Source organism: Larkinella sp. C7 (genome assembly GCF_006149005.1).
Classification (GTDB): Bacteria; Bacteroidota; Bacteroidia; order Cytophagales; family Spirosomataceae; genus Larkinella.
In genome coordinates this window covers 57,672-115,342 of the sequence record NZ_VBSL01000015.1, presented here as the reverse complement: position 1 = coordinate 115,342, position 57,671 = coordinate 57,672, and the positions used below count along the sequence as shown (strand labels likewise).

The following is a 57,671-nucleotide window of genomic DNA, read 5'->3' as shown; positions in this document are numbered from 1 at the left end:
GCCGAAATGCGGGCTGCTGGTTTGGGCTATCATTTTCCGGTATTGTATGGTGAGGATGGTAAAAAAATCTGGACGTTGCGGAAGGCGGGGCTGGGGTTGCTGGCGAACCTGCCGGGCGATGCCAAAGCCGTTGCCGTAATCGAGGATACGGCCATCGACGTACACGATTTGCCTGACTACATCCGGGATTTCAACGCGATTCTGACGAAGCACAGCATGTCGGCGGTGCATTATGCCCACGCCGGTTCGGGCGAAATTCACCTGCGCCCCATCATCAACCTCAAAACCGAAGAAGGCCACCGGCAATACCGGATGATTGCCGAAGAAATTGCCCGGCTGGTGAAAAAATACGACGGTTCGCTCTCGGGCGAACACGGCGACGGACGACTCCGGGGCGAGTTTATTCCGCTCATGGTGGGGCCGAAAAACTACGAGCTGATGCGGGAACTCAAGCAGGCCTGGGACCCGTACGGTATTTTCAATCCCGGCAAAATCGTGGAAACGCCCCCGATGGATACGTTCCTGCGGTATGAAGCCGGGCAGCAAACCCCGGATTTCAAGACGTTTTTCCGGTTTCAGGATCAGACCATTCTGCAACACGCCGAGCAGTGTAACGGCTCAGGCGATTGCCGGAAAACCGAAATCTCGGGCGGAACGATGTGTCCGAGCTACATGGCAACCCGCAACGAAAAGGAAACCACCCGGGCGCGGGCCAATATTCTGCGGGAAATGCTGACGCTGTCGCCGAAAGAAAACCGCTTCGACAACAAAGAGATTAAAGAGGTGTATGACCTCTGTCTGGCCTGTAAAGGCTGCAAGGCCGAATGTCCGTCGAATGTGGATGTGGCCAAGCTGAAAATGGAGTTTCTCCAGCATTACCACGATGCCAACGGCGTGCCGGTGCGCAGTCGGCTGATTGCCAATTTTGCGCGTTTGTCGGGGCTGGCATCGCTGGTGCCGTGGGCGTATAACGCGGTGCTGGGCACCGAATCGCTTCGGCGGGTAGCCAATCGGGTGATTGGATTCCACCCCGACCGGACAATGCCGCTGCTGCATAGCACAACGCTGCGGAAGTGGGCGAAAGGCATTGAAAAGAGCGTGGGAACGGCGGGGAAAGTTTACCTTTTCTGCGACGAGTTTACGAATTACAACGATGTCGAAGTGGGTAAAAAGGCGGTTTTGCTGTTGAAAAAACTGGGTTATGAGGTGATCATTCCCGAACACGGCGAAAGCGGGCGGGCGGCTCTGTCGAAAGGCTTGTTGCGGCAGGCTAAACGGCTGGCCGAAAAGAACGTTGAGCTGCTGAAAGCATTGATTACGATTGAAACGCCCTTGGTGGGCATCGAACCGTCGGCAATTCTGACGTTTCGGGATGAATACCCGGATCTGGTCGATGAGTCGATGGTGGCCGATGCCCGGCGGATTGCTGAAAGTGTGCTGACTTTTGAGGAGTTTATCGCCCGTGAAATCGACAAGGGCGCTATTTCGAAAAGTGCGTTTACGACTGAAAAACGGTTGATCAAACTGCACGGACACTGTCAGCAGAAAGCAGTATCGTCGCTGGTGCCGTCGAAAAAAATGCTGTCACTGCCCGAAAATTATACCGTCCACCTGATTCCGTCGGGTTGCTGTGGCATGGCCGGGTCGTTTGGTTACGAAACGGAACATTACGATGTATCGATGAAAATCGGAGAACTGGTCTTATTTCCAACAGTTCGTCAGCAAGCAGAGGAGGTCATCATTGCCGCAGCCGGAACCAGTTGCCGCCACCAGATCAAGGATGGAACGGGGCGCAAGGCCAAACATCCGGCCGAAATACTCTACGAAGCTTTAGCGATGAAGTCATGAAAAATCGATTCCTGTGGCCGTTGACGGGGATTTTCCTGATGATTGGTTCCGGTCTGGCGCTTACCTACGACCTGCCGTTAAGGTATGATGTAACCTTCGGCGACGAAATGACTTACCTGGCTTCCAGCCTGACCTACACCTTTCCGCCTGCGCCCCATCTGGCGCAGTGGGGATCCTTTTACGCGGCCTGGCTGAAGGCCCTGCAGGCGTTTACCAATGACACCCTGGTCTTGTTTTACCTCAACTGGCGGTTGTTGATCCTCATGACCGGGTCCTTGCTGTTTTTGTATCTTTACCTGCGGAAGTCGGGATTTATCGTCAGTCTTTTCTGCGCGCTCTGCTTTCAGTTTTCAGCCCTGAATGTGCAGCTTGATCCCCGGATTTCGGCTTTTACACTCTGTCTGATTATGGGAGGCTTGTGTGTGGTGCAGGCCTGGGAGTGGTCGACGAGGAATGTGTTGCTGATTACTGCCCTAACGGCTCTCGTATGTTCCTATGTTCGGCCGGAGTTTTATATTTCCATGATGACTGCGGTTGTCGTGGCCATCGAAACGTATTTTCCCCGGAAATACCGCAGCCGGGAGCTGACCCTGAATTCTTTTTCCGGCCTGTTGAGCTTTGCTGTGCTGGTAATTGCTATGCGGTTGCTGTTTGGTAATCCTTTAGGGCAGAACCAGGAAGGCACCAACCGCAGTTTCGACGCATTCGTTCAGCACTTCAGCATCAATTACAACACCTGGAATAACCGGCCCATCGACATTCCGATTCCGGATCAGTTCAAATTGGTGGCCAATGTGTTCGGGAGTGATGTCAAGTCGATGAGTGCGGCTTTTTTTGTTCATCCCGACTTGGTTTTGAGGCATTTATGGACGAATGTTGTCAACACGGCGACCGCGGAATTTCGAATTTTGAACGGTTTGTTTTTTAAGACACCCTTGATGAACCTGAACTCGCCCTACCGGAAATGGTGGTTACTGGGTTTGCTGGTCATTGTTGTATTTGGTTTGCTCGATTTGTCGGGCACGTTCCGGCGACTGGCTACCAAATCCATCCGGCTGAACAGCAAGGAACTGGCTCTTTTTATTTTGCTTTTCCCTTCGATAGCATCCGTGGTGCTGGTTTTTCCGCGAAATCATTATCTGTATTTCCACGCCTTCGGCTTGATTATCATCGTTGCTTTTCTGTTGGGATACATCAAATTACGCATCGTTCAGTCATCGGTCTGGATGGGAAGTCTGGCGAGTCTGATGATGATCTGGGTAATTTACCAGACTGTCCGGCAGCAGGAAGAACTCCGCCCTACGCCGGTGGCCGATAACATCCGGTTTATTCAGGCGCTTTCCATTAACGGGCCGGTATCAACGCTGGAACGGGACTGGTATCGGGTGTTTCTGTATAGCCAGGAACAGAAACCGCGCTGGATTCCGGTAGAATTTTACCAACCCAATACCAACTTTGGACAGTTTTTAAACGAGAATCATGTCAATTTCATCCTGATGACGAAAGATATGCAAGCGTATTTTGCCGGCGATCGCGGTTTTGCCGCCTTCATGTCAGGAGAGGATGCCAGTCAGTTTGTTCGTCTGGAAGCCCCCGAGCCGGGCAGCTATTTGCTGGTTCGCCCGGAATTGCTGTCGAAACCACCGACGGTTTCGGCCTTGCTGGAGAATTAATATCGGAAAGTGCAACAGGATCGTGGCCCTCGTTTCGTTACTATCTATTACCCCGTGTTCCTGCGAAAGGCGGGAACACATTCGAATCAACTTCATGAACAAACTCTTTTTTTTTATTGGCATCCTGATTTCGATTGCAGAAGTCCATGCCCAGTCGAAGACAAATTCAACCTACGACGCCCACGAACTCTTTCATCCGCTATTCAACATGCAGCCCGGAAACGATTACCGCGCTGGAAGTGGAGCGCCCGGTCCGCGCTACTGGCAAAACCGGGCCGATTACAAAATCAATGTTCGTCTGGACGACGAGAAAAACGTCCTGAGCGGAGAAGTCGAAATTACCTACAAAAACAACAGCCCCGAAACGTTGCCGTTCCTCTGGCTTCAGCTCGATCAGAACGCGTTTTCGGACACGTCCCGGGCCGCCAAAACGACGCCCTTGCGCGGTGGCCGCTACGGAAATGCCGGCTTCTCCGGCGGGTATGCCATTCAGTCCGTCACGATCGATCAGGGCAAAACCAAAACCGTCGATTATCTGATTACCGACACGCGGATGCAGGTGCGGCTGGCCGAACCGCTGAAACCCGGTGGCGATGTGGTGAAAATCAAAATTGAGTATGCCTTCAAAATTCCGGCCTACGGTTCCGACCGCATGGGTACGCAGCCGACCCGGAATGGGTTGATTTACGAAATGGCGCAGTGGTATCCGCGGATGTGTGTATATGACGACATCGAAGGCTGGAATGTGCTGCCCTATCTCGGGGCCGGGGAGTTTTACCTGGAATACGGGGATTACGAATACGCCATCGACGTGCCCTGGAATCACATCGTGGTCGGTTCCGGCGAGTTGCTGAACGCGCAGGAAGTGTTGACGTCCGATCAGCAGCGACGAATGACGCAGGCCCGGAACAGTGACAAAACCGTCTTGTTGCGGTCGAAAGACGAGGTGAACGACCCGCAAAGCCGACCGAAGCAAACGGGTCGGCTGACGTGGCGGTTCCGCTGCCAGAACGCCCGGGATGTGGCCTGGGCAACCTCAAAAGCGTTTGTGTGGGATGCGGCCCGGATCAATCTGCCGAGTGGAAAAAAAGCTTTGGCTATGTCGGTCTACCCCGTTGAAAGCGCCACCGACGATTCCTGGAACCGTTCGACGGAATACGTCAAAGGCAGTATTGAGTTTTATTCGGATTACCTCTTTGAGTACTCGTATCCGGTCGCTACCAACGTCGCCGGTATTGTGGGCGGAATGGAGTATCCCGGTATTATCTTCTGCGACCGGCGCGACCGGAAAGATGCCCTCTGGGGCGTTACCGACCATGAATTCGGGCATAACTGGTTCCCGATGATCGTGGGCAACAACGAGCGGAAGTTTGCCTGGATGGACGAAGGGTTCGACACCTTCATCAATATGCTCTCCACTGAAAAATTCAACAAGGGGGAATATAACCGCCCGAAAGGAACGATGCACGACATTGCACCGGCCTTGTTCAACATCGACGAGCCGATTATGACCACCCCTGATGTGCTGCAACCGATGAGCCTGGGCATTATGGGGTATTACAAACCGGGCATGGGTCTGAAACTGCTGCGTGATGTGGTGCTGGGGCCGAAGCGCTTCGATTACGCCTTCAAAACCTACGTACACCGCTGGGCCTTTAAGCACCCGACACCCTATGATTTTTTTCGAACGATGGAGGATGCGTCCGGCGAAGATTTGGGCTGGTTCTGGCGCGGGTATTTTTACGAAAACTGGAAGCTGGATCAGTCGGTGAAAGACGTCCGGTATGTGGAGCAGGACCCGCAAAAAGGCTCGGTAATCACCATCGAAAACCTGGAAAAGTGGGCCATGCCGGTTATTATTGAAGTAGAAGAAGTGGGCGGAAAGAAAACACGGGTCAATCTACCGGTCGAAATCTGGCAGCGCGGTGGTACCTGGAGTTTCAAACAACCGACCACTGCTCCCATTCGCTCGGTCACCATCGACCCGGATGAACAACTGCCGGATATCAATCCACGGAACAATACCTGGAAAAACACCTCCGCGCCGTCGTCTTCAACGGCGAATTAGGAGAGGGAATGATGAATTATAAATGATGAACGATGAATGGAAAATTAGATGCGCTTAGCCTCTTTTCCATTCATCGTTCATCATTTATAATTCATCATTGCTTTACTACACTTCCACCAGCATGGCGCCGAACGAGTAGCCTCCTCCGAAGACGGTCAGCACAATGTTTTGCCCTTTTTTGAATAGAGCCCGGTTTTCGGATAGCGCGATGGCGCAACCGGCACAGCCGGTATTCCCTAGTTTCTGAATGTTGGAAAGCAGCTTCGTTTCGGGGAGTTTGAGGGTATTGATAACGTTCAGACTGATGCGCAGATTGGCCTGGTGCGGAATCAGGTAATCCACATCGTCGATGGTCAGGTTGTGTTTCTCCAGTACCTGCAAACTGACTTTGGGCATATAGAGACAGGCATTGATGAAGACGTCACGCCCGTGGGGCATCAGGACGCCCTGCTCGAGCGGTTTCAGCATCACGCCGGTTGTTGCTTTGCCGCTGGTGGCCGCTCCGCCCGTGATGATCGTGTGAATCGTCATGTCTTCGTCGCTGATCCGCTCTTTCGAGATCAGCAGAGCGGCCGCGCCATCGCCCCACAAATGTCCCGATACGGTATCCGTCTCGTTGTTGTAGGCGGTATTGTGTTCCGACACCACCACTACAGCCAGCGTCGCTTTATTCATTGCAAAATATCCCTCAACAACCTCGACGGCATTGATCAGCGAGGAGCAGGCCGTCGATACCGAAATGACCGGAATATCGGGAACACCCAGATTGTGCTGGACAACGTGAGCCAGGGTGACGATGGTATCGTATGGCGTATAGGTCGCACCTACAATGAGGTCTATTTGAGAAGGGTCAATCGCCGTTTGGTCGAACAGCCGCCGGACGGCTTCGAGGGCCATCGTGTTTGTATTCTCGTCGGGTGCCGCTTTGCGTCGTTCCCGAATGCCGGTACGTTCGGTAATCCACTCGCTCGATAATCCATTGAGCCGGGTAAAGTGTTCGTTGCCAACTACTTCGCTGGGAAAGTAATGACTAACTGCATGAATATACATCATACGAAAGTAAAGAAGGGAATCAACTTTAGTGATTCCACACCGAAAATTAAGTATTTCCGGGAAAGCGTAGTATTGAAAATTGGAACAATACTACAAAATCTTTCTTTCTTTATTGGTTTTGTAAAATATTTTAAAAGTTTATTGTAACTACACGAATTTGCCCCTGAAACGGGTTCATCCTGCGGTATGCTTAACTCAGCAAGCCAACGGTTTGTTCGTAAATGTCCCGCAGCGAAAGGGTCAGATCGAGCGTCTGAATGGTCAGGGAGTCGTCCACCGCGCCGGTTTCCTTCCGCAACGTCCAGAAGCCGTTTTCCGGTTTATACCAGGCTTCTACCCGAATCTGTTCGGAATCGACCAGAATGTATTCCTGAAAAGTGGGAATGTTGCGGTACAACATGAATTTTCCACCCCGGTCGTAGTCCTTTGTGCTTTCCGACAAAACTTCAACGAGTATGGTGGGATTCAAGAGCGTATCAAATGTAGAATCCAGCAGTTCCGGTTCTCCGCAGACAATGACAAGATCAGGATACGTATACAGTGAGTTCGAAGGAATGTGAAGCCGCATGTCGGATGAAAAACTCTGACAGCGTTTTCCTTTCAAATAGGAACCTATTCCAATCGACAGATTTTCCTTAATCCGATTGTGATTGCGGGATGCACCTGCCATCGCAAATATCTCACCTTTGAAATATTCGCTCTTGTACGCGGCTTTGCGTTCAAGTTCCAGATAGTTTTCCGGGGTGTAATACGGTTTTGGCTGGATTAACATGGTTTTCAGATTTACGGTATTCAGTATTCAGTTTACGGTGGCTGACGCATACTTAGAACGCGTCAGCCACTGAAAACCGAATACTGAAAACTTTTACTCAATCAAAACCGCCCGGCCACTTTGCACGTCGTTTTCGACCACTTTGTATTTGACATCCCGCTTGATGGTGCCGTCCATGTACTGAACGCTCACTTTCTCGTTGCGGTTGGCAATTTTGACGGCCCGAACCGGTGCCTGTTTCTCCGCCGTCGCCATCTTGCGGGCGTATTCTTCGGGGCCGCCCGCTACGGGTTCTTCGTGATCTTCTTTGTTGGTGTGCAGTTCCGGCTGCGGTTCCGGACGCGGGTTTTTGGGCGCCTGCCGCACTTCCTGCTGCACCTCTTCGGCTTCCTGACCCGGAATATCGGTTTTCGTCAGGAAACTGATCGTGTCGAAATTGACCTTGCTTAAAAACCGCTTGAACAACTCGACCGACTCAAATTTATAGACCAGCAATGGGTCTTTCTGTTCGAAAACCGCGTTCTGTACCGACTGCTTCAGGTCGTCCATTTCGCGCAGGTGTTCTTTCCATTCCTGATCGATGATGGAGAGCGAAACCGCTTTTTCCATTTCCGTGATCAACTCGCGACCTTCCGTTTCAACGGTTCGGCGGAGGTTGTTGACCACCGTCAGTTCGCGCAGACCGTCGGAGAACGGCACCACAATGTCCTGAATGGTGGCACCCCGCTCGGCCAGAATGGATTGCAGAACCGGCTGCGCTTTCTGCCGAATGGCGTTGTTTTTTTCGTGGTAGTGCTTGTCGGCTTCTTCGTACAGCTTTTGCGCCAGGTCCTTCGGTTTTAGCCGACTGAACTCTTCGCGGCTCATGCTGATCTCAAAACCGAGTGCCGTCAGCGTTTGCAGGGCCAGTTCGTCGTAGTTGCCTTCGGTGTTGTTGGCCAGATCTTCGCAGACGTCATACATCGTGTTGGCAATGTCCAGCGCCAGCCGGTCGCCAAACAGCGCGTTCCGACGGCGTTTGTAGATGGCCTCGCGTTGGTAGTTCATCACGTCATCGTATTCCAGCAACCGCTTCCGAATCCCGAAGTTGTTTTCTTCAACCTTCTTCTGCGCCCGTTCGATGGATTTCGTAATCATCGAGTGCTGAATCACTTCACCTTCTTCCAGACCCATCCGGTCCATCACTTTGGCAATTCGGTCGGAGCCGAAAAGCCGCATCAGGCTGTCTTCCAGCGACACAAAGAACTGCGTGGTTCCGGGATCGCCCTGACGACCCGACCGACCGCGCAACTGGCGGTCGACGCGCCGGGATTCGTGCCGTTCCGTACCAACAATCGCCAAACCGCCCGCAGCGCGTGACTCTGGCGTCAGCTTGATGTCCGTTCCCCGACCGGCCATGTTGGTGGCAATCGTTACGGTTCCCGGTTTTCCGGCTTCGGCCACGATTTCGGCTTCCCGCTGGTGTTGCTTGGCGTTCAGAACCTGGTGCGCAATTTTGCGCAGCGACAGCATCCGGCTTAACAACTCCGAGTTTTCAACCGAGGTTGTACCGACCAGCACCGGGCGGCCTTTTTCAACGAGTGCGACGATCTCATCGACCACCGCGTTGTATTTTTCCCGAACCGAACGGTAAACTTTATCTTCTTCATCTTTCCGAACGATATTCCGGTTCGTTGGAATCACCACCACGTCCAGTTTGTAGATCGTCCAGAATTCCGACGCTTCGGTTTCGGCCGTACCGGTCATCCCGGCCAGCTTGTGATACATCCGGAAATAATTCTGGAGCGTAACCGTCGCGTAGGTCTGGGTAGCGTCTTCTACTTTGACGCCTTCCTTGGCTTCAACGGCCTGGTGTAAACCGTCCGACCACCGCCGACCTTCCATGATCCGGCCCGTCTGCTCATCCACAATCTTGATCTTGCCATCCATGATGACGTAATCGACGTTGATTTCGAATAGACTATACGCTTTCAGCAACTGGTTGACGGTATTGATCCGCTGGGTTTTGACCGAATAATCGCGAATCAGCGCTTCTTTGTGGAGAATCTTTTCCTTCTCATCCAGTTCCGTGCTTTTCTCGATGTTGTTGATATCGATGGACAAGTCGGGCAGGATGAAGAAGTTGGGATCTTCGCCGGAACCGGTGATGTAGTCGATGCCTTTTTCTGTCAGGTCGATGCTGTTGTGCCGCTCGTCGATCGTGAAATACAACGGTTTGTCGGCTTCGGGCATCAGCTTCTGGTTTTCAGCCAGGTAAATCGACTCGGTTTTCTGCAAAACCGCCTTGATACCGGTTTCGCTGAGGTATTTGATCAGCGGTTTGTATTTGGGCAGACCGCGGTGGGCGCGGAAGAGGGCCAGACCGCCTTCTTTTTCGTCACCGGCGGCAATTTTTTTCTTCGCTTCGTTCAGAAAGTCCTGCACCAGTTTCCGCTGCACCTCGGCCACGCGGGCCACGCGCGGTTTCAGTTCGGCAAAATCCTGTTCGTCACCGCGCGGCACCGGGCCGGAAATAATCAACGGCGTCCGGGCGTCATCGATCAACACCGAATCGACCTCATCGACCATTGCGTAGTGGTGTTTGCGCTGAACCAGCTCGTCGGTACCGCGCGCCATGTTGTCGCGCAGGTAATCGAAACCAAATTCGTTGTTGGTACCGTACGTAATATCGGCCAGATAGGCCTGTTTCCGCGAGAAGGAATTGGGTTGGTGCTTATCGATGCAATCGACGCGCATGCCGTGGAATTCGAACAAAGGCGCCATCCACTCGGAGTCGCGTTTGGCCAGGTAATCGTTAACCGTTACGATGTGGACCCCGCGTCCGGCGAGGGCGTTCAGATAAGCCGGGAAGGTAGCGACCAGCGTTTTTCCTTCCCCGGTGGCCATTTCCGAAATTTTTCCCTGGTGCAAAACCGTCCCCCCGATGATCTGCACATCGTAGTGAACCATATCCCACTTCACGAGCGTTCCGGCCGCATCCCAGCTATTGGCCCAATAGGCTTTGTCGCCCTGAATGGTAATGTGTTTTTTGCGGGTAGCAAATTCACGGTCGAACTCCGTGGCCGTTACTTCCAGTTGTTCGTTTTCTTTGAACCGCTTGGCGGTTTCTTTCACGACGGCAAACGCTTGTGGGAGAATATCGAGCAACACCACTTCCAGCTCCTTGTTCCGGTCGGTTTCCAGCTTGTCGACCTGGTTGAAGATGCGTTGTTTGGCATCGACGTCCATATCGGGCTGGTCTGTAACCTGCTGGTGAAGATCGGCTAGCTGGGTATCGATAGGCTGCAACCGCTGCGCGATGATCTGCTTCAGCTCAGTGGTCACATTCCGGAGTTCGTCGTTGGATAAAGACTGTAATTTCTGAAACTCGGCGTTCACCTTGTCGACATACGGGAGCAGGTCGCGCATATCCCGATCTGACTTGGTACCGAAGAGTTTCGTAATGCTCTTGGTTATGAGGTTAATCATTCTAAATGTCTATTAAACGAATGTTTCAATACGTTATGCAAAATTAGGGGTTTGCGCCATAGAATAGTAACAATTTCTGAATCAGTTTCATTGCGATGGACCGGGAGTTTTCGGAAAAGCGACTCTATTTGGGTATAAAGTAGCCTTATGCCCCCACAGACGGTTTTTTGTCGGGCATTAAAGTCGGCCCGTAATCCACTAATTTAGGGTCAGATTATCCTTTGTATTCGCCTGTTATCGGCCCGCAGCGGTGATCAGCCCTACTTTTTGCGGGTTGGTTCCGCCGGTTTTTCGTCAATCCCCATGGTTGTCAGCACTGGATTCAGGGTCTGGGGAACAATGCGGATGCGGAAAACTTTGGCCCCGGCGACGTCGAAATCACACTGGTAACTGCCACGTTGCTTCAGGCTGCGGTAAACGGCGGTATAATTCACCTTAATCGGCCAGCCATTCAGGGCTAATTGACCAATGATGGTTTCAACGGCTTTTTTAAGATTGGAGAAGAAAACGATAAAAGGTTCGCGCTGGCGGAGCGCATTGAGGGAGCCAATATACAGAATCGTGACTTCGTAGATCGTCTGGGATTGTTTTCTCATAACGGGCGAACCCGGTTTTTATTGTCTGCCTTGAAAAACTGCGGGGTAATATGGCAAAAAAAAGCCCCTACAGACTCTTGTCCATAGGGGCAATCATTATCGGGATGAATAATTTGGTGCTTCTTTCTGAATCTGAATGTCGTGCGGGTGGCTTTCGCGAACCCCGGCCGACGTGATTTTGACGAACTTGGCGTCTTGCAGTGTTTCGATGTTTTTCGCTCCGCAATAGCCCATACCAGCTTTCAAACCACCTACCAACTGGTAAATAATCTCGGCCACCCGGCCTTTGATGGGAACCCGACCCACGATGCCTTCCGGCACGAGTTTCTTGATGTCGTCTTCCGCATCCTGAAAATACCGGTCTTTCGAACCTTCTTCCATGGCCTCGACGGAACCCATGCCACGGTAGGTTTTAAACCGGCGACCTTCGTACAGCACCACTTCGCCCGGAGCCTCTTCGGTTCCGGCCAGCAGCGAACCCACCATGACGGTGTAGGCACCACCCGCAATGGCCTTCGTAATGTCGCCCGAAAAGCGAATACCGCCGTCGGCGATGATCGGGACGCCCGTGCCTTTCAGGGCTTTCGCCGATTCGTAAACCGCCGTTAATTGCGGCATCCCAATACCGGCAATGATCCGGGTCGTGCAGATACTGCCCGGCCCGACACCTACTTTGACGGCATCGGCACCGGCATCGGCCAGCGCTTTGGCGCCTTCGCCCGTCGCGACGTTGCCGGCAATGACATCCAGTTTCGGGAACCGCTCTTTGATGCCGCGAACCGCGTTTAAAACACCAATGTGATGTCCATGGGCCGTATCGACGCTGATGACATCGACACCGGCTTTCACCAGGGCCTCGATGCGCTTGATCAGGTCGGGCGTGACACCCACGGCTGCCCCCACGCGCAGCCGGCCCAATTCGTCTTTACAGGCGTTGGGATGGCTTTTCTTTTTCAGAATATCCTTGTAGGTAATCAGGCCGACGAGGTGGTTCTGATCGTCGATGATCGGCAGTTTCTCGATCTTGTACTGTTGCAGAATGCTTTCGGCTTCTTCGAGCGTGATTTTTTCCCGGGCGGTAATCAGGTTTTCCCGGGTCATGATATCCGTGACGGGCTTCGACAGCTCCGTTTGGAAGCGCAGATCGCGGTTGGTCAGGATACCGATGAGTTTATTGGACGCATCGACGACAGGAATACCACCGATTTTGAATTCACGCATAATCTGGTGGGCATCGGCCAGCGTGGCCCCTTCCATGAGAGTGATCGGGTCGATAATCATGCCACTTTCCGAGCGTTTTACCTTCCGAACCTGCTCCGCCTGCAGTTCGATGCTCATGTTTTTGTGGATGATACCGATACCGCCTTCCTGCGCCATCGCAATAGCGAGGTCGGATTCCGTAACGGTGTCCATGGCCGCCGAAATGAGCGGAATGTTCAGCCGGATGTTGCGGGTAAGTTGGGTAGTTGTCTGTGTATCGCGGGGGAGAACCTCCGAAAAAGCAGGCAAAAGAAGAACGTCGTCGTAAGTAAGCGCTTCGTAGAGGAATTTCGAGGAGTCTAAGCTCATAGCAAATAAACACGATAGGTTATTTGCCGGGTAAAGTTACTAAAAAAAACTTCCGAACTCAGATTAATTTTATTGAAATCTTTTTTTCCGACTCCTCGACACGTACCCGGCAGTCGTCAAATGCGGGTCCTGACAGGCTTGGGCGGAAATTGTTGCTGAACCCATAAGGCTCTTTCGGAATGCCAAACATCTTTTTATCCAACTGGCCGTTGCCATTTACATCGTGGAAAAGGGCAACGGCGTAGTCGCCGGGTTTCACGCTAAACGTGATGCGGGCGGTGTTTCCAGTTACGTCAACCAGGTGACTGATCAGGGGTTTGCAGCCGATCGGGAAGTCGGTGCAGGGTTTGTAGAGGCCGACCCGGATTTGTCCGGTATGGTGTCTGATATTCTGAACATCAACCACCAGTTTCGTTTCCGCTGAAAAGGAATGAAAGGCCAGAAGCCGGAGCGCAAGAAAGAGGAGCATGCAGACAGGAATTTGATTTTTTAATAAACGCAAATTTCAGACCCTTGTTTTGGGTCCTGCTGAAAAAAGGGTAGAGAATTGTTACCGTTTAATTTTAGATGAATCGTTATATGACAGAATAGTCAATAATTATAGAATATGAACTATTTTTTCTTATAAAGCGTGTGACTTCAGTCCTGTACTTACGTCTACTTCTGCAACGAGTGACTTTTTTCACAACTACTCCCTGGCTCCATGAAGGAAGAACTGTACGACCGATTTATTGCGGCTTTACTAGGAGCCTGCCCAATAAATGAAGAAGTAATCCGGTATATCCGGCAATACCTACTGGTGAAAAATTTTCCGAAAGGCACTCATCTTCTATCAATCGGAAAAACGGCTGATAAGTTATTTTACATTGGAAAAGGACTCGCTCGGAGCTATTATTACTTAGATGGAAAAGAAGTAACATCCGGCGTTGCGGCTGAGGGCGACATGGTGTTGTCGATTCCGAGTTTTTTAAACCAAATTCCATCCTCAGAAACGATCGAATTAGTAGAAGATTCGGAACTTCTTTTTCTGTCGTATCGCGATTTACAGCGCCTGTATTATAAATACCCGGTTACGAACGTGATCGGGAGGATTATTTGTGAAAAATACCTTGTTATTTTTGACGAACGAATCCGGTCTCTGAGGGTGCTGAACGCTGAAGAACGCTATTATCATTTTTGTAAACAATACCCGACAATCTGCGCGAGAATGCCCCTGAAGCATATTGCTTCTTACCTGGGACTATCCCGGTTTACCCTGAGCCGTGTAAGGGGGCAGAAAATAAAAACCGGTTTGCTAGATTAAACCAGCTCAAAAAAAAACTTGCCTGATATGAAACAATTGCTTTTTAGCAACTGTAAGTAAATGAGTGATGTGTATATTTGCTCCACTTAGATTAAATCAAATACGACAGCCTCATTTTTTTTAATCAAGGTATTTTAAGTAATAACTACAAAGATCGTAAAGACTATCACTACTGGTGATAGTCTTTATTTTTATGGTAAACCCTATTGGTTATAACAAAGATTAGTAAATATTCCGTGAAGTCCAATAAGGCCGCAAAAACATTTTCATAATTTTCGCAGAGAATTCTTTTTAAAAGAATTTATCATTGCGCTTATAAAAGCGAAAAGCTAAATAAGGTAACTTAACGTTTACCGTTTTTAGCTTTTCGCTATATTAAAACAGGAATGTTACTCCTTTTTCTGGTTGGTTAATTACTAAATTAATTCTGGTTCTTCTGCAACCGTGGGTACTTTTAAATCAACACGGGGCGGTAACAATTTGTACAATACTGGTGTTACAATTCGCGAGAGAAGGGTTGAGCTAATTAACCCGCCGATCAGCACCAATGCCAGGGGCGAATAGAGCGGGTTTCCTTCGATGGCCAGCGGAATCAGACCACCAATGGCGGTGAGTGAGGTCAGGACGATGGGCACGAAGCGGATTTCACCCGCCTGCTCGATGGCTTCGATTAGCGGCATTCCCTGTTCCCGGAGTTGGTTGGTGAAATCGACCAGCAGAATGGAGTTTTTGACCTCAATACCGATCAGCGCAATCAAACCGATGACGGCCACAAACGAGAACGGATTCCCCGACAACAGCAGGGCTGCAATGGCACCAATGATGCCCAGCGGAATGACCGACAACACGATCAGCGTACTTTTGAAGGTGCCGAATTCCAGGATCAATACCGCCAGAAAACCGAAGACAGTGATCAGAATGATGGTGCCCAAACCGCCAAATGATTTTTCCCGGCTTTCCAGTTCACCAGCCGCTTTGTAGCGAAAATCGCTGGGAAACTTCAGCGCGTCGAGCTTTTTAATGACTTCATTGTAGACATTATCGACCAGATAACCGCTCTTGACAAAACCGGTCACGGTGACGTAACGGTCTTTGTCGTAGTGACGGATCTGGTTGGTCGAGGTCTCGAATTGCAGGTCGGCAATCTGGCGCAGTGGTACTGAGCCGCCCGTCAGCGTGTTGACATACAGATTGTTCAGGACGCGCAAATCCGCTACCTTTCCTTTGGGTAATGTGACGTTGATCAGGAAATCGTCTCCCGCTTCGTCCTTGAACACGCCCACGTTTAAGCCCGCAATGGCCAATCGAATGGTGCGGTTGATGTCGGCTACCGACATGCCCAGTAACCCGGCTTTTTCTTTGTTGATTTTGACGCGCAGGTCGGTTTTACGGGTCGCCAGCGGATTGTTGATGTAAATTAAACCGGGCGTGGTTTTCAGTACTTTCTCCACATCGGCGGCCACGGTTCGGAGCGTATCCAGGTTTTCGCCAAACACCCGGATGGCCACCGGCGCTTCCTGGTCGGGACCCTGCTCAAAGTCTTTGACTTCAATTTTGGCATTGGCATAGAACTTGAATTTCTCCCGCAGCTTGTCGATCAACTGGCGTTTTTGAACCGGCGGCATATCGTGCAGTTGAACAAAAAACTGGGAGAAATTGGTAGCCTCGTTCCGCTGAATGATGTTGTAATAAATCCGCGGATTGCCTTTGCCGACGTTGGTTGTGAAATACTTGACGTCGGGTTCGTTCCCCAACTGGCTCTCGACGTAGCGGGCCACGCGGTTGGTTTCCTGCAAACTGGTGCCTTCGGGCGTTTCGATGTTAATCAGAAATTGTGGTTTTTCGGACGCCGGAAACAACGCGAAACCGACTTTCGGAACCAGCGATAAAGCTCCACCAAAAATCGCCAGTGCGCCCAGCAGCGTGATAACCGGATGACGCAAGGCCGTGTGCAACAAGCGACTGTATGACCCACTGATGAGTTTTTTTAAGGCCCACATGAAAATATTGCCTTCCGGATTATGCTCTTCTTTCAAAATTCGGCTGGAGAGAAACGGAACGATGGTCAGCGACACCAGCAGCGACGCCAGAATGGTGGTAACCACGGCGGTTGGTAACGAACGAATGAAATCACCGGATGCTTCGGGTAAAAACATCAGCGGTAGAAAGGCCAGAATCAACGTAACCGTACAGCCAATGACAGCCAGTGTAATCTGTTTGGTTGCCTTGATCGCAGCTTCCCGCCGGGAAAAACCGTCGCGCAAATACCGCTCGATGTTCTCGACCACCACAATCGAATCATCGACCAGAATACCCAGTGCGACGATCAATCCGACAATGCTTAACTGGTTGATACTGAAACCGAACATATTCAGCAGCGAAAGGCCGATGGACAACGAAAGCGGAATCGAAATCATGACGACGATGGCCGCCCGGATGCCGAGCGGTAACAGCGTTAGGGCAACCAGCAAAATGGCAATGCCGAAATCTTTGGCAAACCGACTCAGCCGGGCGTTCACGCTGGCGGCCTGGTCGAAGTTTTTGACGAGCTTGATGTGGGGCGGCAGGGTTTTCGCGAAATCCTCGATGACCGGGTTTAATTGTTCGCCCACTTTGGCAATGTTTTCGCCCAGTTTTTGACCTGCCGTTACCAAAACCGCCCGGTGTCCGTTCAGGCGGGTGATGTGGGTTTCGTCTTCGTAGTTGAAATCCACGTCGGCAATGTCGCGGAGGTAGATGATTTTTTGCCCGTTGGTCGAAACCACGGTATTTTTGATTTCATCGAGTGACTGGTAATCCCCGCTGGTTTTGACATTGAATTTCCGCGTACCGGCCTGAATGCTGCCGCCGGGAATGTTCAGGTTTTCGGCCTGCAATGCGCCAATCAGCCGATTCACGGCAATGCCTTCCTGCGCCATCCGCTCAATGTTCAGCGAAATGCGGACGGTGCTGGCCGGGTAGCCCCAGTCTTCGACGCCTTTCAGACTTTTGACTTTTTCCAGCCGTTCTTTCAGCGCGTCGGCATAGTCGCCCAGTTCTTTGTTGGAAGCCACTTCCGACTGCAAAGCCACCTGAACGATACTGACGTCGGTTGGTGAAAATTTGCGGATTTCGATGTTGAAAATGTCCGTTGGCAGTTGCGCCCGGAGCGCATTGACTTCGCGCACCATCTCCTGGTATTTCTCATCCGGATCGACGCTGTAGTCATACTCCACCCGCAAAACCGCCAGACCGTCGTCGATGGTGGTGATGACGTGGCTGATGTCGTCCAGGGAATTAAAGCGCGCTTCGGCCGGATCGACCACCAGTTCTTCCATATCCTGCGCGTCGGTTCCGGGATACACGATCACCACGGCAAAGGAGGGAGCCGTAAACTCGGGGTCTTCGCCCCGGGGCATGTTGAACAGCGAGTTGACGCCCAGCGCCACCACGGCGATGAACAGGACCAGCATGAACTGCCAGTTTTTGACGGAAAATTCGGATAAGTTCATAGTGGAAGTGTTTTCTTCGATAACCTCCGATGATCTCTGATCAACCCTGTGTACTAATTTTGCTGTTACACAGAGTTGATCAGAGGAAATCAGGGTTGATCAGAGGAGTTATTTGAGAACAACGGTTGACGTTTCGGTCAGATAGGCTGAACCGGCCGTTACCACATTTGATATTCCCGATAAGCCGTTCGTTAGCAGGACTTTGTCGTTGTCGATAAAGCCGATCTGCACCGGTATTTTGCGGACACGCTTCTGGTCCTCAGTCAACACGAACACAAAACCGTCTTTGCCATTTCCTTCCACAATGGCTTCAATCGGAACCAGCGCATAACTGCGGCTCTGGGCAGGTTGCAGGCTCACTTTGGCGAATAAACCGGGTGCAAACCTGACCGCACCGGGGTTGATGCGGATTTCGACATCGTAAAGCTTGTTTTGCGGATCAGCGGCCTGGGCCAGTTCGCTCACGGTGCCCACAAACGTCTGGTCTGGATAGGCTTCCAGCGTGATGGTGGCGCGATTGCCCACTTTTAGCCGCGCCCAGTCCTTGTCGGCCACGCCCACCCGAACAATCCAGTCGTTTTTCCGGGTCGACGAAATCATGAAAACCGCCCCGCCCGCCGAGGCAAATTCACCTTCGTTCATCAGTTTCCGCGTCACCGTGCCATCCACCGTCGACCGGATCTGGGCATAGTTCTGGTTGAACTGCGCGATGGTCAGGTTCTGTTTGGCAACTTCGTGGCCCGTTGTGGCATTCTGCAACTGTTCGAGGGTAGCGGCCGTGTCGGCATACAAGGCTTTGACGCGGTTGAGGTCGCGTTCGGCTTTTTCGTTCGAAAACTGCGCCTGGCTCACCTGGGCGTTGATTTCCGTCAGGTTGAGCGTCGCCAGCAGTTGCCCTTTCCGGACGGTCTGGCCTTCATCAACGTACATTTTTTGGATAATACCGCCAATTTTGAATGACAGTTTGGCTTCTTCCGACGACGACACCAGCCCCGATGCCACCACCGGTTCTGAGCGAACCACCGATTCGACTTTGGTTAGTTTGACCGGTATGGCCGTATCATCGGTTTGTTCTGTCGGCTTTTCTTCCCGGCTTTCTTCGGCTTTCGTGCCGCAGGCCCACAGCCCGCCCGCCAGGAGTACGATTAGAAAATACTGGATGACTTTCATTGGAATAAGTAAGTTTATAATCAGTGCAGTTAATCGTGTAAATGACGAATCGGAAGGCAAAGCGGGTGTTATTGAATGGCCGTAACCCGATCCAGCGCGGCCCGTTTCAGCAAGACATCATAGCGCGTCAGAACCTGCTGAATCTGAGCCGTTAGCCGGTCGTTCTGGAACCGCAGGTATTCCACCAGCAGCGCCTGCCCGTTGCGGTATTTGCTGTCGACTAGCCGGAAGGTTTGCTCGGCATTGGCAAGGCCGGTTTGGGTGGCATTCAGACTTTCGTTGGCCGCATCCAGTTCATAATAGGCCTGCAGGACCTGCAACTGAATCTGTTTTTCAACCTCTGTCAGCTTCGTTTGCACGAGTTCGGTCTGGATTTTGGCCTGCTGCACCTTCGAGCGTTTTTCGTAGCCTTTGAACAAATCCCAGGACAGGCCCACCTGCCCAACCACATACGCCTGATTGCTAAAGGTGTAGCCAAATCCCTGAAAACCAGCATTCCCGCCAACGTAAACATTGGGCAATTTGAGGGAAGCTTCGTTCATTTTAATGGCATTTTGCGAAGCCCGGAGCGAACCACCCAGTTGCTTCAATTCCTGGCGGCTTTGCAGGGCGGTTTGCTGCAACTCACCCAGCGCGGGAGGAGCCGGTGGCAGCGTTTGGGTCAGCAGGGAATCGACCTGAATGTCGGCAGTCAGATCGCGGTTGAGCAGAAAATTGAAATATGCTTTGGCACTCTGGCGGTTTTTGTCGGCAACGGCCAGTTGCTGATCAATCTTGCTGATTTCGTAGCGGGTTGAGGTCACAACGTCTTTGGTGGCTACATTGCTGGCGACCAGTTTTTCGTTCAGTCGTCCCAGTTCGCGCAACACCGCGCGGTTGTTGTCGTAGATCCGGAACGCGTCGAGCGTTTGTAAATACTGGTAATACGCCGTGGCGATGGTATACCGCAACTCGTTTTCGACCACGCGCTTGCGGGCTTCCTGAGCGGAAAGTAAATCTTTTTGAATCAGGTAGTTATACTGAATGTCGGTGTTGAAAACCGCGTACTGAACGCTGAGTTTGGTGTCGTGAAAATTGTTGGGAGCCAGCAGTTCGTTGACGTTTGGAATGTTGGTGGGAAAGCGGTCGGAACCGGCGAGTTGATTGAGCGTGGCATACACCGGATTGAGCAAATCGCCGACCGGAAACTGCAACCGCCGACCGCCAGCCGCCAGCGAATACGTCGGATTGAACGTCAGCCGGGGATAAAAGAGGGCTTTTGCCTGGGTGATCGATTCCGTTACCCGGCTGATTTCCAGGGATTCCTGTTTCAGTGCGAGGTTGCTTTGTAAGCCTTCCTGAATGTAAGCGTTCAGAATGGCCGAAGGAGCGTCGGCTGATTGAGCCGGACTAACGCGGGGTATGATTGTTAAAAGCAAAACCAGCAAATAGCCGATTCGGAGTTTTGTGACCATATATTAGTATATTAACACTGTTCATTAGCTTGGCAAAATTTTTTACAGACCCTTTTGGATGGTTTTGATAAACAGATCGAATGCTTCTTCCATCAGCTCTTTCCGGCGACTTTCTTCGAACATATCCAGTCGTTTCCGCAGGAAAAGGGCGGTATACCCGTGGACGGAGCTCCAGATCATGATGGCGGCCACTTCAGCATCCTGGTACTTGAACACCCCGGCGTCGATGCAATCCTGTACGCACTTCACCAGCAACCCGAAAGCCGACCGGCCTTCATCCCAAATGTCGTCCCGGCAAGCCAGCGCATCCATTGGAGCATTCATAATAAACATCAGATCAAAGAGTTCCGGATTTTCGAACGCAAACCGGAAATACCGGCGGCCCATTTCCACCAGCCGATCAAAGGGGTCTGCCAGACTGAGGGCCGGGTGAAACTCCTCAATCATCTTCTGAAAACCGATGTTGTGAATGGCGTATAGCAATTCGTTTTTATCCTTGAAATACAGATAAATCGTCGCCGGACTGTATTCAATGGCATCCGCAATATTCCGAATGCTTACTTTTTCGAAACCGGTTTCTAAAAACAGCTTTTGAGCTGCTTCCAGAATCAGTTTCCGCATTTCCTCTTTCTCGCGCTCTTTTCGCTCAACAATTCCCATATCTGTTAATTAACGTTACAAATGTAATGAACACTGTTTAGTAAACAAGTGTTGTTTATTGATCGGTTCTAAAAAAGGGGATGAATGGTTAGAATCCGGGTACCAACCGTCAGAAAGAGGCAGTGAAAAAACGAACCATCAACTAACTCCATACTTGAATTAAGTGACAAAAAGGTGCCGATTACAACCGCGACGGCGTTCCGTTCGGCGACAGAAGGGTTCAAGATTGCCAATCTTGAACAGAGTTGCTACATTCGCAGTTACTCAATCACTGCATAAACCGCGACCGGATTTGCTTTGTTTTTCAGCAAAACCTCGCCCAGCGGTTCGCATCGAAAGGAGTTTTTGACCAACTGGTAAGCGGCATCGCTGATGATGATTTGCCCTTCCTGGGCATACGACTGCAGGCGTTGGGCCGTATTGACTACATCGCCGATGACCGTATAATCGAGCCGCCGGAGCGTGGCCGAGCCAATGTTGCCCGAAATCACTTCGCCGGTATTGATGCCGATGGCCACTTTGGGGGTATAAATGGGTTCGTCGGGAAGCGTTTCCTCCATCGATTCGATGTGGTTCCGGACGGCCAGGGCGGCTTCGATGGCCCGGTCGAGGTGGTAGTCGCCCCGGAAAACAGCCATGATGGCGTCGCCCATAAATTTATCGACAAAACCGCCCTGGGCGATGATTTCCTTCACCATCACGTCGAAATACAGGTTGATCAGTTTCACAACCGTATCCGCACTTTCACGTTCCGTAATGGCCGTAAACCCGCAGATGTCGATAAAAACCGCCGTCGCCTGAACCGTTTCGTTCATCATCAGTGACGACTCAAACTCCCGGCGATCCATGAAATTGAGCACCGATTCATCGACGTACATCCGCAAAATGTTGTTTTCCTTGATGGCTTTCAGCGTTTCCCTCAGTTGCGCCACGTGCCGGAGGGTTTTCTGCATCGTCACGTCCAGGTCTTCGAAATTGACCGGTTTACAGATAAAATCGAACGCACCCCGGTTCATCGCCGTCCGGATGTTGGCCATGTCGCCGTAGGCCGAAACGATTACGGTTTTGGTCAGCGGACTCACATCACTGATTTTTTCCAGCAACGTCAGGCCGTCCATTTCGGGCATATTGATATCACTCAGCACGATATCGATGTCGGGATGCTGCTGGAGTTTGACCAGCGCATCAACGCCATTGAAAGCAAAAACAAACTCATATTGCAGTTCGCGGATTTGCCGGCGAAACTTTTGCCGGATCAGCAGTTCCAGATCGGTTTCGTCATCCACGACCAGAATTTTAGACTTCATAGGGCGCTTTTGAGTTTTTCTTTCAGGTTGTTAAAATCAAGCGGTTTGGTCAGAAACGCGTCGGCTCCGAGCTGCATCGCCTGGTCGTGGCTTTCGCTATCACCATACGCCGTAATCATCATCACAACGGGCGGAGGGGCCGGATACGTGGTTTTAATCAGGCGCAACAGTTCCAGACCGCTCATGCCGGGCATGTTGATGTCCGACAGAATCAGTACATATTCAGAAGGATGTTCGTTCAGGTAAGCGAGGGCTTTCTCGCCCGAATGGGCAAACGCAAAAATGAGTTCACCCGCGCGGATCTCGCGCCGAAAGCGTTGTTCAAAAAGTATTTGTACGTCCGTTTCGTCATCTACCACCAGTACTTTCATCTCAGGCGTATTTAGTAAAAAAATAAAAAGGGTTTATTCTCAAAGGTACGCAAACTCGGCCTTTATGTCGGTAACTGAATGATGAACTCCGTAAACTCACCTTCTTCGGTTTCGACAGTCAGCGCTCCGCCGTGGCCCTTGGTAACGATGTCATAACTCAGCGACAGACCCAGGCCGGTTCCCTGGCCCGTCGGTTTGGTCGTAAAAAACGGCTGGTAAATTTTGTTCAGGACGGTTTTTGGAATCCCGCAGCCATTGTCGCGCACCCGGATTTCAATCTGCTCGTCGGACAGGCGTTTCGTGCTGACCTGCACCGTGGGCTGGTAGCCCGCCAGACCGGTTTTTCGTTTTTGTTCCGTGGCATAGAAAGCATTCGTAAACAAATTGAGCAGTACCCGACCCATATCCTGTGGCACCACAGAGACCTTGCCCAGGTGCTCGTCGAAATCCATGATCAAAGTGGCATTGAAGGACTTGTCGCTGGCCCGCAAACCGTGGTACGCCAGCCGCAGGTATTCATCGGCCAGGTTGTTCAGATCGGTGGGTTCCCGCTGGGGCGTGCTCGTGCGCGAATGTTGCAGCATGCCCTTCACAATCGAGTCGGCGCGTTTGCCGTGGTGCGTAATTTTTTGCAGGTTTTGCGTAAGGTCGGTCAGCAGTTCTTCTTCCAGTTCGATGTCCCGGTCTTCCCGTCTGCGTTCTTCCTTCAACTCTTCGATCAACTCCACCGATACTTCCGAAAAGTTGTTGACGAAGTTGAGCGGATTCTGGATTTCGTGGGCGATGCCGGCGGTTAGCTCCCCCAGCGAGGCCATTTTTTCGCGTTGAATCAGTTGATCCTGCGTGGCCTTCAGTTCGGTCAGCGTTTGTTCGAGTTCTTCTTTCTGGCGGGTCAATTCGGCCGTACGCTCCGCAACCAGTTGTTCGAGCATCACGTTCTGACCGGCAATAATCCGACTTTGTTCTTCTTCCTGGAGTCGTTTCAGGCGTTCTTTTTCGAGGGCTTTCTGCTGCCGTTGCGTACTGACCCAGGTCGCAATCAGCCACACCAGCGTAAAAACTTCGGCAATCTCAATAACCGTACTAATGGATTTATAAAAATCCGAATCGATCAACCTCGCGATGTCTTTGAACAGCGAAACCAGGATGTAGGGGCCAACCGCCAGCCAGACATTGCGAACCGGCCGGAAATCTTTCAGGAGATAAGCCGCTCCGACCATTCCCAGCAATAGGATGTGCCAGAGCCATTTGGTAATGCTGGAATCGAGAAAGACATCGGCGGCCAATAAACCGGATGCCGCGTACTGGACGATCACCAGGATTTTTTCCCATTCCGGAAACCGCACGGCTGTCTGGAGTGAGGTCCGGATGTACCGCACCATAAAAAAGACAATCAGAAAAGAAGCTAGTTCCATAGAAAATCAGACGGCAGTGGGGCAACGAACGGTTTGGTCCTCAAATTAAGCGTTCCGGGGTAGACTTACAATTCTATTTGCAAGACAGCGGTTGGGTTCCGGAAACCGTATGAAGCAGAAATTGATATATTTGCTTCGGGCATTAAAAAAGAGAAACCGCTGCCTGGACCCATTGACGCGTGTTTTCTGCAAAAAGAAGAACCGGTAAAAAGCTATTTATAACTAGTTTACGGTTTTCAGTTTATGGTTATAATGATTGATGCATGCGGACAAGAACGCGTCAGCCACCGTAAACCATAAACTGAAAACCGTAAACATCTTAACAAAATGGAATACAGACAATTAGGCGCTTCGGGACTGAAGGTTCCGGTGTTGAGTTTTGGAACGGGCACGTTTGGGGGCGGCACGGATTTTTTTAAAGCCTGGGGCAGCACACAGGCCGATGAAGCGACCCGGATGGTCAATCGTTGTCTGGATGCCGGTCTGACGCTGTTCGATACTGCCGACGTGTATTCAAAGGGCCTGTCCGAAGAAATTCTGGGCAAGGCCCTGACCGGTTTACGCGATAAAGCCCTGATTTCGACCAAGGCAACCTTCAAAATGAGCGACGAACCCAATGATTTTGGCTCGTCACGGTTTCACCTGGTCAAATCCTGTGAAGACAGCCTGCGCCGGTTAAAAACCGACTACATCGACATCTATTACATGCACGGTTTCGACGGCAACACGCCCGTAGAGGAAACGCTGAGTGCGCTGAACCATCTGGTGCAGAGCGGAAAAGTGCGCTACATCGGCTGTTCTAACTTCTCCGGCTGGCATTTGATGAAATCGCTGTCGGTTTCCGAACGTTACGGCTGGTCGAAATACGTGACACACCAGGCGTATTACTCGTTGCTGAGCCGTGAATTTGAGTGGGAATTGATGCCGCTGGCACTGGATCAGAAGGTCGGAACGGTGGTGTGGAGTCCGCTGGCGGCCGGACGACTGGGCGGCAAATACCGTCGGAGCAATCCCGCACCCGCCGACAGCCGGATTGCGCAGGGAGGGGGCGAAGGGCCGGTGATTCCGGAAGACTACTGGTTTACGATTGTCGATACGCTGGACGAACTGGCGGCCGAAACCGGTAAAACCGTCGCCCAGGTGGCCCTGAACTGGTTACTGCAACGCCCAACGGTTTCGAGCATCGTGATCGGCGCGCGAACTGAAGAACAACTGACCCAGAATCTGGGCGCCATTGGCTGGAATCTGTCGAGGGAGCAGGTGGCCCGGCTGGATGCTGCCAGTAACAAGGAGCCGATTTATCCGTATTGGCACCAGCGCAAAAACCCGGATCTGAATCCGTTGCCGGTTTGATAAAACACCAGGCCGTATTGCCGGCGAGTACCGGAATACGGCCTGTTCAACGGTACAGGGGTTATTTGGTTAGTTTATAAAAGTGCGTGATCAAGCCACCGGCCGTTAATGAATTGATCTGGGTCGCCTTGCTCGTTAAGGGATCGTAGCTGTAAATACCGTTTAGCTTCTGCTCGGCATTGTAGACCGGCATGTAAATTTTGCCATCGTATTTGTAGGTAATGGGGTATCCGTAGCCGGCCGTCAGCGGAATATCCTGAATAATCGTGGCGGTTTTGGCGTTCAAATCCAGCCTGGCCCAGCGCTGGTTGGCTCCGTAGAATGCCAGGTTGGAAAGCTCCTGATACTCCGTGGCCGTGATGGTGTTCGTTGCCAGTTTGGCGATCAACTCCAGAAGTCTTGGCGGGTCCTGTTGCCCGGAAATACAGGCATACGCAATCCCGTTTGCGTCATAGACCCCACCCAACACCAGTTGAAACATCAGATTGGGCAAACCCACCGCACTGACCGGATTGAAACTGTAGGTTTTGTCGAAATCCGTACTGCCCGCCGGTATTTTCAAGATCTGGGGGCGCGACCGTTTGGCGGCATTGGGACCGAGCTGTCCGTCGAGACCATACTGCCCCTGCGTAATGACGTAGATATTACCGTTCTCGTCGACCAGGCTGTTTTCGGCTCCGCGCGAAACGGCATAGGTCGCCTGCTCGAATACGGCCGTTTTTTCCCATTTTTTGGTGCTCATGTTAATCACTTCCACATACACATTCTGCGCATCATAAAACTGGCCGGTTTTCGAGCTATTGGTATATAAAGACGCAAAGAGCCGGTTGTCGCTGGCCCGGTACGTCAGATGCGGATAGATGTTGGTTTCATGATCGGGAAAATTCTGGGCGGATGACATATCAATCTGACCCAGGTTTTCCATGGTGGCCGGATTGAACATAAACAGGGCCCGATTGCCCCCCGTCGAATAAACCCCCAGTTGATCGTTGATGATCAGCACCCGGGATATGTAGTCGACCAGCGGAATACTAGCCACTTCCTCAATGGCCCCGGTTGCCTTTACAACGGCCATTTTTGACAACTTCTTGTCGGAAACGAGCGGTTGACCAAACAGGTAGTTTTTCCAGGTTGCGCTCGGGTAAAAACTGGAATAGCTCGATTTGGCGGTTAGGTCCACATTGCCGGAGGGCAACGTGGGAAAATACCCGGCGTAAAATGTGTTGCTGGCCGAGGTCTGCGAAATGGACGCCAGTACGTAGCCTTCCTCCTGGTATTTGGATTCGGCAGCGGGCGTGTCGGGGTCACTGGTTTGACACGACAAGAGGGTACCTGCGATGAAAATAGAAACGAGTAAACCGGTTTTCTTCATGGTTATTTAAAAATTAGCGATTTCATAAATGATCTTGACATTGAAGCTCGTACCCGCCCGGGGTACCAGAAAGTTGTCGAATAACTCGGCATTGAAAATATTCAGGACGTTGACCGAGGTCGTCAGGCCCTGCTTGTTGAGCTTGTAGGAGACGCCGGCATCGACCCGGTTCTGCGTGGGTACATACGCCGTTGGTGTTTTGCTGGGGCTGTTGTCTTTGCCGACCTGGATGTAGTTGAACGTGGCGATGTAATTGTAAAAAACGTAGGCCCTGAAGTGGTCATTTTCGCTGAACAGCTTGCCTTTCTGCCACGAAAACTCGGTATTGGCGAAAAAATTGGGGTTGTTGGGAAAAGCCGCTCCGACCAGAAACTGATTTTCCGGTGCTTCGATTTTGGCGAAGGTTTTCCGCATAAACGTCGCGTTCGTTTTGAGCGAAAAGGCGGTTTTATAGGTTAGCAACACGTCGCCTTCAACGCCCAGCGTGCGGACTTCATCGGCATTTTCGTAGCGGGTAAAAATCGTGTTTCCCAGAAAAATCACATCGTGCTGTTTGCGATAAAAACCATTCACCGCGCTCGCAATCCGGAACGTTGGAGAAACCGGACGATCCACCGTAACGCCCAGATTCAGGTTGTCGCTGCTTTCGGGCCGCAGATCGGTGTTGCGCAGCACGTCGGCACCGTTGCCCACAAACTGGTAAAACTGCGGGATCAGATACCCTTTTTCGAACGACGCCCGCGCAAAAAGTCCCGGACTCAGGTCGTATTTCAGACCCGTATTCCAGCCCCAGAATCCGTTCTTTTTCCGGATCAACTGGAGGGTGAAATTTTCCGCGCCGTTCAGGTTGAAATCAAATCGTTTGGCGGCTGCGGTGAACGTGAACCTGTTGAAGAAAAAAGTTTCATACTGCAAACCCGCAATGTTTTTGGTCAAATCCTGCGGAATTCGCAGGTAATCCCGCGCCGGGTCAAGCAGGTAATTTTTACCCAGAATCGTTTGTCTGGCGTAGAGGTTGGACAACAGCAACTTGTGTTTGGCAGCCAGTGCCACCGTCAGCGTACTGCGGTTTACCCAACTGTCCGTATAGGTGTCGGAATGGGTGTTGGTGTATTCTCCCGGCGAACTCCTCCGACCCACAATCGCCCCGCTCCAGCTATAGACGTTTCGCGTTGTATCGACGTAGTTGATGTGTTCACGGCTGTAATTGCCGATGGTACTGAAGTGGACTTTTTCGTTCAGAAAGGATTTGGTATAGTTCAGGATCGCCGACAGGTTGTTGGCGTGATAAACTGCTTCGCCAAAAGCCGTGTTGGTAACGCGGGCACCGTTCATGAGTTGTTTGTAACCACCCGACAAATTCAGTGATACTTTCAACTCATCCGCCCACGGTTTGCTATGCGTCCCCACGGTAATGCCGCCAAAAGCCATCCGGTATTGGTCGTGAAACCGCCGGACCTGCTCCACCTTGTTTTTCTCAAAAACCAGCGCATTCATCCTGTAATCGTTATCGGAATAATTATACGCCCCCGAAACCGTGACGAAGAAATTCTTCGAATGGGCCAGGCTCAGGGAGAAATCGGCGAGGTGGGTGTTGAACGAGCCGACGTTGTACGACGCCCGCAGCGAATTGTGCATTTTCTGCTCCGTAATCAGATTGATTCCCCCGCCCATGGCATCCGTGCCCACATCGACGGGCAGCACGCCTTTATACACATCGACCCGTTTGACCTGTCCGATGGGCAGCGTTGAAATATCGAAGCGGGGATAGATAAATTCCATCGGCAAACCGTCGATATACACGCGAATGGCGGTTCCACGAATCCCGTTGATGGAAATATCAGAACCGTCGCCCAGCGAACTCGACCGCCGGATGCGCACGCCCGACAAACGATCCACCACGTCGGTGAGCAGAACATTCTGCGCGACCACGTCTTTGATCTGGATGCTGCTGATGGTAATGGGTTTGGTTTCCTGAACCTTGGTCTGCTTTTCGGCCTTCACCGACACCTCGGCCAATTCCTTCGCCGTGTTGATCAGCACAATGGTTTCCAGCGTCGTATTCGTCCGTAAATCAATTTCTTTCTCGATGGTAGCAAAGCCCAGAGAGCTGATGACCAGCGTGTGTTTTCCACCGGTAACATTGGTGATCTGAAACGTTCCTGCTCCATCACTCAGCGTTGTGTATTTAGTATTTTTCAGGTAAACCGTTACGGACGGTAAAGGATGGCCAGCCTCGTCGTGGATTGTCCCTCGCAACATATGCTGCTGCGCCAGCGCGAAATTTGCTGTAACAGAGAGCAAGGTTAAGCGTATAAATGTTCTCAAATTCATTGGTTATTAATGATTTTATTTCGGCAACAAATCTATTTGTATTTAATCTAAATAAATATAATTTTGTCAAAAAAAGTTAAATGGCAATTTTTTACCTCTTCGTATTCGGGGTATATTTGTACTATTGCAAGTCGAAATATTTCCCCGCCGGGATTTACAAGTTCCCGGCCTCGTGGTCGTCCTGGCTGGGACTCGCTTTGTTTGCCACCGGCACCGCGCTCTACGTGAGCAGCGAAGGCTGGGCGAGCGGTATGCTTCTGGCCTTGTGTGCCGTGACGGTCGCACTGATGCTGATCCAGTTTGCCGCCATTTTGGGGAAGTGGTATTTCTACGGCCTGGTGATTCTGACCCACGGTTTGGCGCTTATTGACCTTGTATCCTGATGCCGGCTAAAAAAGAATACCTGACCACCCCCGGCCAGCGGTCGCTGAAAATTTCCGCCGGGATTCTGGGCGGTTTTGTTCTGACCACCTGCCTGCACCTGCTGCTGGCGGTTATCACCCCTTTCCGCGAGCAAATTCTGCTGTCGGCCACCTTCACGTTTTTTTTGTGTTGGGTTGCGCTGATGATTCTGGCATTTCTGGCCCGCAACGGCTGGAAAATCTGGGGGATTTATCTATTGAGCAGCGTCGTATTTTCAGGAATCATCTATTTCGCCCGATAAACCATGAAACTCAAAGGCTTAGGAAACCGGGCTTACCACATCATGTTCCATACCCACACGGTATCGGGCATCGTGATCAGCGTGGCGTTGTACATCATCTTCTTTGCGGGGGCTTTTACCCTTTTTCGGGAAGAATTTTACCAGTGGGAAAACCCGTCTTCCCGTATCAGGGTTGTAAATCACATTGATTATCAGGAGATAATCCGGAAAATAAAAATCCTCGACCCGGCTTTTCTGGTCGATAAGGAAATTCGGATGGTTCCGCCCACCGAAGAAAATCCGCTGATCAGTGTGTATGGGATGGTGGCCAAATCCAACGGAAAACCGGAATATGAAGGATTTCGGTATAATCCCCTCACCAAAACCGTTGAAGATCACGAATGGCACGAGTCTACCGTGGGGGAAACCCTTTTCCGATTGCATTTTCTGGATCAATTGCCGTATGTCGGCCGGTGGATTGCAGGCTTTGTGTCCTTGTTTTTTCTGTTTGCCGTCGTGACCGGTGTGCTGGTTCATTGGCGGAATATGCTGACCAAGTTTTACGGTTTTTCGCTGAAAGGCACCCGGAAACAACTCTGGACCAACGCCCACACCGTTTTTGGTTTGATCGGCTTGCCGTTTCAGATGATGTACGCCGTTACGGGCGCGTTTTATCTGCTCACGCTGCTGATTCTGCTGCCCGCCGTAATGGTGTTGTATGGCGGTGATCAGCAGAAAATTTTTGCGCTGATCCGACCCAACGAAGCCGTTAAACTGAATGAGAATGCAGCCGTTACTACCGGAAATGCATCCATAGAATCTGTTTTAAACCGCATCAAAACAGATTATCCGGGGTATGAAGTTCATTATTTTACGGTGGAAAATCTGACGCGCGAAGATGCGTTGCTGTCCGCCCGGATTGTCGATAAGAAATCATTTACCGGTGATGGCATTGTTTCCATTTTCATGAAAGATGGTAAAAAGGCCGTTGAGGTGATTCCCGGTCGGAAGAAGTACGTTGAGTCGGTGGTCGACGGCATTGCCCGCGTGCATTTTGCCCAATTTGGCGGGCTTTTGCTGAAAGGAATTTACTTTGTGCTGACGCTTTTCACCTGTTTCGTAATCATCAGTGGTGTTTTGTTGTGGAAGGAGGCCCGGAATAAAAAAGGCTACACGGAAGCGCAAAAGCGGTTTCATCACCGGGTAACGATGATTTATCTGGCTATTTGCTTCGGTTTGTTTCCGGCAGTGCCGGTTTTGTTCATGGCCGAATTGGCGATTCCTGCGCAGGTTGCATCGCATGCCTTTCAGGTCAATGCGGTTTTCTTTCTGTCGTGGCTGGGGTTTACGGTCATCGGATTATTCCTGAAAACCGAAGCCCGGCAAACCCGTCTCTTTCTGTTGCTGGGCGGTTTATTATCGGTTCTGGTTCCAATCATCAACGGTATTCAAACCGGTGACTGGTTGTGGAATCCGGCGACCAGTCGGTATGTCCTGGCGACGGATTTGTTCTGGCTATTGACCGGAATCGGTACACTGGCAATTTATGGTTCCATGCTGAAAAACCGCAAAACCGTACTGGAAGGAAAAGCAGTAAAAGAAACCGCGATTGTTTAGGCGGTTTTCACTTCATTATTCGGTGTTTGTTGCTCGTTATTCGATGTTTGTTGCTCGGTATTCATTATTCGGTGTTCGTTATTCGATGTTCATGATCCATTATTACAAGAATCTTACTACCGAATACTGAACATCGAATATTGAATATCGAATACTGAATATCGAAGTTTAATGCTTTACGGAGGTCTGAATCAAATTCGAAGATGCTTTGGCGATGATTTTGCCATCAGCCGCCGTGATCTGGCATTCGGCATGCACGATGTTTCTACCCGCCCGCACCACCTGAGTCCGGGCCGTGACGGTTTCGCCCAGCCGGGCGCTGTGCAGAAAATCGACGTTCAGATTCACCGACGTATACAGATGTTCCCGGCCCAGGGCGTAAACCGTCGTGCCAATCAGTTCGTCGATGATGGCCGAAGCGGCTCCACCGTGCAGAATCCGCATCGGATTGGTCATGTCCTCCCGGACTTCATATTCGACTGTTAGCGATCCTTCTTCGGCCGCCAGCAGCGTACCATTCAGCCAGCGACCGAGGGGCGAGGGGCTCTGAGCCATAGCCTGGCCGATCATGGAGCGGAAGAATTGCAGCCGGGGGTTGGTTTCGGGAGTAGACATAAGCGGGACTATTTTTACAAAAATAGCATTTAACCAAGTAGAAAACGGTTTAATGAACTATATTCCGTGGATTTTCTTGGGAGGTAGCTGGACTTGTGTTACTTTTGGGCGTTTTTTGCGCTAACACGCTTTTCCCCTCAAAATGAATTATACGCTTTCCCACATTCCGGAACGGACCGTAAAACCCCGGCAGGACGGCCTGACGATGGTTATGGACAAGGGGCTTAGTATCAGACAGGTCGAAGATTTTTTATCCACATCGGCCGCCCACGTCGACATTGTAAAGTTAGGCTGGGCCACGTCATTCGTAACGCCCAATCTGAAAGAGAAACTGCAGGTTTATAAAGATGCCGGCATCCCGGCCTATTTTGGCGGAACGCTGTTTGAAGCTTTCGTGATCCGGAACCAGTTCGACGACTACCGACGATTGCTCGATACCTTCGATTTACAGTATGCCGAAGTATCGGATGGTTCCATCGAGATGAATCAGGACGACAAATGTGAGTACATTCGTCAGTTGGCCACCCAGGTAACGGTTTTGTCGGAAGTAGGCTCAAAAGACGAAGCCAAGATCATCCCGCCCTACAAATGGATTCAGTTGATGCGGGCTGAACTGGAAGCAGGTGCCTGGAAAGTAATTGGTGAAGCCCGCGAAGGCGGCACCGTCGGTCTGTTCCGGGCCAGCGGTGAGGTTCGCCAGGGGCTGGTGGAAGAAATCCTGACGCAGATTCCCTCCGACCGAATCATCTGGGAAGCCCCGCAGAAAGAACAGCAAGTGTGGTTTGTGAAGCTGCTGGGTGCCAATGTCAATCTCGGCAATATCTCGCCCAATGAAGCCATTCCGCTGGAAACCATTCGGTTAGGTCTTCGTGGGGATACCTTTTCTCATTTTTTGAACGGACTCGGGCTGAAGACCGGCCAGGAACCGTCGCATTAATCAACCAAGAAATCACACCTATGGAATTCCTTCAGTCGGTTCTCGACTTCTTTTTGCATTTGGACAAACACCTGGCCGACATCATCAATGAGTACGGCACGTTGACCTATGCCATTCTGTTTCTTATCATTTTCGTGGAAACCGGACTGATCGTCATGCCGCTGCTGCCGGGCGACTCGCTGCTGTTTGCCGCCGGAGCCCTCGCGGCTTCGACCGGTTCGCTGGATATGAAAATCATGATTCCGTTGCTGATTGTGGCGGCCTTGCTGGGTGACAATGTCAATTATTTCGTCGGTAAATTCCTTGGTAATCAGATTAAAATGCGGGAGCGAATCCTCTTTTTCAAGCGGGAATACATTACCGAAACGGAGAATTTTTACCACAAACACGGCGGCAAAACCGTCATTATGGCCCGGTTTATTCCCATCGTTCGCACGATCGCGCCATTCGTAGCCGGTGCGGGAAGCATGGATTACGGCAAATACATCGGCTATTGTGTAGCTGGTGCCATTCTGTGGGTTGTGGGCGTGAGTATGCTCGGGTATCTTTTCGGGAATCTGCCCTTCATAAAAAATAACTTCGAACTGGTCATTTTTGGCATCATCGGCTTGTCGATCGCTCCGATTATTTTCCAATTCATCAAGTCGAAGATGAGCCGGACGACGGCGTAAAGCGACGAATTGAATCGTTACGGCAATCGGGGTAATCATCCATTGGGTGGTTACCCCGATTGTCGTTTATGATCATGATCTATGAATCGTATTGTCGCCCCGCACATTTGATCCGAAAGGGAAAAGAGTGGACATGCCAATTCGACCAACGCAAAAACTACGCTGATAAGGTCTAAAAACCGCTAAATGATTTTGGTGGGAGTGGACACAAGAGAATATGAAAGCAATGAATGCTTGCGTGCCACTTTGCTGGAAAGAAGGAGAGAAAGCCGGTTAGCCTTTAAAAATATAATCCCTGAAAGCTAACCGGCCGTTGGTTACCGGGCCCGCTTAACGTTCGTTGCATTCAACCCTTTCGGGCCGCGCTCTACTTCGTAAGTGACTTTGTCTTGCTCCCGCAGTTGGTCCTGGCAGGCAGACACGTGAACGAAAATGTCTCCACTTGAGTCATCAGGTACAATAAACCCGAATCCTTTGTTCTCATTAAAAAACTTAACTGTACCCGTTGGCATGATTTTCAAGAATAAAAATTGAGTTGTAAAGTAACGGTTTCTTCCCGGTAGTTTTCACTCTGAAGGTAAAAAAATATGCAAAGTGTGAAAAAAAAGTGTCCAGGGCGGTTCTAAGGGGTTTATTGCGACAGCTATTGGATTATTTTTTGGCAAAATATTTTCCTTTTTAGTCCTCAATGATCGTTCAGCGGGAGGCCGCGCCGTTGAAATTCTTTCCAGTTGACGTATTCCTCTCCCTTCCGCTGCTCTACCATCGTGATGCAATCGTCGACGGGGCAAACCAGTTTGCACAGGTTGCAGCCAACGCATTCCTCCTCAATGACGGAATACGTGTTATACGGTTTTCCATACGCCAGCTTGATCGACTGGTGGGACGTGTCCTCGCAGGCGATGTAACACAGCCCGCAGTGGATGCACTTATCGGGGTTGATTTTAGCGACGATGTGGTAGTTGATGTCGAGATCTTCCCAGTGTGTAATGGTGGGCACGGATTTGCCAATAAAGTCATTCAAAGTTTTGAAGCCTTTTTCGTCCATCCAGTTGCTAAGCCCTTCGCACAGGTCTTCGATAATCCGAAAACCGTGTTTCATCACCGCCGTGCAGACCTGCACCGTGGTAGCACCCAGCAACAGAAACTCGGCAGCATCTTTCCAGGTGCTGATGCCGCCAATGCCCGAAACCGGCACCCGCGACGTAATGGGGTCCTGGCTGATGGTGGTGAGCATCTTCAACGCAATCGGTTTGATCGCCGGACCGCAATAGCCGCCAAAAACGGATTGCCCCGCAACGTACGGATTGGGCACCAGCGTGTCGAGATCGACGCCGGTGATCGATTGAATCGTGTTGATCAGCGAAAGCCCGTTCGTGCCGCCCTCCACCGACGCCCGGCCCGATGGCACCACCGAATGGACATTCGGTGTCAGTTTGGTAATCACCGGAATTGTGGCTTTTTCCATCACCCATTCCACCACCATCCGGGCAATTTCGGGGTCCTGACCAACAGCCGCGCCCATGCCGCGTTCGTTCATGCCGTGCGGACAGCCAAAATTGAGCTCCAGGCCATGCGCACCCGTATCTTCTACCTGCCCAATCAACTCGTGCCATTTTTCCCGGCTGTTGTCGGCCATGAGTGAAACCACCATCGCGCGGTCGGGAAACAGGCGCACGCACTCCGCAATTTCGCGGAGGTTGATGGCCAGCGGCCGGTCCGAAATCAGTTCGATGTTGTTGAAACCCATCATCCGGCTGCCGTTGTAATCGACGGAAGAATAGCGTGACGACACGTTTTTGATCTGGCTTCCCAATGTTTTCCACACCACGCCACCCCAGCCGGCTTCAAACGCCCGCAGTACGTTGTATTTTTTGTCTGTCGGTGGAGCGCTCGCCAGCCAGTACGGATTGGGCGATTTGATGCCGAGGAAATTTGCCGATAAATCCGCCATAGTTGGTTTATAGTTTGTCGTTTACGGTTTTCATTTTTAGCCATTTACCCATGAAAACCGTAAACTATTTTAAAAATTTCAGAATCGCTTTGGCCCCGTCTTTTCCGGCCTGAACCGCGTCGACGACTTCTTTGCCGCCATTTACGCAGTCACCACCCGCAAAAACGCCCCGAAGGTTGGTGGCACACGCGTCATTGATGCTGATTTTGCCTTTCCGGTTCTCCAGATGATTCTCGCTGACCAGGGCTTCAAACGGCATTTGTCCGGCAGCTTTGATCACCATATCGACGTCCAGCGTCATCGTTTCACCGGTTTCTACGGGCGACCAGCGGCCGCTGGCGTCGGGTTCACCCAGTTGCATCAGACTGCAAATCAGTTGCGTAACCTGCCCGTTTTCGCCGATGATTTCCTGCGGAGCGGCCAGCCACATGATCCGACAGCCATCCAGTTTGGCAATATTCAGTTCGGTTTCCGTGCAGGGCATTTCGGCCTGCGTTCGGCGGTAGACGATGGTTACTTCGCTGGCTCCCAGTCGTTTGGCTTGCGTTGCGGCATCGATGGCCGTCATGCCCAGTCCAATTACGGCGACTTTATCACCCACCGGTATGGCTGGATAACCCTTGGTTCGGATGTCGTAAATAAACCGGATCGCATCTTCGACGCCGTTGAGATTTTCGCCGGGAATGTCCAGTTGCCGGGCGAGTCCGACGCCGACGCCCAGATAAACGGCATCGTAGGTTTGCTGCAAGTCGGCCAGCGAGACGGTTTTGCCCAGTTCTTGATTGTAGTTAATCGCAATTCCGCCCAGGGACGTGATGAAATTGACCTCATCCTCGCAGAACTGGGGGGTTACTTTATAAGCCGCAATGCCATACGTCATCAGTCCCCCGCCTTTGCTTTCTTTTTCGAAAACCGTCACGTCGATGCCTTCGCGACTCAGTACGTGGGCGCAACTCAAACCCGCCGGGCCTGCACCGACCACGGCGACCCGCTTGGTTGTAGACGGTTTTCGCTGAAACAGCGGCCACTTTTCCGCAATGGCTTTTTCGGTGGAAAACCGCTGGAGTTTGGCAATCGGAATCGGTGGTTCGTCCATTAGGTTATAGACACACGATCCCTCACATAACTTCTCCACCGGGCAGACTTTCGAGCAGCCGCCACCCAGAATGTTGGCGCTGAGAATGGTATAAGCCGATCCCTTGGGATTATCGGTCGTAATCTGCCGGATAAATTTCGGAATATCGATACTTGTCGGACAGCTTTTAATGCAGGGCGCATCGTAACAAAACAGGCAGCGGTTGGCTTCTACCAAAGCCGCATCGCGTGTTTCGAACGGTGGATGAATGTCACTGAAATTCTCCCCGTACTGTTCTGCCGTTAAGCGATTATTGACAAGAGCCATAATTAAGAGTTATGAGTTAAGAATTAAGAGTTGAAAATTAAAGAGGCAACGCAACCGCCAGCGGCCGATGCTGTATCGTCTTAATTCTTAACTCATAACTCTTAACTAATTAGGGTTCAACCAATTTGGTGTATGTTTCGGGTCGTCGGTCGCGGAAGAACTGCCAGACGCTGCGGACTTCTTCAATCAGATCGAGGTCAAAATCAGCAATCAGCAGTTCGTCCCGGTCTTCCGAAGCCGTCGCGAAGATTTGCCCGCGCGGATCGACGAAATACGATGAGCCGTAAAATCGGCCGAGGTTCCAGGGTTTTTCTTCGCCCACCCGGTTGATGCAGCCCATGAAATAGCCGTTGGCGGCTGCGTGGGCGGGTTGTTCGAGCTTCCAGAGATATTGCGACAAACCGGCCACCGTTGCCGAAGGATTATATACAATTTCTGCGCCATTTAATCCCAGGCATCGGGCACCGTCGGGGAAGTGACGGTCGTAGCAGATGTAAACGCCCACTTTTGCGTAGCGGGTCTGGAAAACCGGATAGCCCAGATTACCGGGTTTGAAGAAGAATTTCTCCCAAAAACCGGAGGTATGCGGAATGTGGTTCTTGCGGTATTTGCCCAGATATGTTCCATCGGCGTCGATCACAGCCGCCGTGTTGTACAAGACACCGGCTTGCTCTTTCTCGAAAATGGGAACGATCATCACCATGCTGTATTTTTTGGCGTACTCCGCCATGTGGTCGATGGTCGGCCCCGGAATGGTTTCCGCCGATTTATACCATTCCCGGTCCTGTCCCGGACAGAAATAGGGCGTGTTGAAGATTTCCTGAAGGCACAGAATCTGGACCCCCTTCTGCCCGGCTTCGTCGATCAGCGGCAGGTGCTTGCGCACCATCGCTTCTTTAATTTCCGCAATCGTGCCTTCGCCTTCCGTCAGCGGCAGACTCATCTGGATCAATCCCGATCGGATCATTCGTGGCATAGTGGTGTGGGTTAAATCGTTCCGCTGACTTTATTTCGTTTGATGAATTTTCCGTATCCTTTTTCAACGAGACAGTTTCCATTGTCGATGGCAACTGTCCCGCGCAGCAGGACGGTTTTTACTTTCCCGTTTATTTCCCTGCCTTCATACGCCGAATAATCGACATTCATGTGGTGCGTTTTTGCCGAAATCACATGCTTTTCAGCAGGGTCGAAAAGGACCAGATCGGCGTCACTTCCAACGGCAATCGTGCCTTTTTTCGGAAAAAGTCCGAAAATTTTGGCCGGATTGGTGCAGGCCACTTCAACGTATTTATTCAGCGTAATTTTTCCGGTATGAACTCCCTCGCTGTAGAGCAATTCCATCCGGTTTTCGATGGCGGGATGGCCGTTGGGGATTTTTGAAAAGTCGTCTTTGCCCATCAGTTTCTGTTCCCACATAAACGGGCAATGATCCGTCGCCACGACCTGCACCAGCCCCTGATTGATACCGGCCCAGAGCGTCGTCTGGTCTTTTTTCTCCCGCAGGGGCGGACTCATCACCCACTTGGCGCCCTCAAAATCATTTTCGTAGAGTGATGCGTCCAGAATCAGGTACTGAATACAGGTTTCCACGAACACTTTCTGGTTCCGGCGGGTGGCATTCCGAACGGCGTTCAGCGCGCCCTCGCAGGTCAGGTGAACGATGTAGGCGGGGCAACCGGTGTAGTCGGCCATGTCGGCGAAGCGGCCGCTGGCTTCGGCTTCGGTCATTTCCGGCTGCGAAAGGTAATGATACAACGGAGCCAGCTTGCCTTCTGCCCGATGTTTGGCCACGAGGTAGTCGATGACGTCGCCGTTGGTCGCGTGAACGGTTACCATCCCGCCCTGCTTTTTCACTTCCTGCATTAGGGCCACCATCTGCCGGTCGTCGATCATCAACGCACCTTTGTACGCCATGAAGGTTTTGAAAGAAGTAATGCCTTCCTGTTCAATCATTTCCCGGATTTCGGCGCGGGTGTTTTCGTTGAAATCGGTGACAGCCATGTGGAAACTGTAGTCGCCCACGGCGGTTCCTTCGGCCCTCGAATTCCAGTCGGCCAGGGCGTCTTTCAGGGAATGCCCCTGTTTTTGGAGGACAAAATCGATGACGGTCGTGGTGCCGCCGTGGAGTGCCGCCCGGGTTCCGGTTTCGTGGGTGTCGCTCGAAAACGTGCCCATGAACGGCATGTCCAGGTGGACGTGCGGGTCGATGCCGCCGGGAAAAACCAGCAGGCCGGTGGCATCGATGGTTTCGTCGGCGTGAAGCGACAAGTCCTTTCCGATGGCGCGAATGGTTTCACCTTCCACTAGAATATCAGCGACATATGCGTCGGTCGCCGTGATAATCCGTCCGTTTTTAATCAAAAGCGACATGCGGGAGGTCGTTAGAAGGAAGAGGTTGGTACGAACGCATCATGACCAGATAAACCAGGCCGCTGACCAGAAAACCGACAAACCAGGCGTAATTGTAGAGGTGCGAAATCCAGGCCGGAACGCTGTCGGCCGGAATCAGTTGGATCGTGGTCAGAAAACCGGGTACGTTGGGCAGAATTCCCAGCAGTAAAGCCACCAGAGCCGCCGGATTAAAACCGTTTTTAAAGCGGTAAATACCGGTAGCGCTGTACAATTCGGAAGTGATTAATTGCTGTTTTCGAACGAAGAAATAATCCGCAATCATGATGCCGCCAACCGGTCCAAGCAGACTCGAATAACCGACCAGCCAGGTAAAGATATAGCCGCTTGGATCGGCAATAAGTTTCCACGGAAATATCAGAATCCCGATGACGCCGGTGATATAACCACCCATTCGGAAGGTGATTTTGGCGGGGGCCAGGTTCGCAAAATCGTTGGCGGGACTCACCATGTTGGCGGCAATGTTGGTGGCCAGGGTCGAAATCGCCACCGCAATCATGGCCATACTGACGATGAGTTTGTTCTCGAATTTTCCGGCCAGCACGAGCGGGTCCCAGATCGTGGTGCCGTAAATAATCGTCGTGGCCGACGTGACCACTACGCCGATGAACGAGAACAGCGTCATGGACGGCGGCAGTCCGATAATCTGGCCCTTGATCTGCGCCTGCTGGCTTTTGGCGTAGCGGGTAAAATCGGGAATATTCAGCGACAGCGTGGCCCAGAATCCGACCATACCGGTTAAAGCCGGGAAGAAAAAGGCGAAGAAATCGGCAGTACTGGCAAATTTGGACGGCTGTTCCAGGATGGGTCCCAACCCGTTTCCGGCCGAAATCGCCCAGAACAGCAATGCCAAAGCAGCCACGGGAAGAAAGAACGCTTTGAAGACGAGCAGCTTTTTGATGCTTTCGACGCCGAGGTAAATAACGTACATATTGAGCAGCCAGAACAGAAAGAAGCAGATCGCGGGGCCGGTTTGCAGCCCGAAGGAGACCGGGAAAACCGGGGGCAGCGTTTCCAGGGTGGGTATCCAGAGCCGGAACATCTGGTAGAGCGCAAAACCGCCGATCCAGGTTTGAATGCCAAACCAGCCGCAGGCCACGATGGCCCGGAGCAGGGCGGGGATGTTGGCCCCGCTGGTGCCGAAACTGGCGCGGGCCAGCACCGGGAACGGAATGCCGTATTTGGCGCCCGCGTGTCCGTTTAATACCATTGGAACCAGCACGATGGTATTGCCCAGGAAAATGGTCAGAATGGCCTGCCACCAGTTCATACCGCCTTCGATGAGCGAACTGGCGAGCATATACGTTGGAATGCATAAGCTCATGCTGATCCACAGTGCCGCGTAATTCCAGGTCGTCCAGGTGCGTTTGTCCACCGGAATGGGGGCCAGGTCTTCGCTGTAGAGTGTGGAAGCAGGACGTGGATGTTGAATTTCGCCGGTACGACTTTGCATAAACAAGCAGCAGGTTTGGAATAGACAGTTTCCCGTTGAATCGGAATGGGTAAGGTAGAAATAAAGCCCCGGATTATCAACTACCGTATACTCACCTGATTTAGGGACGATGCTTTTCCTTTTCGTCTGATTATACCGGGTTTTCTTCGTAAAGAGATAGGCTTATTACTGAAAAAAATTATATTTTGGCATCAAATTTACTAGCACGCCAAGCGGTAAGAAAGACTCAACGATGCAAAGGGGCGATCAGAATGAAGAGGATATCGGGCTATTTCAGCGTATGAAACAGGACGATGCGCGGGCGTTCGAAGCGATTTATAACCGCTACTTTCTGAAACTATCCAACACGGCTTTCAAACGCCTTCAGGATCGGGAAACGACGGAAGAGATTGTGCAGGAACTGTTCGTGAATCTCTGGCTGAAGCGCCACCGGCTCCCGGATCTGAAAATCCCCGAAAGCTACCTGCAAACGTTGCTCCGCCATGCCGTGATCGACTGGTTTCGGGCGCAGGCCCGGCAGAATGGTTTTGCGGCCGAGATGCTGGCCCAGCCGGATCGCCAAACCGTCAATGCTACCGAACAGCACATTCTTTACGCCGATTTGCAGCAGGCTTACGAATCGACCGTCGGGCGGCTTCCGGAAAAATGCCGGCAGGTATATGCTCTTCATCAGCAGGGGCGGTCGGTGGCCGACATTGCCGACGAGCTTCAGATTGCGCCCAAAACCGTGGAAAGCCATCTGCTCAAGGCCCAGCACACGCTACGGGAGTTGCTGAAAGACTATTCCGCCGTGGCGGTGGCGCTAATGATCTCGTTTTAAAAATTGCAAAAAAATTAAAAACCGACTAAGGTTTTCCCCCCACTTGTTCGTCTTAAGGGAAATGGATTGGATTTTACCGTCTTAATCTAGTATCCTGGATAGAATGGACAACCGCTACCCGTCTCCCGAATTACTGGAAAAATACCTCGCCGGCCGTTGTTCGCCCGACGAAGCCCGGCAGGTCGAGCAATGGTATGACTCATTTGAAAACCAGCCGGATCTGGCGCAGCAGCACCCGCAAACGCAGCAGCCTGACTACGCCCGCAAGATTCTGCAACAAATCCGTCGGCGAATTGAAGAAGCCGACCCGAAACCGGTGCGTAGGCTGCTTTGGGGTCGAAACGGTTTCTGGGCGCTTAGTGGCGTTGCCGCTGCGCTGCTTCTGTTAACCGTTGGAATCTGGCAGTTTCAACGTTCCGAAACCGGCGAAAAACCTGCATCTGACGAATCGCAAAGGCTGGAAATGGCGTTGCTGGAAAATACCGGCAGAACCATTCAGCGTCACCAGCTAGCCGATGGGAGCGTGGTTTGGCTGAGCCCGGCCACCCGATTGCGGTATCCAAAGCCGTTTGCGCCGTCGTTGCGGGCCGTTCAGTTGGAGGGCGAAGCTTTTTTTGAGGTTCGCCGGGACACTACCCGCCCGTTTGTCATTCAGTCGGGGAAGCTCAAAACGGAGGTGCTGGGCACGACTTTCAACGTTCGGGCGTATCGCAACAGCCCCCGGTTCGAGGTGTCGGTCGTGACGGGAAAAGTGGCCGTGAGTGTCGCCAACCAGAAGGCGGTTTTGCTGACGGCGCGTCAGCAGGCGGTTTTTAATCCCAAAGCCGAGTCGCTTGCCAAAACCGGTTTGCCCCGCTCGGCCAAGCCGAAACTGTGGGAGCCCACCACGATTGCTTTCGAATGGGCGTCACTCCAGCAGGTGGCCGATGCACTTGAGGAATCGTTCGGCGTCCGGATTCATTTCCGCAACCCGGCGCTTCAGCACTGCAAACTCCGGGCTGACTTTTCGAACATGCGCCTGCCCGTCATCCTGAATGTACTCTGCAAAACAACCGATGCAACCTATACGCTCGATGGCCAGACGATTGAGCTCGATGGCGCGGGCTGTCCTTAATGTGCTTTTCTGATAACCTAATTCCAAACCTGTTTCACTAGTAAAACTATGAAGAATCTTTTTTACGTCCCGCCAGGCGGCAGGGCATGGCCGTTTCGGTCGATGTTCTTCCACCTGCTTTTGGTGGTTTTCGTGTCATCGGCCACCTTCGCCGGTCATCGGTCCGGCCAGGACGAACTCAGCCGGAAAGTGGCCCTGAAAGTCGAAAATGCACCTTTGCGCGAGGTCCTGATGCAGATTGAGCGGAAAGCCAACATCAAATTTGTGTACAGCAGCCGCATCATCCAGGAGCAGCGGGTGAGCTTTCAAACCCACAACGACCGGCTGGCCGAGGTGCTGGATAAATTGCTCATGCCCCTCGGAATTGCCTACGAACTGGTTGATAACCAGATTGTATTGTCTAAAAAAGAAACGCCTGGAGCCGAACCCGCAGCCACCTCGAATGAAGAAACAACGGAGGTCAGTCAACCACAAGCGGTGGTTTTTTCGGTACGCGGGGTGGTGAAAGAAGCCAGCGGAACACCCTTGCCGGGGGTCAACGTCGTTGAAAAAGGCACGACCCGCGGAACGAATACCGACGCCAACGGGGCTTTTCAGCTCGATGTGACGGACGGAAACGCCACGCTGGTTTTCAGTTCCATCGGGTACAGCAAAAAAGAAGTGCCGGTTGGCAACCAGAGCACGATGGAAGTGAGTCTGGTATCGGACGACCGGAGTCTGGAAGAAGTGGTGGTCATTGGGTATGGAACGGTCAAAAAAAGTGACCTGACCGGTTCTGTAGGGGCTATCAAGGGCGAAAAACTGCTCGACCGCCAGGCCACGAACATCGGGCAGGCCTTGCAGGGCCGGATTCCGGGCGTCGATGTGGCCGTGATGTCGTCGGCCCCCGGTTATCAACCACGCGTTCGGATTCGGGGGGTCGGTTCGATCAATTCGAGTCTGGAACCGCTGTATGTGGTCGACGGAATTATCGGCGTAACCAACGCCAACCTGATCAATCCCAACGACATCGAGTCGCTGGAAGTCTTGAAAGATGCGTCGGCAACGGCCATTTACGGCGCGCGGGGTGCCAACGGGGTCATTATCATTACGACCAAACGGGGCAAATCCGGGGCGACGCAGGTTTCGTATGATACCTGGGGATCGTACATCACACCCGCTAAATACATCGGCGTGCTGTCGTCGGACGAATTCATGTCCGTTTACAACAAAGCGTATGATAACGCCCAGAAGTATGATCCTGAAGGGTTTGCCAGCGGGAAATACGTGCGAAATGATCCGAAAAACTTCCCGAATCTGTTCGACAGCAACGGCAAACCTCTGTATAACACGGATTGGGAGCGGGAAATCTACAAACCGACCTGGGCGCAAAACCACGAATTGGGCGTTCGGGGTGGGAGCGAAAAAACGTCGTATAGCCTGGCATTGGGCTACACCGATCAGGGCGGTTTGATGCTGAACTCCTGGTTCAAACGGTATTCGGCCAAGTTTACGCTGGACACTGACGTGAAGAAGTGGTTGAAACTGGGCGGAAGCATGTTCCTGAACCGGACCAACCAGCGCGAAGTCGACGATGCCTCGGGTGGGTTGAACGTGCCGCGGATGGTGATGGAAGCCGTCCCCATTTTGCCGATCCAGTATCCTGATGGAAGTTGGGGGCGCAACAAAGACTGGCCGGGTATGGAAGGGGGCGAAAACCCGGTACGGATTGCGAATCAACGCATGCGGATCAACCCCAAAAACCAGATGCTGGGGCAAATTTATTCGTTGCTGACCTTTACGCCCGACCTGACGCTGCGTACCAATTTCGGGTATGAACTGAAGTTTGAGAAAAACAACTTCTATTCGGGCCGTGACCTGAACGCGTTGTCGGCCGATCAGAAAGGAACCGCCGACATCTGGAGCAATCAGGAGTACTACTGGCAGTTTGAAAACTACCTGAACTACAACAAGACCATCGGAAACGACCATACCATTTCGGCCTTGGCGGGGTTATCGTGGCAGAAACGCTCCTGGGAACGGTATTTTGCCGCAGCCCAGAATTTCATCGACGATTTCTGGGGGTACCACAACCTTGGCGTCGGAACCAGCTTGCAAAAACCGTCTTCCGAAGATCAGGAGTGGTCGCTGAACTCCTACTTCGCGCGTTTGAATTACAATTTCAAAGACCGCTACCTGTTTACGGTCACCGGCCGTTACGACGGAGCGTCGAAGTTTGGGGCCAACAACAAATATGCGTTTTTCCCCTCGGCGGCCATTGCCTGGAACGTGAGTCAGGAGGAGTTTCTGAAGCCGGTTTCGTGGCTATCGAACCTGAAACTACGCGCCAGCTACGGAAAAACCGGTAACCAGGAAATCGGGCAATACCGGTCGCAACAGTTCCTCGGCACGGGCGATGTGTTGCTGGGTGGTGTGCGGCAAACTGGCATCTGGCGCAGTTCGTTCGGAAACCCGGATCTGCGCTGGGAATATACCAACCAACTGGACATCGGGGCCGACATCGGGTTGTTCAACAACCGCGTCGATCTGACGGTGGATTACTACCACAAAATCACGAAAGACCTGCTGCTGGATGCCCCGATTCCGTGGTCGACGGGTCTGAGTGTGATTACGCAAAACATCGGTTCGGTGGAAAACAAAGGGCTGGAAATCGGGATCAACACCCGCAATGTGGCTACGAGCAATTTCTCCTGGACGACGAACCTCGCGTTTTCGACCAACAAAAACAAAATCCTGAAACTGGGGGCCAACAACGACGACATTTTTCCGGGACCGTGGTTCCTCGGCCAAACCAACATCCTGCGGGTCGGGCAACCGATCGGGTCGTTCTGGGGGCGCAAACGGCTGGGAACCTTCAGCACCTCGGAAGCCGATCTGGCGGCCAAATACAACCGCCTGCCGGGCGATATCAAATGGGCGGATCTGAACAATGACGGAAAAATCGACGGTTCGGACGAAACCATCATCGGTCGGGCCTATCCCAAATGGAACCTGAACGTGGGCAATACGTTCCAGTTCGGCAAGTTTGACCTGTCGTTCGACATCCGATTTGTGATGGGTGTCAACACCGTGAATGCCACAAAGCACTCGGTGGAAGACCGGCAGGCCATCGCCAGCAGTTCGCGGACGGTTCTGGGGGCCTGGACGCCGGAAAACCAGAACAGCATGATTGCCGAAATCCGCCACTACAACGCCGGGTATGACACCGCCATGGACGACTGGTGGATGGAAGACGGCTCGTTCATTCGGGGGCAGAATCTGGTGCTGGGGTATTCGCTGCCCACCAAAATCGGCAAGGTCAATTTCCAGCGTTTGCGGGTGTATGCCAGTGCGCAGAACTTCTTCCTGGTCTCCGACTATTCGGGCTACGATCCGGAAGCCCTGACGGCATTTGGCGGGCCATTGATTCAGAATATCGAGTTCTTCCAGTATCCCCGACCGCGTACGTTCAGCGTCGGTCTGAATGTCCAGTTTTAATCCCCGAACCTGAAACCATGAAAAAGCAACTCATGTATACCCTGGCGGCACTCGGTTTGACACTGACGTCCTGCGAGGACTTTCTAAAAGAAGAACTGACGGGGTCACTGACCACCTCGTCGTCGGTTTCCAGCCCCGAAATTGCCCGGGCTTTTGTCAACGGTGCGTATTCCACGATCGGTACCTGGAACAACGGGGGCGGAGGCTGGGGCGGCAACAACGCTTCCCTGCTGGAGTTTATGACGGGCAAAGCCGATGGTAATTCCCAGACCGAAGCGTTCAAATTCTACAACCTGGAATACGACGCCCGGGCGTTTTACATCGACAACTGGTGGTCGGGTTTGTATGCCGGTATTGCCCGCGCCAACCTGGCCATTCAGAAAATCGGCGAATTTACGACCCTGCCTGCGGCCACCAAAACCAACATGATTGCGGAAGCCAAAACCATGCGGGCGTTGTATTATTTTCAGCTGGTGCGCATGTTTGGCGATATTCCTAAAATAACCTCACAAATTACGGAATTGAGTCAGGTGCAGACGAACCGTTCGCCGGTTAAAGAGATTTACGACGAAATCATCATTCCGGACCTGCTGGAAGCCGAAAAGTCGACCTTGCCCTGGCGCGATACGGAAGGCAAAATATCGATGGGGGCTGTCAAAGCCATTCTGGCCGATGTCTATCTGACGTACGCCGGTTATCCGGTCAGAGCGGGCACGCAGGCTTATGCCGAGTCGGCCAAACGGTCCAAAGAAATCCTCGACAATGGCACCTATACCTTGTTTACGGAATATACGGACATGATCAATCCGGCCAACCGCAACCAGAAGGAGTTCATTTTGCAGGTGCAGCACGAAAAAGACATCCGCCACAACGGCATGACGCCCGTAACCCTGCCGGCGTTCCGGGGCATTGCGGCCTATGCCGATGAATACGGTGGGCTGATTCCACGGAAAGAGTTTGTCGAAAGCTACGAAAAGGGGGATAAACGGACGGAAGAAAAGCAGTTCTATTACACGTTCTACAAAGGTCATCCGTCGGATTATCCGCTGGGCGACCCGCGTCGCGACAAACTCGAACTGGGCGGTTATTATGTATACAAGTACTTTGATAAACAGGCCGTTGATAGCGACGCCAAGGCCAACATCAACTACACAATTTACCGGCTGGCCGATGTCATGCTGATGTATGCCGAGGCTGCCAACCGGGCGGAAGGCAGTCCCAACGCCCAGGCGCGGAAGGCGCTCAACGATGTTCGAGCGCGGGCCAAACTGGCTCCGGTGACGGCAACGGGCGTCGATGCGTTCGAGCAGGCGGTCTGGGCGGAGCGGTATTACGAACTGGCGTTCGAGAGCAAAATCTGGTTCGATATGATCCGGACGCGGAAAGTGCGCAACGATGTGACCAAAGCCTGGGACAATTTTGTGGGTCATACGACGGTGTACGGCAAAACCTTCACTGCCAACCAACTGCTGCTGCCGATTCCGAAGCGCGAGATCGACAACAACCGCAATCTGGTGCAAAACGCCGGTTTTTGATTTTTCCTGACTACTTCCTCACCCTGGCCCCGTTGGTGTAATCCGGCGGGGCTTTTTACTGGCGGTCTCCCGACTCCTTATTTAACAAACCTTAACTTGGAGAAGGCCAGCCGGTTCTTATACCTTTACCAGCGTACTGAAAACCACTTCGACAGTGAAATTTCTCCTCGCTATTCTGTTCGTTAGCACCCTGACAAATCCCGTTTTTTCACAATCTTCGCAACGCGCTCTGGGCGACTACACGGTTTTCACCATTCCCTTTCAGAGCGATTCCATTACGTTTGCCGTGGTCGCTAAAAAGGGAGAACTGAACAACCGGAAGCCCATTTTTCTGTTTCGGCAGGGGTCGTTACCCATTCCCCTGTTTACGATCAATCCGAAGACCAGCCGACCGGCTTTGACGGAACTGCCCAGGACCTGCTACGACCACGAAGCGGAGTATTACAGCATCATGATCGCCAAACCCGGTATTCCACTGGTTGTTAATGATTCGTATCTGGATACCCTCTTCAGCAGCCCGTCGGCTCCCAAAACCGGAATGTATCCGGCGGCCTATCAAACCCGTAACTACCTTGACTATTACGTCGATCAGACGAACGCCGTGCTGCGGTTTGTCTTGAGCCAGCCCTGGGCCGATCCAAAACGGGTCGTTATTGCCGGTGGTTCGGAAGGCTATCATGTGGCCATCAAAACCGCTTATACCAACCCGCAGGTGACGCATCTGATTGGTTTTTCGGGCAATCTGGACGGTCGTTTTCAATCCATTTTGCTCACCGAGCGAATGAAAGGCTATACGGGGGAATACACGCAGGAAGAAGCACAGCGCCGGGTCGAAGACTTGCAAAAAGACTGGGCGGCCCTGTGCCGGGATTCCCTGAACACCAACGCAGCGGAAGGCGATCCCAACCGGACGATGTACTCGTTTTCCCACGGCCACAATCCGGATTTTTTACTGGCGCTGACCATCCCGGTCTGCATTCTCTATGGCACCGCCGACGTGGGGGCAACTTCCAATGATGTGTTGCCGCTGGCGTTTTCCCGGCGGGGTAAGACCAACCTGACGCTCCGGGCCTATCCGAACCACGACCATACGTTCCACAAATTAACTTTCGATGCCAGCGGCAAGGTGGTTGACAAAGTTTACAACGGCGCTGCCGTCGAAAAAGACTATTTTGACTGGTTAAGTCAGCATTGAGTCTCTGGATAGAGCCCTGAGGTCGCTTCATTTGCTCTTTCAGGCCTTTCTTTTATCTTTTTTGCGGCACTCAAATTATTAATTAACTTTACAGTAAATGGATTTTTGTTTACTTTAGAGTACTGATCTCGTTTACATTGAAAATCGAATGAAAGAAGATTCACTGGCCAATAAAGCGTATACCGAACTAAGAAGAAAAATTCTGTCTAACCAACTTGTATCCGGAATGCGGCTCAAAGAAGATGTCTGGGCCAGCAAACTGGAAGTAAATCGCATGGCCATTCGGGAAGCACTCACCCGGCTTCTGGGCGAGCAGTTGGTAGTTCTGGGCGAAAAAGGCGGTTTTTTTGTGAAATCGCTCATTGCTGCCGATATCCAGCAGATTCGGGAGTTGCGGGAAATCCTGGAGTTGGGCGCAATCCGGTTGGCCATTCAGAAAATAGACCAGCAACACATCGACGAACTGGAACGAATTTGCGAGGATTTTACGTCCATGATTCAGCGTGGTTATTTCGGCGGAGCCTGCGAAGCCGACGTGAAATTCCACGAAACGTTAATTGATAGTGCCGATAACGAAAAACTTAGAAATCTGTACCAATCCGGCAATATCCCCCTTTTTCATCAGAAGTTAGGACAAGCCCAGACCCACATGGATGACTATGAACTCACGGACATGGAACACCGGCAAATCCTGAAAGCCCTCAAAGAAAAAGACCTCAAACTCGCCGAAGAAACGCTCACCCGGCACCTCATCCGCGGTGAAGTCGCTACACTGGATCTCGATTGAGGTCTATTTTTTTATCTCCCGATTGCCCCTCCCTCTTCCGCTGCCTTGTTTTACCGATAGCCGCTCCCTTTAGCAATTCTGCCCTTTCTGTAGTCCATATTCCACACGCCTGCCAATGAACGCTCCGCTTCGAAAAACCGGCGTATAGGTCCGGCAGTTCTACACAATTCGTACAAACTGAAAAAAAAGAATAGAATATTTTTTTGTTAACAAATTGACCATATATTTGTAAGCATAATTAGAGTATTTAATACCTCGGCTCGTTTCCTGACTGAGTTCTAATAAACCGAATGCACATTTCTTTTATGTTCTGCCCCAATTGAATGAAGGTGAACTACCAGAGCATAAGAGCCCGTTAAAGCCATCGACTTTACACCAAGCCTGGATCGTCTGATTCGGGATTTGTTTACGATTCTCTTTTTGAAGTAATCCTGTATCCATAATTCAGTTCCTGAGAAAGGGCCTGAGCTAGTGAGTTCCCCGCGTACGATTGCTAAGTAGTGAGTCAAGACCCCTTAATCAACCTCAAAACGTATTGGTGTATGAAAAGAAGAAAGTTTTACCAGATAGGGCCTTGCTTTGTCCTGCTGCTTGCCTTTTTCCTCGGTACATACGGGCCGTTGTCCGCACAGGACGCCCGGGAAATCCAGGGAACAGTCGTGGACAATAATGGTCAGGCGACCTTACCCGGCGTTAACGTCGTGATCAAAGGAACCAGCCGGGGAACGGCCACGGGTGCCAACGGGCAGTTTACCATCAGTGCCAAGCCGAGCGACGTCCTGATTTTTTCGTTTATCGGTTACGTGACCAAAGAGGTTACAGTGAATTCGCAAACTACTATTAATGTCAGTTTGACGTCTGATTTGCAGTTGCTTAACGAGGTGGTCGTGACCGGATATTCGAGCCAGCGGAAGAAAGATATCACGGGTTCGGTGGCGGTGGTCGATATGAAAGCCGTAAAATCCTTTCCGGCGGGTTCGGCGGTTCAGGCGCTGCAGGGGCAGGCTGCCGGGGTCAATGTCATCACGTCGGGGGTTCCGGGTGCGAGCAGCAACATCTTCGTTCGGGGCGTTACGTCCTTCGGCAATACGCAGCCGCTGGTGCTGGTCGACGGGATTCAGGCCGACCTGAACAACATCAGTGCCGATGATGTGGAGTCGATTCAGGTATTGAAAGATGCCGGTGCAGCCGCTATTTATGGCGTTCGGGGTTCCAACGGGGTGTTGATCGTGACCACGAAAAAGGGCAAATCCGGCAAGCCCACCATTACGTATGATGCCTACTATGGCATGCAGATGCCCTTGCCCGGCAACCCATTCGACCTGCTGAACTCCGAAGATTTTATGAAAGTGGTGAAAATTGCCACACCCAATAACATTCTTTTTGCTAACGGAATGCCGGATTATTTGTATGCAGGACCGGGCGTTGCCGGTGTGGCCAAAGCCGGGGACCCGGCGGTCGATCCCTCCAAATACAGTTATGATCCGATCAATACCGCCAATAACTATTTGATTCAGCAAGTCAATAAAACCGGTACCAACTGGTTTCAGGAACTCTTCAAACCGGCACCCATGACGAGTCATAACCTGACCGCCAGCGGGGGGACCGATAAGTCCAATTATCTGCTTTCACTGGGCTATATCAACCAGCAGGGTACCCTGATCGAAACGTATATGAAACGCTATTCGGCGCGGGTCAATACGGCTTTTAAAGTGGGAAAAAATATCCGGATTGGGCAGAACGCAAACGTATTTTACAGAGACAGCCCCGGTTTTGGAAATCAGGCCGAATTTGGAACCCTTTCTGCGGTTTATAAAATGATGCCAATCGTCCCGGTGTATGATATAAAAGGAAATTACGGAGGTACGTTTGCCGGGCCGGGACTGGGAAGTAATCAGAATCCGGTAGCCATGCAGAAACGGAATATTAACAACCGTTCCAGTTCCTGGAATATTGTCGGGAATGCCTATGCGGAAGTTGATTTTCTGAAAAATTTTACGGCACGTACGAGCTTTGGTGCGACAATCGATAACAACTACGGTCAGAGTTTTAATTTCACGCAATACGAGAACAAGCAGGGAAACAGCAGTCCGAACAGCTATTCGGAAAACGCCAGCTTTAACAGCACGCTGACGTGGACCAACACGCTCAAATACGAGACCCAGCTTGGCAAACATTCGATTCAGGCCCTGATCGGTTCGGAAGCCATTAAAAGCTCTGGTCGGGGGGTTGGCGGGAGTTCGCAGCGGTTTTTCTCCACGAATTATGACTACCTGGTTCTGGGGAACGGAACCACCGGGGTTACCAACTTCAGCAATGCCTATATCAACAGCCTGTTTTCGGTTTTCGGGCGGGTCGATTACGCCTACAACGACAAGTATTTGATCGGTGCCACCATTCGCCGGGACGGTTCTTCCCGCTTCGGTAGCGAAAAACGGTATGGCGTTTTCCCATCCGTTTCGCTGGGCTGGCGGGTATCCAACGAAGCCTTCATGAAAGACATAAGCTGGCTGAGTGACCTGAAAATCAGGGGAAGTTATGGTATTCTGGGTTCCCAGAACAACGTGGCGCCTGAAAATGCCTTCAGCTTATACGGTGGCGGTTATGGCACGGCCTACTACGATATTGCCGGAACCAGCAATACCGTTCAACAGGGATTTATCCAAACCCGGATTGGCAATCCGAATGCGGGCTGGGAGGAAAACATCGTCTCCAACCTGGGTTTTGACGCCAGTCTGTTCAACAACAAACTGGACGTTTCGGTCGAATATTACAAGAAATCCATCAACGGATTGCTGTTCACGCAGCCGCTGCCGGCCACGGTTGGCGGTGCAACAGCGCCCGTGGTCAATATTGGCGATATCCAAAACAAAGGGGTCGATGCGGCATTGACCTACCGCGGTACGATTGCCAATGCGCTACAGTTTTCGGTTGGGGCCAACATCACGTCCTATAAAAACCTGGTGGTCGATATTCCGAATCCGGGCTACTTCGAGGTGTCGAGTTTGCAGGGCATGGGCAATCTGGTTCGGAATCAGGAGGGTCAGGCCGTTAGTTCATTCTTTGGCTATGAGGTTCTGGGCCTGTTCAATTCGGCGAGCGAAGTGTCGGAGTCGCCCGCGCAAAGTGGTGCCGCTCCCGGCCGTTTTAAATACCGGGATGTCAACGGCGATGGCGTGATTACACCCGCCGACCGGACTTTCCTGGGAAGTCCGAATCCGGATTTTACGTACGGAATTAACCTCGGGTTAAATTACAAAGGATTTGATCTGTCTACCATTTTTTACGGGTCGCAGGGGAATGAAATCGTCAATACCATTCGGTCTTATACCCACTTTTATGCCGGTTATGTCGGAAATAAAAGCAACGTTTTGCTGAATGCGTGGACACCGACCAATACGAACACAACCGTTCCGATTATTGAAACCGGTACATCGTTAAGCACATCCGGCGCGCTGAATTCCTACTTTGTGGAGGACGGGTCTTACCTGCGGATGCGGTCGTTAATCCTCGGATATACACTGAAACCAACGCTTTTACAAAAAGCGGGTATCGGTAAATTGAGGATCTATGCGCAGGCGGCCAACCTGTTTACGATTACCAAATACACCGGGCTGGATCCGGAGTTAGGCGGTAGCAGCTCGGCTTTTGGGGTCGACTTTGGGAATTACCCGAACAACCAGCGGAATTTTCTTTTCGGCGTCAATCTATCCTTTTAAAACACCTCCTGTTAAAAAATAGAAATCATGAAAAGAAGTTATCTAAAACCGATTTTAACAGGCTGTCTGGTATCGCTTTTGTCGTTGTCAGCTTGTACGGAAGAGTATCTTGAAAAACAACCCATCGGTTCGATCAGCGAAAGTACCCTGGCGAATAAGTCCGGCATTAAAGGTGTTCTGATCGGGGCCTACTCACTGCTCGACGGCGTAGGCGCTACGGGCGGAAGTTTCTGGAGCAGTCCGACGGTTTTGTCGAGTATGGCGTCCGACGATGCGCACGTGGGAACGGAGCCGAACGGTTTGCTGGCTTCCTACGAAGCTTATACCCACGACCCGACCAGTTCGTCGACCAACGAACGCTGGCAGTTTTTGTATGCGGCCGTTCAGCGGGCCAACGATGTCCTGCGTTTACTACCCAAGGTTAGTGAACTAACGGCCGACGAAGCGGCCCAGACCAAAGCCGAAGCCATCTTCCTGCGGGGCGTATATCATTTTGAAGCGGCCAAGCTGTGGCGTAATGTACCGTTTGTGGATGAGTCGATTGGCTATGACGCCGGGAATTACAATGTCTCGAATACTGAGCCTATCTGGCCCAAAATTGAAGCGGATTTTAAATACGCGGCTGACAACCTGACACCGACCAAATCCGACGTCGGTCGGGCCAACAAATGGGCCGCCAAAGCTTTTCTGGCAAAGGTGTATATGTTCCAGCAAAAATTCACGGAAGCCAAACCGTTGCTGGCTGAAATCATCGCCAGTGGCGTAACGTCCAACGGCAAGAAGTATGCATTGGCCGAACAGTATTTCGACAATTTCAGAACCGATAAAAAGCACGGACCCGAAGCGGTTTTTACCGTTCAGATGTCGGTTTATGACGGAGCCAACGGTTCCAATGGCAATGCCGCCGATATGTATAACGGGCCGTTTGGTGGTCCGCCGTCGTGTTGCTACGGCTGGTTGCAGCCTTCGTTCGACCTGGTGAATGCCTACCAAACCGATGCCAACGGGTTGCCGCTGATCGATTCGTACAATAAAAATCTGGTTACCAACGATCAGGGGCTGCAATCGTCGGCACCGTTTACGCCTTATGCCGGAACGCTGGACGCCCGGCTGGACTGGGTGGTGGGTCGCCGGGGCATACCCTACCTGGATTGGGGCATTCACCCGGGTATGGCCTGGATTCGGCAGCAGAATACCGGTGGGCCGTATAGCGTCATCAAGAACATTGCCTGGCAGGCCCGCATCGCCACCGATCGCGAAAATGCAAATACCAACAACCCCTACAGCCTGATTCGTTTTGCGGATGTGTTGCTCTGGGCGGCTGAGGTCGAAGTGGAAATCGGGAGTCCGGCGCAGGCGGAAGCCTACGTCAACCAGATTCGGGCGCGGGCGGCCAATCCGGCGGGTTTTGTCAAGAAATACATCGACAATGCGGCTCCGTTAAAAGGATTTACCAACGAACCGGCAGCGAACTACAAGGTGGGACTCTATACCGGCCAGTTTGTTCAGAAAGGCAAGGCGTTTGCCCGGGAAGCCGTCCGGTTTGAACGGAAACTCGAACTGGCTCTGGAACACCACCGGTTTTTCGATCTGCAACGCTACGACAACGGCACCGGGTATATGGCGACGCTTTTGAACAACTACCTGAAGTACGAAGCGGCCGTTCCGAAGTACTTTAACCAGGATTACATGAAAGGTGCTTTTTTCACGAAAGGAAAGAACGAACTTTATCCCATCCCGCAGGCTCAGATTGATTTGAGCACGAAAGATGGCAAGCCGACACTCAAACAAAATCCAGGGTATTGACGGGTGTATGGTTTTTAATTGCCAACGTACAGCCATAAACGTTAAACCATAGACCCTAAACTGTAACTCATTCTGACTATTTCCGCTATGACTAACTCCAACAGCAACCCGCAGGCTTCGTCCGGAGAATCGGATGGGACGCCACTGAACCCGAAGGAAACCAGTCCTTTCAACCGCCGTTCGTTTCTGCAATCGCTTGGGCTGGGTGTTACGGCCCTGGGCGTTTTGCCCGGCTGTTCGACCGGAAAGCAACCCGCTCAGGCTGCTGCCGGAAAACCGACCATTCAGGGCTTTGAACGGACGCAGGAAACCGCCAGCGCGGCCAAAAAGTGGGTGCCGGTTTCGGATCGTAAAATCCGGGTTGGTATCATCGGCTACGGCCTCTGCAAGTTCGGGGCGGAGTTTGGTTTCCAGAACCATCCCAACGTCGAGATTGTTGCCGTCAGCGATCTGTATCCGGACCGTTGCGCCCAACTGGCGAAGGCGTGTAAGTGCTCGAAAACGTATCCGTCGCTCGAAGAACTGGTAAAAGATGACAGCATCGAAGCGGTTTTCATTGCCACCGACGCGCCGAGCCACGCCCAACACGCGATTCTGGCGCTTCAGCACGGCAAACACGTGGCCACGGCGGTTCCGGCGGTTTTTGGTTCGCTGGAAGATGCCGACCGGCTGTATGAAGCGGTGAAAGCCAGCGGCAAAAAATACATGATGTTCGAAACGTCCTGTTTCCACGAGGATCTATACGCCATGCGCCAGATTTACAACGCGGGCGGTTTGGGGAAACTCGTTTATTCGGAAGGCGAATATTATCACTACATGGATGATCCGCTGCCATCCTACAAAGAATGGCGCGTCGGTTTGCCTCCGCAATACTATCCGACCCACTCCAACGCGTATTATGTGGGCGTCACCAACGGCAGTTTTACCGAAGTTTCCTGCCTCGGCATGCCGAGTATTTCCAAGCAAATGCAACCCGGCAGCAACCGGTACAACAACCCGTTTGGCTCCGAAATCGCGATGTTCCGCACCAGTGAAGGCGGTTCGTCGCGGATGGCGGTGAGCTGGGATACGCCCGGTGACCACGGCGAACGGGGCCGCGTTCGCGGACAGAAAGGATCGTTTTACGGCAAATACGAAGGGCTGGAGAAAAACCTGCCCGATCTGATTCGGCCCGCTTTGCCCCCCGGCGTTGAATCGGGTGGTCACGGTGGCTCGCACGGACGACTGACGGACGAATTTCTGACGGCTATTTTGCAGGATCGTCACCCACTTGTCAACATCGTCATGGCGCTGAACCTGACGGTTTCGGGCATCGTCGCTCACCAGTCGGCCCTGAAAAACGGCGAGACGCTGAAAATTCCGCAGTACAAGCTTTGGAACGTTTGAGGTGCCAAAGTTCATACGATAAAATTTGACTAACCCTAAACCGGAAAGCCCCGACTTTGACACGTCGGAGTCGGGGCAAAATCTTACTCGTTTAATCTCCACGGTATGAATAGCAAAGTAACAAAGCCTTCCCTCAATCGTCGCGACTTTCTGAGCCTGGCCGGTGTATCGGCAGCCGCACTGTCGGTGTCTTCCCGGTTTGCGTTTGCGGGGAATTTGGCGGCTGATCGGAAAGTCCGGATTGGCATTGTCGGCGGTCGGTTTGGCCTCGGTTTTTATTTCCACGAACATCCAAATTGCACCGTCGAAGCCGTCAGCGACCTGCGTTCCGACCGCCGGGACGCCCTGATGAAAACGTACAAGTGTACGAAAAGCTACGAATCGCTCGACAAGCTGTTGCAGGACCCTAAAGTCGAAGCGGTTTTTCTGGCTACCCCCGCACCCGATCACGCCAATCACGTGCTGGCGTCACTGAAAGCCGGGAAACACGTTCTCTGCGCCGTTCCGGCGGCTTTGAACCTGGAAGATTGCGCCAAATTGCGGGATGCCGTCAAGAAATCCGGGCTGACTTACATGATGGCCGAAACCAGCGCCTTCATGCAAAGCACGATTTCGGTTCGGAAAATGTTCAAAGCCGGGGAGTTTGGAACGCTCTTCAGCGCGGCAGCCGAATACAATCACCCCGGGTTGGAGGTTTTGTATTTTGAAAACGGAAAACCAACCTGGCGCCACGGTTTGCCGCCCATGTTGTATCCGACGCACTGTACCTCGTTTTTGATTTCGGTCACTGGCGAGCGCCTGACGCACGTCAGCGGCATGGGCTGGGGCGACAACAGCCCGGTTCTGAAAGGAAA

At 51.9% G+C, this 57,671-nt stretch carries 42 protein-coding genes (2 of these 42 cut by a window edge); 20 read left to right on the top strand and 22 right to left on the bottom strand.

The genetic code is table 11. The features are described 5' to 3' along the window. The 3 genes from FH871_RS26340 to FH871_RS26330 all read left to right on the top strand — a co-directional run. Window positions 1–1,848: the 3' portion of an FAD-binding and (Fe-S)-binding domain-containing protein gene (locus tag FH871_RS26340; RefSeq protein WP_138994404.1), read on the top strand. Its footprint begins 1,098 nt before the window's first position; the window shows 1,848 of its 2,946 coding nt (coding positions 1,099–2,946); its start codon lies off the left edge, out of view; its stop codon occupies window positions 1,846–1,848. Next, window positions 1,845–3,521 carry a hypothetical protein gene (locus tag FH871_RS26335; protein WP_138994403.1) on the top strand — a complete coding sequence of 559 codons (1,677 nt, stop codon included), beginning with the start codon at window positions 1,845–1,847 and terminating at the stop codon, window positions 3,519–3,521. The genes FH871_RS26340 and FH871_RS26335 overlap by 4 nt, the downstream gene beginning before the upstream one ends. Window positions 3,522–3,615: 94 nt before the next feature. Further along, window positions 3,616–5,589, top strand: a complete 1,974-nt coding sequence (locus FH871_RS26330; RefSeq protein WP_138994402.1) for a M1 family metallopeptidase — start codon at window positions 3,616–3,618, stop codon at window positions 5,587–5,589. 105 nt (window positions 5,590–5,694) lie between these two features. Here FH871_RS26330 and FH871_RS26325 read toward each other — a convergent pair whose 3' ends face one another. From FH871_RS26325 to FH871_RS26300, 6 genes are all read right to left on the bottom strand, one after another. Further along, the gene (locus FH871_RS26325; RefSeq protein WP_138994440.1) at window positions 5,695–6,639 is read right to left on the bottom strand and encodes a 3-oxoacyl-ACP synthase III family protein; all 945 of its coding nucleotides are present in this window, start codon (window positions 6,637–6,639) and stop codon (window positions 5,695–5,697) included. Window positions 6,640–6,832: 193 nt separating this feature from the next. Next, complete coding sequence (locus FH871_RS26320) at window positions 6,833–7,414, bottom strand: Uma2 family endonuclease (RefSeq protein ID WP_138994401.1); 582 nt, start codon at window positions 7,412–7,414, stop codon at window positions 6,833–6,835. A 93-nt stretch (window positions 7,415–7,507) separates the two neighbouring features. Then, a complete protein-coding gene (gene secA / locus FH871_RS26315) occupies window positions 7,508–10,882 on the bottom strand; it encodes a preprotein translocase subunit SecA (RefSeq protein ID WP_138994400.1) in 3,375 nt (1,124 codons plus the stop codon). 260 nt (window positions 10,883–11,142) lie between these two features. After that, on the bottom strand, window positions 11,143–11,478 hold the full coding sequence (locus FH871_RS26310; protein ID WP_114409958.1) for a hypothetical protein: 336 nt from the start codon (window positions 11,476–11,478) through the stop codon (window positions 11,143–11,145). A gap of 96 nt (window positions 11,479–11,574) precedes the next feature. After that, window positions 11,575–13,047, bottom strand: a complete 1,473-nt coding sequence (gene guaB / locus FH871_RS26305; protein WP_138994399.1) for an IMP dehydrogenase — start codon at window positions 13,045–13,047, stop codon at window positions 11,575–11,577. A gap of 58 nt (window positions 13,048–13,105) precedes the next feature. Then, a complete protein-coding gene (locus FH871_RS26300) occupies window positions 13,106–13,516 on the bottom strand; it encodes a DUF2141 domain-containing protein (RefSeq protein ID WP_138994398.1) in 411 nt (136 codons plus the stop codon). Window positions 13,517–13,846: 330 nt separating this feature from the next. Between FH871_RS26300 and FH871_RS26295 the strand changes: the two genes are divergently transcribed. Then, window positions 13,847–14,350 carry a Crp/Fnr family transcriptional regulator gene (locus tag FH871_RS26295; RefSeq protein ID WP_171062958.1) on the top strand — a complete coding sequence of 168 codons (504 nt, stop codon included), beginning with the start codon at window positions 13,847–13,849 and terminating at the stop codon, window positions 14,348–14,350. A 416-nt stretch (window positions 14,351–14,766) separates the two neighbouring features. On the opposite strand, the gene FH871_RS26290 is transcribed toward FH871_RS26295, so the two are convergent. The 7 genes from FH871_RS26290 to FH871_RS26260 form a co-directional block, all read right to left on the bottom strand. Continuing rightward, on the bottom strand, window positions 14,767–17,841 hold the full coding sequence (locus FH871_RS26290) for an efflux RND transporter permease subunit (RefSeq protein ID WP_138994396.1): 3,075 nt from the start codon (window positions 17,839–17,841) through the stop codon (window positions 14,767–14,769). Window positions 17,842–17,949: 108 nt separating this feature from the next. After that, on the bottom strand, window positions 17,950–19,011 hold the full coding sequence (locus FH871_RS26285) for an efflux RND transporter periplasmic adaptor subunit (RefSeq protein WP_138994395.1): 1,062 nt from the start codon (window positions 19,009–19,011) through the stop codon (window positions 17,950–17,952). Between the two features lie 68 nt (window positions 19,012–19,079). Beyond that, window positions 19,080–20,465, bottom strand: a complete 1,386-nt coding sequence (locus FH871_RS26280; RefSeq protein ID WP_138994394.1) for a TolC family protein — start codon at window positions 20,463–20,465, stop codon at window positions 19,080–19,082. A 42-nt stretch (window positions 20,466–20,507) separates the two neighbouring features. Further along, window positions 20,508–21,125: a TetR/AcrR family transcriptional regulator gene (locus FH871_RS26275; RefSeq protein ID WP_138994393.1), complete on the bottom strand. Its 618-nt coding sequence runs from the start codon at window positions 21,123–21,125 to the stop codon at window positions 20,508–20,510. 260 nt (window positions 21,126–21,385) lie between these two features. Further along, the gene (locus FH871_RS26270) at window positions 21,386–22,432 is read right to left on the bottom strand and encodes an adenylate/guanylate cyclase domain-containing protein (RefSeq protein ID WP_138994392.1); all 1,047 of its coding nucleotides are present in this window, start codon (window positions 22,430–22,432) and stop codon (window positions 21,386–21,388) included. Next, the gene (locus tag FH871_RS26265) at window positions 22,429–22,803 is read right to left on the bottom strand and encodes a response regulator (protein ID WP_114409949.1); all 375 of its coding nucleotides are present in this window, start codon (window positions 22,801–22,803) and stop codon (window positions 22,429–22,431) included. The genes FH871_RS26270 and FH871_RS26265 overlap by 4 nt, the downstream gene beginning before the upstream one ends. A gap of 62 nt (window positions 22,804–22,865) precedes the next feature. After that, window positions 22,866–24,218 (bottom strand): sensor histidine kinase, encoded by a 1,353-nt coding sequence (locus FH871_RS26260; protein ID WP_138994391.1) that lies wholly within the window; start codon window positions 24,216–24,218, stop codon window positions 22,866–22,868. A 327-nt stretch (window positions 24,219–24,545) separates the two neighbouring features. Here FH871_RS26260 and FH871_RS26255 point away from each other — a divergent pair, with 327 nt between their 5' ends. Continuing rightward, window positions 24,546–25,571, top strand: a complete 1,026-nt coding sequence (locus FH871_RS26255) for an aldo/keto reductase (RefSeq protein ID WP_138994390.1) — start codon at window positions 24,546–24,548, stop codon at window positions 25,569–25,571. 61 nt (window positions 25,572–25,632) lie between these two features. Here FH871_RS26255 and FH871_RS26250 read toward each other — a convergent pair whose 3' ends face one another. Together FH871_RS26250 and FH871_RS26245 are read right to left on the bottom strand one after the other, a co-directional pair. Continuing rightward, on the bottom strand, window positions 25,633–26,943 hold the full coding sequence (locus tag FH871_RS26250) for a hypothetical protein (RefSeq protein WP_138994389.1): 1,311 nt from the start codon (window positions 26,941–26,943) through the stop codon (window positions 25,633–25,635). Window positions 26,944–26,949: 6 nt separating this feature from the next. Continuing rightward, entirely contained in the window at window positions 26,950–29,247 is a 2,298-nt protein-coding gene (locus FH871_RS26245; RefSeq protein ID WP_171062957.1) for a TonB-dependent receptor, read from the bottom strand. Window positions 29,248–29,357: 110 nt separating this feature from the next. Between FH871_RS26245 and FH871_RS26240 the strand changes: the two genes are divergently transcribed. The 3 genes from FH871_RS26240 to FH871_RS26230 are packed head-to-tail and all read left to right on the top strand — an operon-like array spanning window position 29,358 to window position 31,537. Then, window positions 29,358–29,660 (top strand): hypothetical protein, encoded by a 303-nt coding sequence (locus tag FH871_RS26240; protein WP_138994387.1) that lies wholly within the window; start codon window positions 29,358–29,360, stop codon window positions 29,658–29,660. After that, window positions 29,660–29,941 carry a hypothetical protein gene (locus tag FH871_RS26235; protein ID WP_138994386.1) on the top strand — a complete coding sequence of 94 codons (282 nt, stop codon included), beginning with the start codon at window positions 29,660–29,662 and terminating at the stop codon, window positions 29,939–29,941. The genes FH871_RS26240 and FH871_RS26235 overlap by 1 nt, the downstream gene beginning before the upstream one ends. A gap of 3 nt (window positions 29,942–29,944) precedes the next feature. Then, the gene (locus FH871_RS26230) at window positions 29,945–31,537 is read left to right on the top strand and encodes a PepSY domain-containing protein (RefSeq protein ID WP_138994385.1); all 1,593 of its coding nucleotides are present in this window, start codon (window positions 29,945–29,947) and stop codon (window positions 31,535–31,537) included. Window positions 31,538–31,705: 168 nt separating this feature from the next. On the opposite strand, the gene FH871_RS26225 is transcribed toward FH871_RS26230, so the two are convergent. Next, window positions 31,706–32,152: a PaaI family thioesterase gene (locus tag FH871_RS26225; RefSeq protein WP_138994384.1), complete on the bottom strand. Its 447-nt coding sequence runs from the start codon at window positions 32,150–32,152 to the stop codon at window positions 31,706–31,708. A gap of 142 nt (window positions 32,153–32,294) precedes the next feature. Between FH871_RS26225 and FH871_RS26220 the strand changes: the two genes are divergently transcribed. Both FH871_RS26220 and FH871_RS26215 read left to right on the top strand, forming a co-directional pair. Continuing rightward, complete coding sequence (locus tag FH871_RS26220) at window positions 32,295–33,089, top strand: phosphosulfolactate synthase (protein WP_138994383.1); 795 nt, start codon at window positions 32,295–32,297, stop codon at window positions 33,087–33,089. Window positions 33,090–33,109: 20 nt separating this feature from the next. Next, complete coding sequence (locus tag FH871_RS26215) at window positions 33,110–33,760, top strand: DedA family protein (RefSeq protein WP_138994382.1); 651 nt, start codon at window positions 33,110–33,112, stop codon at window positions 33,758–33,760. Window positions 33,761–34,077: 317 nt separating this feature from the next. Here FH871_RS26215 and FH871_RS26210 read toward each other — a convergent pair whose 3' ends face one another. From FH871_RS26210 to FH871_RS26185, 6 genes are all read right to left on the bottom strand, one after another. Then, window positions 34,078–34,272: a cold-shock protein gene (locus FH871_RS26210; protein WP_114406921.1), complete on the bottom strand. Its 195-nt coding sequence runs from the start codon at window positions 34,270–34,272 to the stop codon at window positions 34,078–34,080. Window positions 34,273–34,445: 173 nt separating this feature from the next. Then, window positions 34,446–35,714: an NAD-dependent dihydropyrimidine dehydrogenase subunit PreA gene (gene preA / locus FH871_RS26205; protein ID WP_138994381.1), complete on the bottom strand. Its 1,269-nt coding sequence runs from the start codon at window positions 35,712–35,714 to the stop codon at window positions 34,446–34,448. 64 nt (window positions 35,715–35,778) lie between these two features. Next, the gene (locus FH871_RS26200; protein WP_138994380.1) at window positions 35,779–37,116 is read right to left on the bottom strand and encodes an NAD(P)-dependent oxidoreductase; all 1,338 of its coding nucleotides are present in this window, start codon (window positions 37,114–37,116) and stop codon (window positions 35,779–35,781) included. A gap of 109 nt (window positions 37,117–37,225) precedes the next feature. Then, window positions 37,226–38,092, bottom strand: coding sequence for a nitrilase-related carbon-nitrogen hydrolase (locus tag FH871_RS26195; RefSeq protein ID WP_171062956.1), 867 nt, complete (start codon window positions 38,090–38,092; stop codon window positions 37,226–37,228). An 11-nt stretch (window positions 38,093–38,103) separates the two neighbouring features. Beyond that, window positions 38,104–39,486 (bottom strand): dihydropyrimidinase, encoded by a 1,383-nt coding sequence (gene hydA / locus FH871_RS26190; RefSeq protein ID WP_138994379.1) that lies wholly within the window; start codon window positions 39,484–39,486, stop codon window positions 38,104–38,106. Further along, window positions 39,470–40,978: an NCS1 family nucleobase:cation symporter-1 gene (locus tag FH871_RS26185; RefSeq protein WP_138994378.1), complete on the bottom strand. Its 1,509-nt coding sequence runs from the start codon at window positions 40,976–40,978 to the stop codon at window positions 39,470–39,472. The genes hydA and FH871_RS26185 overlap by 17 nt, the downstream gene beginning before the upstream one ends. A 280-nt stretch (window positions 40,979–41,258) precedes the next feature. Between FH871_RS26185 and FH871_RS26180 the strand changes: the two genes are divergently transcribed. The 10 genes from FH871_RS26180 to FH871_RS26135 all read left to right on the top strand — a co-directional run. Beyond that, window positions 41,259–41,798, top strand: coding sequence for a sigma-70 family RNA polymerase sigma factor (locus tag FH871_RS26180; protein WP_171062955.1), 540 nt, complete (start codon window positions 41,259–41,261; stop codon window positions 41,796–41,798). A gap of 103 nt (window positions 41,799–41,901) precedes the next feature. Continuing rightward, window positions 41,902–42,912 carry a FecR family protein gene (locus FH871_RS26175; protein WP_138994376.1) on the top strand — a complete coding sequence of 337 codons (1,011 nt, stop codon included), beginning with the start codon at window positions 41,902–41,904 and terminating at the stop codon, window positions 42,910–42,912. Between the two features lie 48 nt (window positions 42,913–42,960). After that, window positions 42,961–46,389, top strand: coding sequence for a SusC/RagA family TonB-linked outer membrane protein (locus FH871_RS26170; protein ID WP_229317588.1), 3,429 nt, complete (start codon window positions 42,961–42,963; stop codon window positions 46,387–46,389). 17 nt (window positions 46,390–46,406) lie between these two features. Next, a complete protein-coding gene (locus FH871_RS26165) occupies window positions 46,407–47,924 on the top strand; it encodes a RagB/SusD family nutrient uptake outer membrane protein (protein ID WP_138994375.1) in 1,518 nt (505 codons plus the stop codon). 154 nt (window positions 47,925–48,078) lie between these two features. After that, on the top strand, window positions 48,079–49,119 hold the full coding sequence (locus FH871_RS26160; RefSeq protein WP_138994374.1) for a S9 family peptidase: 1,041 nt from the start codon (window positions 48,079–48,081) through the stop codon (window positions 49,117–49,119). 148 nt (window positions 49,120–49,267) lie between these two features. Continuing rightward, window positions 49,268–49,906, top strand: coding sequence for a GntR family transcriptional regulator (locus FH871_RS26155; protein ID WP_138994373.1), 639 nt, complete (start codon window positions 49,268–49,270; stop codon window positions 49,904–49,906). A 542-nt stretch (window positions 49,907–50,448) separates the two neighbouring features. Continuing rightward, window positions 50,449–53,625: a TonB-dependent receptor gene (locus FH871_RS26150; protein ID WP_138994372.1), complete on the top strand. Its 3,177-nt coding sequence runs from the start codon at window positions 50,449–50,451 to the stop codon at window positions 53,623–53,625. 27 nt (window positions 53,626–53,652) lie between these two features. Then, a complete protein-coding gene (locus tag FH871_RS26145) occupies window positions 53,653–55,431 on the top strand; it encodes a RagB/SusD family nutrient uptake outer membrane protein (RefSeq protein ID WP_138994371.1) in 1,779 nt (592 codons plus the stop codon). Between the two features lie 87 nt (window positions 55,432–55,518). Further along, the gene (locus FH871_RS26140) at window positions 55,519–56,817 is read left to right on the top strand and encodes a Gfo/Idh/MocA family protein (RefSeq protein ID WP_171062954.1); all 1,299 of its coding nucleotides are present in this window, start codon (window positions 55,519–55,521) and stop codon (window positions 56,815–56,817) included. A 105-nt stretch (window positions 56,818–56,922) separates the two neighbouring features. Next, on the top strand, window positions 56,923–57,671 hold the 5' portion of the coding sequence (locus FH871_RS26135; protein ID WP_138994370.1) for a Gfo/Idh/MocA family protein. Its footprint extends 478 nt past the window's final position; 749 of the gene's 1,227 nt are visible here — the first part of the coding sequence; its start codon is at window positions 56,923–56,925; the stop codon falls past the right edge of the window.

Excerpts from the sequence above, each read along its gene's own strand:
- FH871_RS26335 (WP_138994403.1), top strand. The coding sequence starts at position 1,845 with ATGAAAAATCGATTCCTGTGGCCGTTGACGGGGATTTTCCTGATGATT.
- FH871_RS26330 (WP_138994402.1), top strand. The coding sequence starts at position 3,616 with ATGAACAAACTCTTTTTTTTTATTGGCATCCTGATTTCGATTGCAGAA.
- FH871_RS26325 (WP_138994440.1), bottom strand. The coding sequence starts at position 6,639 with ATGTATATTCATGCAGTTAGTCATTACTTTCCCAGCGAAGTAGTTGGC.
- FH871_RS26320 (WP_138994401.1), bottom strand. The coding sequence starts at position 7,414 with ATGTTAATCCAGCCAAAACCGTATTACACCCCGGAAAACTATCTGGAA.
- secA (WP_138994400.1), bottom strand. The coding sequence starts at position 10,882 with ATGATTAACCTCATAACCAAGAGCATTACGAAACTCTTCGGTACCAAG.
- FH871_RS26310 (WP_114409958.1), bottom strand. The coding sequence starts at position 11,478 with ATGAGAAAACAATCCCAGACGATCTACGAAGTCACGATTCTGTATATT.
- guaB (WP_138994399.1), bottom strand. The coding sequence starts at position 13,047 with ATGAGCTTAGACTCCTCGAAATTCCTCTACGAAGCGCTTACTTACGAC.
- FH871_RS26300 (WP_138994398.1), bottom strand. The coding sequence starts at position 13,516 with ATGCTCCTCTTTCTTGCGCTCCGGCTTCTGGCCTTTCATTCCTTTTCA.
- FH871_RS26290 (WP_138994396.1), bottom strand. The coding sequence starts at position 17,841 with ATGAACTTATCCGAATTTTCCGTCAAAAACTGGCAGTTCATGCTGGTC.
- FH871_RS26285 (WP_138994395.1), bottom strand. The coding sequence starts at position 19,011 with ATGAAAGTCATCCAGTATTTTCTAATCGTACTCCTGGCGGGCGGGCTG.
- FH871_RS26280 (WP_138994394.1), bottom strand. The coding sequence starts at position 20,465 with ATGGTCACAAAACTCCGAATCGGCTATTTGCTGGTTTTGCTTTTAACA.
- FH871_RS26275 (WP_138994393.1), bottom strand. The coding sequence starts at position 21,125 with ATGGGAATTGTTGAGCGAAAAGAGCGCGAGAAAGAGGAAATGCGGAAA.
- FH871_RS26270 (WP_138994392.1), bottom strand. The coding sequence starts at position 22,432 with ATGAAGTCTAAAATTCTGGTCGTGGATGACGAAACCGATCTGGAACTG.
- FH871_RS26265 (WP_114409949.1), bottom strand. The coding sequence starts at position 22,803 with ATGAAAGTACTGGTGGTAGATGACGAAACGGACGTACAAATACTTTTT.
- FH871_RS26260 (WP_138994391.1), bottom strand. The coding sequence starts at position 24,218 with ATGGAACTAGCTTCTTTTCTGATTGTCTTTTTTATGGTGCGGTACATC.
- FH871_RS26255 (WP_138994390.1), top strand. The coding sequence starts at position 24,546 with ATGGAATACAGACAATTAGGCGCTTCGGGACTGAAGGTTCCGGTGTTG.
- FH871_RS26250 (WP_138994389.1), bottom strand. The coding sequence starts at position 26,943 with ATGAAGAAAACCGGTTTACTCGTTTCTATTTTCATCGCAGGTACCCTC.
- FH871_RS26240 (WP_138994387.1), top strand. The coding sequence starts at position 29,358 with ATGGCAATTTTTTACCTCTTCGTATTCGGGGTATATTTGTACTATTGC.
- FH871_RS26235 (WP_138994386.1), top strand. The coding sequence starts at position 29,660 with ATGCCGGCTAAAAAAGAATACCTGACCACCCCCGGCCAGCGGTCGCTG.
- FH871_RS26230 (WP_138994385.1), top strand. The coding sequence starts at position 29,945 with ATGAAACTCAAAGGCTTAGGAAACCGGGCTTACCACATCATGTTCCAT.
- FH871_RS26225 (WP_138994384.1), bottom strand. The coding sequence starts at position 32,152 with ATGTCTACTCCCGAAACCAACCCCCGGCTGCAATTCTTCCGCTCCATG.
- FH871_RS26220 (WP_138994383.1), top strand. The coding sequence starts at position 32,295 with ATGAATTATACGCTTTCCCACATTCCGGAACGGACCGTAAAACCCCGG.
- FH871_RS26215 (WP_138994382.1), top strand. The coding sequence starts at position 33,110 with ATGGAATTCCTTCAGTCGGTTCTCGACTTCTTTTTGCATTTGGACAAA.
- FH871_RS26210 (WP_114406921.1), bottom strand. The coding sequence starts at position 34,272 with ATGCCAACGGGTACAGTTAAGTTTTTTAATGAGAACAAAGGATTCGGG.
- preA (WP_138994381.1), bottom strand. The coding sequence starts at position 35,714 with ATGGCGGATTTATCGGCAAATTTCCTCGGCATCAAATCGCCCAATCCG.
- FH871_RS26200 (WP_138994380.1), bottom strand. The coding sequence starts at position 37,116 with ATGGCTCTTGTCAATAATCGCTTAACGGCAGAACAGTACGGGGAGAAT.
- FH871_RS26195 (WP_171062956.1), bottom strand. The coding sequence starts at position 38,092 with ATGCCACGAATGATCCGATCGGGATTGATCCAGATGAGTCTGCCGCTG.
- hydA (WP_138994379.1), bottom strand. The coding sequence starts at position 39,486 with ATGTCGCTTTTGATTAAAAACGGACGGATTATCACGGCGACCGACGCA.
- FH871_RS26185 (WP_138994378.1), bottom strand. The coding sequence starts at position 40,978 with ATGCAAAGTCGTACCGGCGAAATTCAACATCCACGTCCTGCTTCCACA.
- FH871_RS26180 (WP_171062955.1), top strand. The coding sequence starts at position 41,259 with ATGAAACAGGACGATGCGCGGGCGTTCGAAGCGATTTATAACCGCTAC.
- FH871_RS26175 (WP_138994376.1), top strand. The coding sequence starts at position 41,902 with ATGGACAACCGCTACCCGTCTCCCGAATTACTGGAAAAATACCTCGCC.
- FH871_RS26170 (WP_229317588.1), top strand. The coding sequence starts at position 42,961 with ATGAAGAATCTTTTTTACGTCCCGCCAGGCGGCAGGGCATGGCCGTTT.
- FH871_RS26165 (WP_138994375.1), top strand. The coding sequence starts at position 46,407 with ATGAAAAAGCAACTCATGTATACCCTGGCGGCACTCGGTTTGACACTG.
- FH871_RS26155 (WP_138994373.1), top strand. The coding sequence starts at position 49,268 with ATGAAAGAAGATTCACTGGCCAATAAAGCGTATACCGAACTAAGAAGA.
- FH871_RS26150 (WP_138994372.1), top strand. The coding sequence starts at position 50,449 with ATGAAAAGAAGAAAGTTTTACCAGATAGGGCCTTGCTTTGTCCTGCTG.
- FH871_RS26145 (WP_138994371.1), top strand. The coding sequence starts at position 53,653 with ATGAAAAGAAGTTATCTAAAACCGATTTTAACAGGCTGTCTGGTATCG.
- FH871_RS26140 (WP_171062954.1), top strand. The coding sequence starts at position 55,519 with ATGACTAACTCCAACAGCAACCCGCAGGCTTCGTCCGGAGAATCGGAT.